Genomic DNA, 57,671 nt, shown 5'->3' with positions numbered 1-57,671 from the left:
ACGTAATTTATTTATGCGCGAAGGAATGTATCCCGGTTATGGATTCAAGGAAATTATGCAAATATTTCCAACAAAATCATCTAAACAACTCTACTAAGCAATAATGGACAATAACGTAAAGTAAATAATAATAAGTGTATAAGTTATCAATAAGCAAAGAAATAATTATTTTGAATAATGCGTTTTGAAAGTAAATTTATTCAGTAAAAATACAATACTCTACCATACATTTTCTGATATAAATATTTAAGAATGTTTTAGAATTTGATCTTATGCATAACAAAAAGGAATTGTTTAGTTTTTTAATAATTAATATAATTCAGAGTATCTTTAACATTTTTTGTAAAAAATTATACTAGACTGTTCATTCTATTAATTTATGTGCTTGTTTTAAAGTAAGATCTGGAACCTAAACCCGTTTCACAATAACATTCTGTTAGTGGTATAAACGGAAAGCTATTAAGCACTATCATTTTTACGCTTATGAAGAAACAAGCTGGCGCCATTATTATATTTATCATCCTTTAATATTTAGACACCCCTTATATTGGGGAGTCTTTCTAAGAGGCATTATTTATTCCTTTTATCATACACCAGCTCCTTTTATGATGTACGAATGATTTTAATTAATTTAAAATAAACAGATTTGAAATAAAAGAATTATACGATATTTTGGATGCTTATTTAATATATAAAACAATGAGGAACCATTATAAATCTATGTGTTATCAATGAGAAAAATAAACGGTATAATCAGTTCTATGGTTTTATATTGCATATTGAATCATATCTATTACTGATGTTAAGAATATTTTGTTATTTATAATAAGAATATCTATAATTAATATTACTATAAATCATTTTTTATTAAAAACTATTATATATATTTAGTATATTGATATGAGATAAGATAAAAATGAATTATAGATTCAAGCTTAAATTGTAAAGATATCTTGCCAATCACATCTGTTAAATTTTTTACTATAAATCAAATAATAAAAAACAGTTTTATTTAATCAATAGATTTTAAAAGATTTTTATTATTAAGTATAATATTAAAAATAAAATCATCTTGGGAACCTGTTGGTAACACAGAGGTTAATGAAGTGTTGTTTTAACAAATGGTAACAAGATGACACTCAATAAATTTTTGAAATTAAGTACTTTTTTTATAATGATTGTATGTGTCTCGCTGATAATCAGTACTTCAATAAGTGAAGTTTTTCACCTTCCTTATTGTCAAACTTTTACCTATAGCTCTACTCAAAATGTCACTAAAATAGGTCAGAACTCATTTACTGCTTCACAAGTTAAAAATTGTCTTATGCAAAATGGTTTTGAGAATATTAAACGATTGCGTTTAGATGACAATGGCATTTGGCGTGCTTTAGTAAAATTAAAAAAGTCCCATTTTTTCGTATCCCTTGACTATTCAGGAACAGTTAGCATTCAAAATGAAGGAGAAAAATATGATTGATTTTAAAATTTACAGCAACATTTCTTTTTATAACTGTAAGAAAAAAAATTTAAAAAAGTGTTGCCATTCTATTAAAGAATTTGCTTTCATTGGCGGTTTAAATGGGAGCATATCAGGAGCTATCGCGGCAACTCTTGCAGCTTATGGTTATATTGCTCTTCCAGGATTTGGTCCAGTTATCGCAATGGGGATAGGAGTAGCCCTTTCTACCGGAATAATAATAGGAGCACTGATAGGATCAGGAATGGGAGGGAGTGTCGGTATATGCTGTATTTTATGGGAAATTTATATGAATCATAATAATTCTTTCTCTTATAAATTTCATAATGAATAGAAATTCTCGTCATTTTTTCTATGAAAACATTTAAATCATCAACAAATTATATGTTCTTTTTTGATGAAGCGATTATCATAGTATAAATGAAATAACATCTAACTTATTAAAACTATTTACTTAATTCTTTATTAAACATCAAAAAAGTAGCTTTTTAAAGCATCTCTTGAAGAAATGTAAGCGAGATATAATTATCAGTCTATGGAAGCTATATTTTTTATAGATCAAAAAATGAAAATTATGTTCAGAAATATATATAAACATACTTTAAATTATTTGCTCTTTCTAAAAACTAATATTTCTATTTAAATTATTTTTCTTAAAGTTTAATTTAAGACATATTATATAAATATATTATTAATTATATATAATAATATATTTAAAGATAAGTATAAAGGTATTTTATGAAAAAAATATTATTATCATTATTATTTTTTATGGCATTTTTAATTCATAAAAATTCTGCATTAGCACTATCAACACAAGTAAATATTTATAAATTAGAAGACAACAATTTCAAAAAGGCTATTGGTAGCATTAAAATTGAAGAAACCACATACGGTTTGATTTTCATCCCTAATTTATCTAATTTATCAGAAGGGATGCATGGTTTTCATGTACATGTAAATCCTTCATGTGATACAAAAGATGGCATAATTGGTGGAAGCGCAGGTGGACATTATGATCCGGAACATACCGGAAAACATTTAGGACCTTATAATGTCAATGGTCATCTTGGTGATTTACCAGCACTTTATGTTGATAAGCAGGGATATGCCATAATGAGCGTTCTTGCTCCACGATTAAAAAAAATCTCTGAAATTAAAGGGCGCTCTTTAGTCATTCATTTAGGAGCTGATAATCAATCAGATAAACCATTACCGCTTGGCGGAGGGGGGGCACGTTTGGCGTGCGGTATTATTGAATAATAAATAGAATATTGTGGTAAACTATGACAATATACACTCCCTTGATCACAAGATATGATAGAAATTTATTTTTAAAATCTATTTCAAGAAATTAAATAAACTATGTGAACATTTTATAGAATTGATGTTTTTTTTGAATATTTTAACAAAGAACTAACAATAATCAGAACGAACAGCAGTCGAAAATGAGGAAATAGTAGAATAAATTCTTTGTAAAAAACTTCAATGTAAGGAAGCGATATTTTCAATGATTAATGTTAAACAAGAAACAACAAAGTTTAAATTTACTCTCTATAATACAAAATGTGTAATAAACTATAACCATTAAATCTAGTATCTAATAGGATAACATCTCTCGCACAAAATAAAAAGCCCCAAACAGGGAATTTTCATGCTCCCCTTCTCCCTCCTCTCGTGAGAGTGCACACAAATAATTTTGATTGATTCAACATCAATATAAGATGGTTTAATTCAAAATGATTTAATGCTACGATATTCAAACTTCTCATTAAGTAAAAAGACTAATTATCATTATAAATCAATATATTAACTAAATATAATCATCAAATAAAACAGTGAGAGTAAATTTTTATCACTCTGAGAAAGGGCTTTTAAACAATAGAGTCTTTAAAAAAAGACCCCTCATGGGCACATATGATCCCAATCCAATGGACGCATCTCGCCAGTTTGATAAAATTGACGAATGAGCTTAAATATAATCAAGAAAATCTTTGTTTTCCTCCACTAATCTATTAGCAATATCCCAATCAATATCACTACGTTCTTTAGCTGGAATTATGATCTCACTCTCAGAAGAGTTTTCCTTATCAAGCCTTATAAATCCAATTCCATGCGAACTTGAAAGCATCCGGAGCTCTTTATGTATCAACACCTTCAAATTTCACTAGCGACTAAATAACTCAAATTAGCCCATGAAGAATTGCTTACTGTTTGAAAAAATGCTTTTCGTAAATTGGAACGATTGATGAGAATTTTTACTTCAAAAGACCAAAGCTTTGTCTTTTTATCAAAATATTGCAAAACACAGTCTTTATAATTTCACGATTCCTTCCTTGCTTAAATCTTGCACCCCTACGAGATCTGGATAAAGCCATTTATTTCCACCCGCTCCATATTTATTACGAGAACATTTCTCATTAATGCGTTTGCTGTAAACAGCAAGCTCTGACCATAAAAATTTAGATAATAATGGATAAAGATCATGCTCTTTAACAGAGCCATCTTCTACCCTACTATTTACATTGTCTTCTACTGCATCAATTTCAGCACTATCTGTTTGTTTTGTAAAATAATACTGTCGCGGTCGCCCTTCAGTGGTTTTAATTTCTGGATAACGCTTTTGTAATTGAGGGCGCTGCAATCCTATTTCAGCAACAATTTGCTGAATAAGAGCTGCATCACTATTAAGGGGAGTAATTATTGCCGTTGAATGCTTTTGTTTTTGACAACATTTTTCTGGGTAATTTTCAAATATCCATTGAGCAATTTCTCGAGCTGTAAATTTTTTTGTCGGGTTTTTCTTTAAAAAATTAAAAACAGTGTTTGTTAAATTCAAAGTCATATGAAAAAATCCCCCCTTTCATCCTCTGGATATTTCATTATATTCATGATTTTTAAATGAAAGAACAATAAACTATTTAAGTTTTTTAAAAAAAGCATATTTATAAAATTACCCAATAAAATTAAAATATTTTTTTGAAGTTGTGACTATAAACTCAAAGAACTTTTCACATAAGGAAAGTAAGATTGTACTTTTATAAAAAATTGGAAATGTGCTACAAATCCCTATAAAAAAGTATAATCTTGTGTAACTTTTCTATACATTTTTCCTTTTATTTTAATGTCGTTAGAAAAAATAATAATTTTTTGATTTAAGAATTAGCTCATATTCTTAAATTAATGGTGCAACAGGGAACAAAATTAAAAATAATATTCAAACATTTGATTGTTTCTCACAGGCCAGTTAAAAAACTTATGTGTTTTTTTAAGCAAAAAGTTAAGAGCTCTCAAGTATAGATTCTGAAATGGTAAACTCTGCACACAAACCTTCAAAACTACTATTTGCTTTAATAGCATCATGGGGAATAAGAACATAATACCATTTTTTACCGCCATAAACCGCCGCATAGCGCGTTGCATGACAACACCATTGAACTGCAGCTTCTCTCTTTTTTAAAACAATAGGATTTTTCATTTCAGAGGCTTTTTTAGGCTCACAAAGATATTTAGCATCCTTCGTTTCTACAACAAAATCAGGTTCATAGGCTGATCCTTTATCATATTCTAACTTGAAAAAACCTCGAGCGGGTTTCATCCATTTCAATACTTGTGCATCATCCTCTAATATTTGAGCAAATCGTAATTCCCCTTCTACTGAATCAAACTTTTGCAAAGGATAACAGCATTTTCTAAAGCCGCTGAATACAAGTTTTTTAATATCGCTTTTAATGGTAGGAATATTACGAAAATCAAGAGGAGATGTTCCTTGCGGTAAAACATAATGGATAGGTGTTAAAGTTGTAAAACCTCGTGTAACTTTAATCTCATAATCTTTTTGTGTTTCCCATTGATGTTCTCTTAATTGCGCAACAATAAAAGTATTAATCTTATGCTGATAGTGAATTAATACGTTCTCAACAGCTACATCATTGGGTAAATAAGATCGGAAATGCTCTACCATCTGACAAGCCAATTTTCGTAATAATGGCGTATGGCTCTCATAATCGATAAAATCATTATCAATTAAACCACGAATGATGTAATTTTCAAGATGAGGCTCTTTAATATATTTATCCTTAGAAGTGAGAAAAATGCTTTTATGGGTACGCAATTCTCGAATTAAAAGTTCTTTACTAACAGGTTGCAAATTTAAACTTTCTAGATTTTCCAAATCAAAATCAGAAAAACCATAAGTAACCTCACGCGAAGGTATGAGTACAATATTGGGAATATCTATGATCAGTTCTGGTAATTGTTTTGTCAGATTTGTAACCACTTTTGACACAAGAGACTTTTGTGATGAATGCGTAATGTTCATGATTTTATTGCTAATTTTTTCTTGTATCGATGCAGAACAAAGCATTTGAGAACTCGGTAAATTATCATTCTCTTTAATAATATCCCACGCAATAGCAGCAATTTCTTGTTCTTCAGACGTTAATGTGGGTGAATCCGTATTACATAACATAACACCGTGTAAATCAGATGTTCCATTTATATCGGAATGACGTGTTACTATCGTTTTTATAAATAAAGCTTCTGCTCGACTTGGAACTGTCACTATATCCGACTTTTCAGAGGATATATCACCCCCTGTTCCAATCTCAATATGCTTTTTTATAATTGAATTTGGATCGTTCGCACGATCAATAATATCTTGAAAACGATCATGCGCAATGATTGTTAAACGATCAATAGATTCTATGCCTGTTCTATGCCCATAAGGCAAACGTAATCCACGCCCAATTGTTTGTTCTGTTAAAATTTCTGAAGCCGATGCACGCAACGGTACAATAGTATAAAGATTGCTAACATCCCATCCTTCCTTTAATTTATTAACGTGAATAACAATTTCTGTTGGCTCATGAGGATTCTCAATCACAATGAGTTTTTGAATATTTTGATCTTCCTCTATATTTGACTGTTTTGTATGAATCTCTATAACTTTTCCCTTATAAGCTCCTGCAAAAAAATCATCTGATTCCAATAAATCACGCAATTTCTGTGCATGATTTGTATCTTGAGCGACAACTAAAATAAAAGGCTTAACAAACTTTTTGTTATAATCTTTGGCATAGGCAATTAAATCTGCTTTCACGTTTTCATGAGCATGAATTGCATCTTGTAATTTAATATGTTCTAATTGTTCAGATGTATAATTTTGAGGCTGAAAGTCTTTACGTGTAGCAACAGCAGGCTCTTTTACAAAACCATCTCTCATAGCCTCTGCAAGTGAATAACTGTAAACAACATTTTTAAAATCTACAGGTTTTGCACCTATTGTTTTCGGTGTCGCTGTAAGCTCTATTCCTAAAACAGGTTTTAACTCATTAATTGCTGCCGCACCAGCAGAAGCTCGATAACGATGTGCTTCATCCATCAACAAAACTAAATCAGGAAGATTTGCGAGATAATCAAAATAACTTTCACCAATCGTTTCTTGTAAGCGTTTAATTCGCGGAATACTAGATTTTAGTGCGCCTTTTTTATTATCCGTTGTATTAATTTTAGAAATATTAAAAATATTGATAAAGGCCGTATCCCGATTTTCAAACAAACGTTTTTGTCCGTGAAAGTGGTGTTCATCAGCGCGAATACCTTTACCACTTTCATAATCTTCACCTGTAATAATAATGGGTCTATTTGCAATGAATTCACTTATTCCACTGAAAACATACTTCGGACTTTGAGGACTAAAATCCTGTTTTAATTTTTCATAAATAGTCAAGTTTGGAGCTAAAACAAAAAAATGTCGGCTACGACCTGTTAAATAAAGATAGCTAATAAAAGCTCCCATAAGTCGCGTTTTTCCAACTCCCGTTGCTAAGGCAAAACAAAAAGAGGGAAAGCTTCGTTCAAAATCTTGTACAGAAGGATAGAGACTTTTTATCATTTCTAATTCTGCAATTAAATCTGTATTTTTAGAAAGTTCTATATTTTCTAAAATTTTCACCAAAATATTTAATGATTCACGTTGAGGATCACGCAACGATAAGCGAGCTGAAATCCTTTTTGCAACAGTGTTCATGGGAAACTCCGCTTTTTATATATTATTCAAATAGATCTAACTCTTGTTGCGCAATGTCTTTATCTTTTTCGCTTTCTTTTACCACAATCATTGGTTCAAGATTGGCTACGTTTAAACTGTAATCATCCCTTCCCCATTCGCATTTTTCCAATACTGCACGGGGGATTTTTGTGAGTGTAAGATTCTCAAATGACGCTGTTTTTGTATCAAAGGCTGTACAACAAATCAGCAAAGTACGATGAGACCCCACCTCTTCGCTCATGATACGGAGTTGTTCATAGGTCATGGCGCTCGTTGTGACATAAATATAATCTGTTTCCGTTGAATATCCCTGCATCCAATAATGATTTTCATCCGGTGCATAGGTAAATCCCATATGTTTACACATGGCTTCTGAAAGCATCGCAGCATTATATTCGCGACGAATAATCCATTGTCCCCATGGATCTTTTTGCAACAGAGAAGGTGCAAGGCGATAATAACGAAACCCACCGCCACCTTGCCAATTTACACTTTTAGAAATTCCCCCTTGATCAGTTCCATCAATTACTTTTTTTAAACGAGGAATAATGTGCGTATGGCAATGTTCACCAAGTTCAATCATAATCCACTTGCGGCCCATTTTATGAGCAACAGCACCGGTCGTACCAGAACCAGCAAAAGAATCTAAAACAAGATCACCGGGATTAGTGGCAAGTTGAATGATGCGTTCCATTAAACGTTCCGGTTTAGGAGTTGTAAAGACACTACCAGAATTAAAAACTTTGACTTCTCTTTTGGCATCTTGGTTGTGTCCCACTTCTGTGTAGGGCCAAATCGTCACCGAAACCATACCATTTTTTACTTCTGATAAAAAACGCTTAATACGTGGCACTCCATTATTATCTGTTCCAAACCAAATACGATTATCTTCTACTAACTCAGCAAATTTTTTTTTACTAACACGCCAACTCGTTCCAGCAGGAGGCATCACCTTGCGTCCAGAAGGTGTGATGATTTCATAAATATCTTTAGGTGTTACTCGTTTCGCAGATAAATTATCTGATTGCCATAACCCACGCGGATCATTATCAGGATTTTTATAGCGCGCATCCATATCGCTTGAACGAGGAAGCAATTGAGGGCGCCAAATCGTTTTATCTTTAGCATAAACTATTATAAAATCATGATTATCAGAAAGCCATTTTGTATCATTTTGTGGAGCATATTTCTTTTGCCAAATAATATTGTTGATGAAATTTTGGCGACCAAAAATTTCATCCATCATCACTTTAAGATAGGCTTGTTCATCATCATCAATGGAAATCCAGATACTTCCATCTTCTGCCAGTAAACGATGTAACAATTCTAGCCTGTCTCTCATAAGACTGAGCCATATGGAATGCTCTAAACCATCTTCATAATGTTCAAAGGCATTGCCTGTATTATAAGGCGGATCGATATAGATACATTTTACCTTCCCCATATATTCTTGTTCAAGTGCTTTGAGTGCGAGCAAATTGTCACCAAAAATAAGTTTATTATCAAAAATGTCCTGAGATGATATTTGATGCGAAGCGTGATAAGATTTTTCAAGATCTTCTAATAAGATACGAGGCTCTAGTTTTGGGCGTTTCTCTTTTCCAATCCAGTTAAGTTCTAATTTTTGTTTATTATAACTCATGCCGATCGTCCTTAAATTTAAACGCTTGTGAAAAGTAAACAGCTTATTCATGAATGGCTAAATTAGAGTCTCTTAACAATATTTTTAGTACCATCCGACAGCAATTTGAGCTTCTTCTGACATACAATCAGGTGTCCATGGTGGATCAAAAGTCATAGTGACTTCAACATACGAAACCCCTTCAACTGCACTGACTGCATTTTCTACCCACCCCGGCATTTCACCAGCAACAGGGCATCCCGGTGCTGTAAGAGTCATTTCAATTTTTACTGAACGATCATCTTCAATATCAATACGATAAATCAGTCCTAGCTCATAAATATCAGCAGGAATCTCTGGGTCATAAACTGTTTTGAGAGCAGCAATAATATCATTCGTCATACGATCAATTTCATCTGCTGGAATTGCTGATATGTAAGATTTTTTATTTTCACTTACAGTTTCAACAGATTCTGGAGAATGACGCTCTTCAATTAATTCAGCCATTAAAAAATGTCCTTGTTTCTTGCAATGCTTCTACCAATTGATCTATATCTTCTTGAGTGTTATACATGGCTAACGATGCGCGGCAAATAGATGTTAGACCAAAGCGCTGTAATAAAGGCTGTGCACAATGGGTTCCCGCACGTATCGCAATCCCTTTTCTATCAATAAACATAGCGATATCATGAGCATGAATCCCTTCAATGGCAAATGATATAATAGCTCCTTTATTGGGAGAATGACCATAAATACGCAATGAATCAACTGTTTTAAGTTTTTCATGCGCATAAGCTAAAAGGGACATTTCATGAGCATGAATCTTACTCCGACCTTTCTCTTGTATATAATCAATAGCCGCAGCCAATCCAATAGCTTCAACAATAGGAGGAGTACCTGCTTCAAAACGATAAGGAGGAGCATTATAAAGAACCTTATCGGTTGTTACTTCCTCGATCATTTCCCCCCCCCCTTGAAAAGGACGCATTTCCTCTAATCTATGTTCCTTCCCATAAAGAACACCAATACCGGTAGGACCATACAGCTTATGACCTGTAAAGACATACCAATCACAATCGAGATCTTGCACATCAACAGTTAAATGTATTGCTCCTTGAGAGCCATCAACAAGAACAGGAATAGAATTTTGATGTGCTCGCTTAATAATTTCTTTAACAGGAGGCACCGTTCCTAATATATTGGACATATGCGTTATAGCAACAAGCCGTGTTTTTTCGCTTAAAGCCTTTTGGAAATCTTCAATATGCAGAACACCATTCTCATCAACAGGAACAAAAACAAGTTTAACACCTTTTTGTTCTCGGAGGAAATGCCAAGGAATAATATTTGAATGATGTTCCATAATCGTTAGAACAATCTCATCACCTTCTTTGAGTTTGGGCATAGCCCAACCATAAGCAACAGTATTAATAGCTTCCGTTGCATTTTTGGTAAAAACAATTTCCTCTGCTTTTTGAGCATTTAGAAAAACACGAACGGTTTTACGAGAATTTTCATAGGATTGTGTTGCCATATTGGCTAAAAAATACATTCCTCTATGCACATTAGCATAACTATAGTGATAATAATTATTCATTGCATTGAGTACTGATTGTGGCTTTTGGGCAGAAGCACCACTATCAAGATATGCTAATCGCTTTCCATAAACTTGATGGTGCAAAATAGGAAAATCACGCCGAATTTCTTCGACATTATAAGTCAATGTTTGTACGTTATTTTCCATTTCTCCTCCCTTAAACATTTTTTTCAAGCCATTTACCAATGATATTCTCTAAAACAGTTTGAATATGATCTTGCTTGATGTCATCAATAAGTTCAGAGATAAATCCTTTAATCAAAAGTGCACGAGCCGTTTTAAATGGAATACCGCGCGCCATGAGATAAAAAAGATAATCATGATTAATATTAGCAACTGTTGCACCATGACCGCATGCAACATCATCAGCAAAAATCTCTAATTCAGGTTTTGCATTAAATTCTGCCTTATCTGAAAGGATAAGGCTATTACAGGCCATACGTGCATCTGTTTTTTGCGCTTTTTGAGCAACACGTATTATCCCTTGAAAAACACCTACAGCCTTATCTGCAACCACATTGCGTATAATTTCCGTTGAGGTTGATCTTTCGTCAAGGTGACAAACAGTCATTGTAAGATCACTATGTGTTTGCCCTGATAATAAATTTATAACGCGTAATTGAAAATCAGATTCTTCTCCCTGTAACTTAACATCGACTTCCTGGCGATTTAGTTGACTCCCTATATTAATGACATAAAGTGATAATTTCGCTCCTTGATCAAGAATAGCACGAAATTGACCAAACTGTGTAGAATTAAAATCACGATTGCGAATAAGAATCCACGTAACATCACTCTCAGCAGCAATATTTAATGAAAATATTGAACTGACAAAGGTATCTTTATCATTGCCAACCTGATGTTCAATAAACACAACCTGACTATTTTTATCAACTTTTATATCAGAAAAAATATGAGATTGTCCGCCCATTTGTATATTTTGTAGTTCAATGGGTATATTTAACTTTGTATTTTCAGGAATGTGAAAAAGCCAACCATCCGTAACAAAAGCTGTATTTAACTGTCCAATAAAATCCTCATCAGAAATGTTTTGACTTATCTGTACAGAATTATCTTCTAATGCTTCTGAAAGGCGTTTTACTGTAATATTGTCTACCTTGGACTGTGTCGATGTTTTTCCATTGTTCATAGAAAAAACAGCGCTTTCTGAAAGTAATGCCTCAACCGATTGATTGTCTTGGACTTTTGAAAAATTACTAACAGACTTTAGTAATGTGCGCAGATTGGTATAGTGCCAACTTTCGATTTTACGGGAAGGAAGCCGTGTCGTTTGAAATCGTTCAATAGCTTTCTTGCGAATTTCCTGCACGGCTTTATTACCAGGTAAGTCGTTTGCATACTGATTGAAATTATTGAGTATATCTTCTTCAACCGCTAATAAGTTTTGCTGTGCATTCATATTTAATAACCTCAAACCGCTTCTTTGATAAGATCAGCATAACCATTTTGCTCTAAATAAAGCGCCAAGGATTTGTCTCCGCTTTTGATAATTCGTCCTTTATAAAGAACATGTACCGTATCAGGAATAATATAATTAAGCAGCCGTTGATAATGGGTAATCACCAAAAATGAACGTTTTGAATCCCGAAGTTTATTAACACCATCTGCAACAATTTTTAATGCATCAATATCTAAACCAGAATCTGTCTCATCTAAAATGCAAAGTTTAGGTTCAAGAAGTGCCATTTGTAAAATTTCAGCGCGTTTTTTTTCCCCACCTGAAAAACCTACATTTAATGGACGCTTTAGCATATCCATATCTATTTCAAGTTTGGCTGAAACTTCTTTAACACATTTTATAAATTCAGGAATTTTAAGTTCTTCGCCACCTCGCGCTTTGCGTTGAGAATTCATCGCAACTTTTAAAAATTCCATTGTTGCTACCCCTGGTATTTCCATTGGATATTGAAATGCAAGAAAAACACCATATGCAGCACGTTCTGCTGGATCCATTTCTAAAAGTGATTGTCCATTATAGAGAATATCTCCTTCTGTTATTTCATAATCATCACGACCAGCAAGCAAATAAGATAAAGTTGATTTTCCGGCTCCATTTTGTCCCATGATAGCGGCAACTTCTCCATCTTGGACTGTCAAGTTTAAACCACGAATAATTTCTGTATCGGTTTCAGCAATACGGGCGTGCAAATTTTTGATCTCTAACATCATTTAATCCTGTTTTGGCTGTTTTTTCAGATACCAATGCTGTGTTCTTTCGCCTTAGCATCCATCTACTTTTGTAATTACCATAGAGGTCATTTTTAGCATTATGTGCTACCGTTACAGCCTTTTTACATAAAGTCTTCTATTTATCTCATTAAATAAAATTATCCAACACTACCTTCAAGGCTAATACTAATAAGCTTTTGTGCTTCGACAGCAAATTCCATGGGAAGTTTTTGAATGATCTCTTTTACAAAACCATTTACAATTAATGCGATAGCTTCTTCTTCGGGAATTCCTCTTTGCATAACATAAAAAAGTTGGTCATCGGAAATTTTTGATGTTGTGGCTTCATGTTCAAACTGAGCTGTTGCATTTTTTGCTTCAATATAAGGAACTGTATGCGCACCACATTCATTCCCGATTAATAAACTATCACATTGCGTAAAGTTACGAGCATTTTGTGCTTTTCGATGCGCCGTGACTTGTCCTCGATACGTGTTATTTGAAAAACCAGCAGAAATACCTTTGGAAATAATACGACTGGATGTATTTTTTCCTAAATGAATCATTTTTGTACCGGAATCAATTTGTTGATGACCGTTTGCAACAGCAATAGAATAAAACTCTCCACGCGCGTTCTCACCACGCAGTAAGCAGGATGGATATTTCCAAGTAATCGCAGAACCGGTCTCAACTTGTGTCCATGAAATCTTAGAGTTATCACCTCGACAATCTCCACGCTTCGTCACAAAATTATAAATACCACCCTTTCCATCTTTATCGCCAGGATACCAGTTTTGTACTGTAGAATATTTAATCTCTGCATTTTCAAGGGCAATAAGCTCAACAACAGCAGCATGGAGTTGGTTTTCATCACGTTGGGGTGCTGTGCACCCTTCAAGATAAGAAACATAGGAATCCTCAGCTGCAATAATTAATGTTCGTTCAAACTGACCTGTATTGCGTTCATTAATCCTAAAATAAGTTGAAAGCTCCATAGGACAACGAATTCCTTTGGGAATATAAACAAATGAACCATCTGTAAAGACAGCTGCATTTAAGGCAGCATAATAATTATCACTCACAGGCACAACTGTTCCTAAATACTCTTTAATAAGCTCAGGATGCTCAATAATGGCCTCTGAAATAGAGCAAAAAATCACACCAGCACGTGCCAATTCTTTTTTAAATGTTGTCACAACAGAAACAGAATCAAAGACCGCATCAACAGCCACCTGCCCCGATACAGACATACTGTCATCAAAAGTGGAGGGATCAGACTGTTTTCTTACTCCTGCCAAAATCTCTTGTTCTTTAAGGGGAATGCCAAGTTTTTCGTACGTTGCTAATAACTCAGGATCCACTTCATCCAAAGATTTTGGTCCTGTATGATTTTTTGGAGCAGCATAATAATAAAGCTCCTGAAAATCAATTTTAGGATATTCAAGACGCGCCCAATGAGGCTCTTGCATCGTCAGCCAACGGCGGTAAGCCTTTAAGCGCCATGTTAGCATCCATTCAGGCTCATGTTTTTTAGCGGAAATAAATTTGATAATATCCTCATTTAAGCCTTTTGGAGCTTTATCGGTTTCAATATTGGTTTCAAAACCATATTTATATTGGTCAACATCTATTTCACGTACTTGGCGTATCGTTTCTTGTACTGCCGGCATAAATTTTCTCCATTTTTTGGCGTCAAAAACCGGTAACTAAAGTCTTGTTTTTTACAAGATTAAAGTAAGCAAGTTATCTCTAGGCTATAGGTAAAGTGCAAAAATTTCAATCAAAGTTATTTTATCTTTAAAATAATTCTAATTTTTATAACTTTCTGATGATAAATCTTCCTCTTTTTTTCTGCTTATAATTTGAGAAAAAAACAATAGAAAATCATCTATATCTTCAGAAGTTGTATCACGTCCTATTGAAATGCGAATGGCACCATTTGGAACATGATATCCCATTGCCTCCAAAACTCTGCTTTGTTTTACTTTTCCAGAAGAACAAGCAGAGCCAGCTGATACAGAAAACCCTTCTAAATCAAAAGCAATTTGCATCGTTTCAGCTTTTATATTTTTCACGGTAAAGTAAGTTGTATTTGGCAAACGTTGAACTCTTTTGCCAAAAATCTCAACATTTTTACTTATTTTTTGTAGTCCATCTTCTAATTTATTGCGTAAATATATTAACTGTTTTATTTCCTCCTGTGTGAAGCAATCAGTCATTGCTGCCCCAAAAGCAGCAATAAGGGGCAATGCTTCTGTTCCTCCACGGAGACCTTTTTCTTGTCCTCCCCCAATAATAAGAGGGTGTGGCATGAGAAGATTACCACATGAAACAAAAGCACCGATTCCTTTAGGACCGCCAACTTTATGTGCAGACAATATAAAAAAGTCTCCTCCTAGCTGATGAATGTCCACAAAATTTTTATCTACATATTGTGTCAAATCAACTATAAGAGTGCCTCCTAAATCCCGAACAATAGCAGCGATTTCTGTTAATGGTTGAATAACACCCGTTTCACTATTTGCAGCTTGAATAGCAACAAGAGGTAAACCTTTTGTTTTATCGTGAACCGTTAAGAGTGATGTTAATTTATCTTGTTGTATGAGCCCATCTTGATCAACATCAATGACGCTTATCAACTCTTTAGAAAAACGTCCTCCCTCTGCAACAGAGGGATGTTCAGTCGCTCCAAGGTAAAGATGAGAAAATTTAACTTTTGCTTTCCCCAAATTGTAAAAGGGTGTTAACAAAGTCATTGCGGCTTCACTCGCACCAGAGGTAAATACCACGTGATCTGGATCTGTTTTAAGATTTTCAGCGATTTGCCGACGGGCCTTTTGCAACAAAGTTTTAGCGGCACGCCCTTCCTTATGAACCGATGATGGATTACCAAATATCTCTAAAGATTCCAGTAACGCTATCCGTGCCACTTTTTTGAGCGGTGTTGTTGCGTTATGATCAAAATATCGGCGTTTTATAACCATTTTATATCGCAATCATTAATCTTATAAATTGATTAAAAAATAGCGCAATCTTCTTGAAAAGTGCACTAAAAAAAGAATATCTAATAATTATTTAAGAGATTCTATGGTAAAAGTCGACCAAGGTCAATGAGAGCCTTTTATTGCATTAAGGAGCATTTTATGCCAGAAATTATTTTTAACGGTCCCGCGGGTCGGCTCGAAGGGCGTTATCAACCTTCACAACAAAAAAATGCACCCATTGCGATCATTTTGCATCCTCATCCCCAATTTGGTGGAACTATGAATCATAAAATTGTCTATGACCTCTTTTATATGTTCCAACAACGTGGCTTTACAACTTTACGTTTTAACTTTCGTGGTATTGGTCGCAGTCAGGGTGAATTTGATTATGGAATAGGAGAACTTTCAGATGCTGCTGCTGCTCTCGATTGGGTGCAAACACAACATCCAGATTCTAAAAATTGTTGGGTAGCTGGATATTCATTTGGAGCATGGATTGGTATGCAGCTTTTAATGCGCCGACCGGAAATTGAGGGCTTTATCTCAGTTGCTCCTCAGCCTAATGTTTATGACTTTTCATTTCTTGCCCCTTGTCCTTCCTCTGGACTTATCATTCATGGCGGTATCGATAAAGTTGCTCCCCCAAAAGATGTTCAAATACTTGTCGATAAATTGAAAACACAAAAAGGTATCATCATCACACAAGAAATATTGGAGAAGGCTAATCACTTTTTCAGTGGATGTCATGAAGAACTTATTGAGCGATGTGCCCACTATTTGGATAACCATATCACCAATGAACTTCTCGCTCCTCCTCCTGAAATACTTTCACTAACTTAGGAAAATACAAAAACTTCATAAAAAACAGCAAACGTCACTTCTAACCATAACAAAGTAATTTGTTTTTACAGATTGCATTTGCAACTTTTCTAAATTTTGTTTCAGAATAGAAATTAGGATAAAGAATTTTTCTCTCTATTACTGTGGAGTGTTTTTGTAGCGTAAAAAAGGAATAATATCTGTATTATTTACAATATATTTCATTCTCTTGTGATATGGGCATTATTTATGGTAGATAACACATTATTGAGCCGTTAATAATCACTTATTATATAAAATGAATACATTCTAAATTAGGAAATTAAATCTGTGTTTGCCTTTAAATCTGATTTTTTACACATTATGAGTGAACGTGGTTTTATCCACCAAATTTCGGACGAAAAAGGCTTAGATGATCTTTTTTCAAAAGAAACTGTAAGCGCTTATACTGGATTTGACCCAACAGCATCGAGTTTACATGCTGGAAGTCTTCTTCAGATTATGATGCTTTATTGGTTACAAAAAACAGGTCATCGCCCCATTGCTTTAATGGGCGGAGGAACAGGATTGATCGGTGATCCTTCCTTCAAAGACGAAGCGCGACGCCTTTTGACACAAGATGATATTGCTGCAAATATTGATGGTATTAAAAAGGTATTTGCTAACTATTTGACATTCGGTGACCGTGAAACCGATGCTTGTATTGTGAATAACGCGGAATGGTTATGCAATTTAAACTACTTAGAGTTTTTGCGTGATGTAGGAAAACATTTTTCTGTCAACCGTATGTTGTCATTTGATTCTGTCAGACTCAGACTTGAGCGTGAACACTCTTTATCCTTCCTAGAATTTAATTATATGATTCTGCAAGCTTATGACTTTGTTGAACTTTATAAACGTTATGGGTTGCGTATGCAAATGGGGGGCTCTGATCAATGGGGCAACATTATTAACGGAATCGAATTAGGGCATCGTTTAGGAACACCACAATTATATGCGTTAACATCACCATTGCTGACAACCTCTTCTGGTGCAAAAATGGGGAAGTCATTGAATGGTGCTGTATGGCTAAATGCAGATATGCTTTCACCTTATCAATTTTGGCAATATTGGCGCAATACAGAAGATGCCGATGTTACACGATTTCTAAAGCTCTATACTCCATTGCCAATGGATGAGATTCTCAAACTTTCTCTATTACAAGGAACTGAAATTAACGAAGCAAAAAAAATTCTTGCAACAGAAATTACAGCAATGTTGCATGGACGTGCTCTTGCCGATGCAGCAGCAGAAACGGCTCGCAAGACGTTTGAAGAAAAAACTCTGGGAGAAAATCTTCCAACTGTTGAAATTAATGCCTCAGAATTAAAAAAAGGTGTTGGATTGCTCACTCTTTTAGTACAAGCAGGACTCGCTAAATCTAACAGTGAAGCGCGCCGACATATTCAAGGTGGAGGGGTACGTGTTAATGATCAAATAATAAAGGATGAAACACACCTTATTATTGAAAAAGATGTCACTGCAGAAGGCATCATTAAAATTTCCTTCGGAAAGAAAAAACATATTTTGATCAAACCGCTATAATCTATTGATATTTCATTCATTTTATATTTATATCCATGATATTTCTTGCGCTTTCTCCTCTCATTTTTTAATGTAATCTTATGACAGAATAATTTTATATGATAGCGAAAAAGTCTTTGAAATAATTCTATTCTAAAGAGTTGAAACTTTATTCCTTCTCTGTATGCTAGTAATTGATCTTTGTGCTCAAAAAGAAAGATAAAAAAATGATAAAATCAATGAAAGGTACTCTTGCTCCTGATTTTAATTTACCACGCGATGGAGGAGAGACAGTGTGTCTTTCTGACTTTAAAGGAAAAGCTGTTGTTTTATATTTCTATCCCAAAGATGATACAAGTGGATGTACAAGCGAAGCACTTGCTTTCACACAATTAAAGACGAAATTTGATGAAATTGGTGTTGTTGTTATTGGAATCTCTCCAGATAATGTAAAAAAACATGATAAATTTAAAGTAAAGCATGAACTTGATGTCATCTTGGTTTCTGATGAAGAAAAAACAACCCTCGAAGCTTATGGTGTTTGGGTTGAGAAAAGCATGTATGGACGCAAATATATGGGAGTTGAACGGAGCACTTTTTTAATTGATGCAAATGGAATAATAGCAGAAGAATGGCGCAAAGTAAGCGTATCTGGGCATGCTGAAAATGTTTTAGCTACTGCAACACTTTTATATCATAATGGTAACTTGTAAATTGAGTGTTTGATTTACCTTAAAAAGCAAAAATTATCCTCCCTAATTGATTTTAGTTTTTCCACGGATTCAATTTTTACAATATATTGATTGATAAGGATAATGAATTGTTTTACATTTATATTAGTCCCCCGAATATCGCAAAATTTTCTGATTTCAGATTTTTCCTATCACTTGCAATATCATAAGCAGAATTGGTATGTGAGAAAAAATTGAAGAAAGGAACAAGAAAATCCCCCTTTAGACCTTTAAAGTATCAAAGGCTATCATAACATCACAACATCAATAAAATGAACAGCTTAAGAAAAAATCTACATGGCTTGAAGGAAGGATATATAATTAACGAATATCCTCAATTTCTTTGTCTTGTCCATAAATACGCCGTGCGAGTGCTGCCTCTATAAATGCATCTAAATTACCATTAAGTACGGATTGTGGATCCGTATTTTCAATTCCTGTACGCAAATCTTTGACAAGCTGATAGGGTTGAAGAACATAAGATCTAATTTGATGTCCCCATCCAATTTCTGTTTTAGAAGATTCAACAGCATTCGTCTCTTCTTCTCTTTTTTTGAGTTCTTCTTCATAAAGACGTGCACGCAACATCGACCAAGCCGTAGCGCGATTTTTATGCTGAGAACGCTCAGTTTGACATTGAACAACAATACCCGTTTTTATATGTGTGATGCGAACAGCAGAATCTGTCGTGTTAACATGTTGTCCTCCTGCTCCAGATGCACGATATGTATCAATACGCACATCTGCCTCTGAAACATCAACTTCAATATTGTCATCAATAACTGGATAAACCCAAATGCTCGCAAAAGAGGTATGGCGCTTTGCATTCGAATCAAATGGGGAAATCCGCACCAAACGATGAACGCCTGATTCTGTTTTTAATAGTCCGTAAGCATTATGCCCTTTTACAAGAATAGTCGCTGACTTGATTCCTGCTTCTTCTCCATCATGAATTTCTAAAATTTCAACCTTCATTTCATGCTGCTCAGCCCAGCGCATATACATACGTAAGAGCATAGAAGCCCAATCTTGGCTTTCTGTTCCCCCTGCTCCAGCATGAACTTCTAAATAGCTATCATTAGGATCTGCCTCTCCTGAAAGAAGCACATCAATTTGCCTTTTATCTATTTCACGTTTAAGATTACGTATTGAATTTTCTGCATCAGCGATAATTTCAACATCACTTTCTTCTTCGCCCATCGCAATAAGCTCAATACATTCTTCAAGTGTTTTTGTAAATGATAAAAGACCATTGATTGAATCATCAAGACGTTGACGCTCACGCATCATATCCTGTGCTCGTTGTGCATCATCCCATAATGATGGATCTTCCGCTTTTTGATTAAGATATTCAAGACGCTTTAGTGATTGATCCCAGTCAAAGATGCCCCCTTAGCAATTGTATTGCTTTCTGGATTTCATCAACTAATGTTTCTATTTCTGCTCGCATAATTTAACACCGTATTTTTAAAAACTCTTTTTGGTTGTGTCTCTTAGCATTTTATACAAATTTAATAGCTTTTATTAGAAATATGGTACAGTTCTATCACTCTATTTACAGAACCGACATTGTAAAAAAAGAGATAAAAACCATGACTCATGGCAAAAGGAGATTTTGTCGATTAATACAGCCCACCTGTCCCACTTTCAAGAGCTTTATTGACTTGTGGAGAAGTCGTTACTGCAGGAACACCTTCTTGAAAAGAATTTGTACTTCCAATGACTTGATAGATATCAGCAGGACCAGTCCCTGGTTTAAATGCTTCTATAATGACATCTTGATCTCCTCTTTCGGCAAGCATTCCTGTTTTCCGATTAATTGGCATTAAAATCATACCCTTTGGCATTTTAAAGGGAACATTTGGCTTCCCTTTAAGAGCATCTGCCATAAAATCACCAAAAATAGGAGCAGCTAATGAACTTCCTGTTCCATTATATCCTAACGGAGCTGGTTGATCGTACCCAACAAAAATACCAACGACAATGTCAGGAGTAAATCCCATAAACCAAACATCTTTAGAGTCATTGGTTGTTCCTGTTTTAGCGGCAATATGTCGATTAAGATAACGTAAACGTGCCGCAGTACCACGCTGAACAACCCCTTCCATCATCGATGTAATTTGATAAGCCGTCATAGGGTCAAGAACTTGATCTCTTTCATCAATCAATGTGGGTTCACTTTGATTATTCCATGAATTCGTATTACAATTTTCGCAAATACGATCATCATGACGATAAATTGTCTTCCCATAACGATCTTGAATTCTGTCTATCAGAGAAGGTTTAATAGAGCGTCCGCCATTGGCAATAACAGAATAAGCTGTAACCATCCGTAATACTGTTGTTTCACCAGCCCCTAACGCCATGGGAAGATAAGGCTGCAATTTATCTACGATCCCAAAGCGTTCTGCATATTCAGCGACAAGAGGCATTCCCATATCATTGGCAAGTCGTATTGTCATAAGATTACGAGAATGCTCAATACCATAACGCAACGTTGAAGGTCCTGCAAAGGTACCTCCATAATTTTTGGGTTGCCAAACTTCACCATTATATTGACGAACTTCAATGGGGCCATCTAAAACAACAGATGCTGGTGTATATCCGTTATCAAGAGCTGCCGCATAAACAAAAGGCTTAAAAGCAGATCCCGGTTGGCGATAAGCTTGGGTTGCACGATTAAATTCAGATGCTGCAAAAGAAAATCCTCCCACCATCGCAAGAACACGCCCCGTATGAGGTTCCATAGCAACAATTGCTCCTTCAACCTTTGGAATTTGTTGTAAACGATAAGTGTTGTTTGTATTGGATAGTTTTTCAACAAAAATGACATCCCCGACTTGCAGAACATGAGATAAATTCTGAACAGTTTTTGGATAACCATTTTCTTTTACAACATGGAGTGCCCATTTTGAATCAGCTTCAGATAAAACAGCAATTTCCCGTTTTGGGGATAATATACCTGAAGCTTCGCGCTGTGGCTGTAAACCAATCTCTACTTTGTTGGGATCAGTAGAAAGAACAACAGCTAAACGCCATTCAGGAACATCACTTAGCCCTGTGATATTTGCAAGTTCTGTCCCCCAATCACCTTTCTCATCAATATGCGCATAAGCTCCACGCCATCCTTGCGCATGATCAAATCTAATTAATCCATTGTGCAAAGCACGTCGCGCAATAAGTTGTAAATGCGGATCAAGCGTTGTACGAATGGAAAGCCCACCTTCATAAAGTGTTTTAGCCCCATAGCGATGTATTAAACGACGCCGCACTTCTTCAGTAAAATAATCAGCCGCAAAAACATAGCTATCACTCCCACGTATTGTCGCTCCTAAAGGTTTAGCTTTCGCTTTTTCACCTTGTTCACGCGTTACATATCCATTTGCAATCATCCGGTCTATAACCCAATTACGCCGTTCAATAGCACGTTGTGTATTCTTAAATGGATCATAGTTTGCTGGTCCTTTTGGAAGAGCAGCCAAATAAGCACATTGTTCTAGCGTCAGATCATTGACGGATTTATTAAAATAAGTCAAAGAAGCCGCTGCTATACCATAAGTGCCACGACCCAGATAAATTTCATTGAGATAAAGTTCGAGAATATGATCTTTTGAATAAGTTTTCTCAATACGCATTGCTAAAATAGCTTCCTTAAATTTACGTTCTAACGTTGTTTCTGAACTTAAAAGGAAGTTTTTAGCGACTTGTTGCGTTATAGTTGATGCACCCTCTGGACGTCTTCCAGAACCAATATTACGAATATTATTGATCAAAGCGCGAGAAAGTCCTTCAGGATCTAAACCAAAATGATGATAAAAGTTTTTGTCTTCAGCCGAAATGAAAGCATTTATAACAAGCTTTGGTATTGATTGAATCGGTAAATAGAGGCGATGTTTTGTTGCAAACTCTGCCATAAGACGGCCATCAGAAGCATGGACGCGGGTCATTACTGGCGGCTCATAAAGTGAAAGAACTTCATAATCAGGGAGTGCATTTGCTTGACCACTGGTCATAACACCCCACGTTATTGCACCACAAAGTCCAACAGCAATACAAAAACGAAGAAGGTATCTTAAAAAAATCATCATAAAAACGGTTATCGCTTTCTTAAGAATTAATTAAAGAAAAAAATACGTTACTTCAAACACACCAAGTGGATATCACCACAAGATTGAGATCAAGAGAAATTGTTTTCTATCTTTTATTTATACTAGGTACACTAGAAGCCCATATTGATACTCTATTTTCTCACAAATTTAAAGAGGCTGTATCATTTTCTGTCTATAATCAGCAAATTGACGAATAGAATGAGCAATAGAGGCTGCCATTTGTTTTCTCCAATGAGGATCATTTAATAACTTTTCGTCCTCTTTATTGGATAAATAACCTATTTCTATCAAGACTGAGGGTATATCTGAAGCTCTTAAAACTTGAAAATTAGCGTACCGATGTGGGTTATTAATCAAGTTAATATGATTCTTTGATAAACTTGAAATAACACTATTTGCAAAATTAACCGAAAATGTATGTGTTTCACGTCGTGTAAGATCCATCAAAATATCTGTAACTTCAAGCGTTTCATCTGCAGGCAAACCATCAAGCAAATCAACTTTATTTTCATTTTCAGCTAAAGATTTTGCAATGGCATCAGAGGCTTTATCTGATATGGTATACACTGTGGCACCGCGAAGAGAATGTACATCAATCGTATCCGCATGAATAGATATAAAAAGATCAGCATCAAACTCTTGCGCTTTTTTAACTCTTTCACTTAGTCTTAAAAAAATATTGGAATCTCGTGTTAAAGAAACGGTAATATGAGAATCCTTTTGTAATTCGTCTCGCAATGCACGCGCAAAGTCTAAAGTCACATCTTTTTCTAAAATTCCAGTAACACCCTGTGCACCACCATCAATACCACCATGACCAGGATCAAGAACAACACGGAAATTATATGCTGGCATTAGCTGTGTTTTTGTATCAAAATTGCTTCTTTGCTGTTTTTTTAATATCTCATCAAATTTTTCTTGTGTACTTTTACGAATATCAATCAGCAACTGCCATAAACCATTATTTAATTTTTTTACGACATTTTTTTCAACCACAAAAACCGTTTTACTTGTCAAAATAATGCGTGAAGTCTGTATGTCAGAAAAAGCATAACGCACATCTGAAAGCATAATGGATAATGTATTCTGTTTCTTTAAAGGTGTATTTTGCATTGAAAAATCAATTGTAGGTAAATTGATCACCAAACGTGCCGGCCTATCCAAAATCTGTAAACGAACATTTGGTTTTAAATTAAAAACCGCAATAATACGCGTATGAACACTATCACCAATGGTTCTAAAATTAATAAGTCTTAGAGGATCTGCGGCTTGAACACTGGTTTGGAGTAGCAAAAAAGATAATAAAAAGTATGTGATGAACACAATAACATCCCCATAAGCTGTTTTCAGCTTTTTGGTAAAAAAAACTCTTATCATAAGCAAAATACTCTACACTACCTTTGTAATAATTTATCTTGGTTATATAAAATGATACACCAATTTATTCTCTATTTTTCAAGAAAAGCTAAATAAACACCCAAAAACGAAATTAAAGTCATAAAGATATTATAATTATACATGATTTACATTGTTACTTGCCAAACGCATGATATCAACATAAAAGAATATTTATGCTTCCTAGCTGATAATAGTCATCTAAATTATCTGTAACTCATATTAAGTTGTCTTTAGAGTTTTTTTGCCTATTATGCGTTGAGACTTTTTTATGGATGAAAAATTTCTATGTTATAACATTAGGATTGCATTACTTAAGATTCGTTGGTTCGGATATCCGAACTGTTTTAAAGATTATTTTACCGGAGACTTTTAAGAAATATGAGTCATAAAAAACAGATGGAAATAATGATGAGAAATGGTGTAAATGCAGTCATGCCTCTGCACGTGGTGTTCCGTCCTGTTTTTCTGGTACCTCCCTTTTATGGCAGACAGCCTTTTATGTTTACGAATAGTTATAGCGTTCGTTTGAATAAAATTGTGCATGTCGCCTTCAGGATATTAACTTATGTCAAACAAAATGCTTATAGATGCCTCCCATCCGGAGGAAACTCGTGTTGTTGTTGTTCACGGCAACAAAATTGAAGAACTTGATTTTGAATCAGAACATAGAAAACAGCTCAAGGGGAATATTTATCTCGCACGGATTACGCGTGTGGAACCGTCTCTCCAAGCAGCTTTTGTTGAATATGGTGGAAACCGCCATGGTTTTTTAACATTTTCTGAAATTCATCCTGATTATTATCAAATTCCTATTGCTGATCGCCTTGCTCTTCTTGAAGAAGAGGAAAAAGCAGCTGTAGGAGAAAATTCTGTAGATAGCTTTACGGAAGAAGCAACTAAAAATAAAAAACGCTCCAGAAGAACAAAAAAAAATGGAAAAAACAATGTCATAGCAGCCGATATTGAAAGTGACATCACATCTGAAGCGACAATAATTGATAATACAGAAGAAGCATTAAATGCCGATATCTCTGATGATGAGATCGAAATGGTCGGTGCTGAGGACATCCGTGAAGAGCTTCCAATTTATCAAAGAAAACAAGGGCGCCAGTATAAAATTCAAGAAGTCATTAAACGACGTCAAATTTTGTTGGTACAAGTCATCAAAGAAGAGCGTGGTAATAAAGGTGCTGCCCTTACAACATATCTATCTCTGGCTGGTCGTTACTCTGTTCTAATGCCCAACACAGCACGTGGTGGTGGTATTTCACGAAAAATTACGAACATACAAGACCGTAAGCGTCTTAAAGAAATCGTAAAAGAATTAGCCGTTCCAAAAGGTATGGGCGTTATCTTACGAACTGCTGGTGCCAATAGAACAAAAGCTGAAATTAAACGTGATTATGAATATCTTATGCGGTTATGGGATACTATTCGCACTTTGACACTCGAGTCAACGGCGCCATGCCTTGTCCATGAAGAGAGTAATCTCATCAAGCGTTCTATACGAGATCTTTACAATAAGAACATTAGTGAAATTCTTGTCTCTGGAGACCAAGGATATCGTGAAGCGAAAGACTTTATGCGTATGCTCATGCCAAGTCATGCAAAAGTTGTGCAACCTTACCGTGATCCTACGCCCATTTTTGCACGAAATAATATTGAAATTCAACTTGATAAAATGTTGCAACCACAGGTTTCTTTAAAATCTGGTGGTTATCTTGTTATTAATCAAACAGAAGCACTTGTTGCTATTGACGTAAATTCTGGCCGCTCTACGAAAGAATTCTCTGTCGAAAAAACAGCCTTACAAACTAACCTTGAAGCTGCTGAAGAAGTCGCGCGTCAATTACGCTTGCGTGACCTTGCTGGTTTAATTGTGATTGATTTTATTGATATGCTTGAAGAACGCAATGTGAAGCTGGTCGAAAAAAAATTAAAAGATTGTTTAAAAAACGATCGTGCTCGTATTCAAGTAGGTCATATTTCACACTTCGGCCTTTTAGAAATGAGTCGTCAACGTATTCGCATATCGGTTTTAGAAAGTACAACACAGCCCTGCCCACATTGCGCAGGAACAGGAAATATACGTTCTGAATCATCAATTGCGTTGCATGTCATGCGCTCAATTGAAGAATATCTTCTTCATAATTCGCAACATAATATTATCGTGCGCACCCCCGTAGCAACAGCACTTTATGTATTAAATCATAAACGCAACATTCTTGTTAATTTAGAAGCTCGCTTTAAGCTTAATATTAGTATTGAAGCAGATGATCGTATTGGAACACAACATCTTGTTATTTCTAAAGGCTCAATAGCAGAGAGAACTTCTCAATCTTCATTGGAAGATGACAATAAGCAAGAAATTGAAGATTCTGTTTTCATAAAAAGTGAATCTATTGAAAAAAATCCTTCTCCCATTGAAACAAACCAAAAGCGTCGGCGCAAAAATCGTCACGGTGAAATTACTGATCATTCTCTCTCCAACGTTCATAAAAAAGAAGATACCTTGAATGATGATTCTTATCGTCGAGGACGTCGTCGAGGACGTCGTGGTGGTCGACGCAATCAAGATAATAGTTTTCATCAGATTCGCGTTCCTTATGCAGAACCAGTGGGAGATTTTGCTAAGCAAGCTTTAGCAGAAATTAAAGCAGCGCATCGCAAACGTCGTGTTTCACCTGCTAAATCTTTTGAACTTGAAGAAACAAAAAATAATACACACGCTCTAGATATACAACAACAGAGTGAATCTGAAAAAATTGATAAAAGTATTAAACCTAAAAAACGTAAAACACATTCTTCAAAAGTAGTAGAAAATCAACTTCCTTTAGAGAATGATCAAAATATTGCAGAACAAAAATCTCCTGAAGAAAAACCTACAACCAGTTTTATGCGTAAAACTAAAACAAAAAAAGCAGATAAAGCTATTCATGAGGTAGAAGATAAAACTCTTGAAAAGAGTAAAAAATCAACACGTGGAACACGTAAAAAATCATCTTCTAAAGAGATAACGCAAATACAAAAAATATTAGAGAAAGAAACTGTAATCGAGATGGAGGAAGTTGTCGAAACCTCTCCTTCCCAAATCGAAGAAACAATTAATCAACCCGTTGTTATTTCATCAACGCCTAATGATTCTTCCAAAACTGAACGTATTGGGTGGTGGAAACGCAGAATTGTTTCGGAAAATTAAGGATTTAAAAAACCGCCACAGAAAACTGTGGCGGTTCAAATAAACAATTATAGAAAACGTTTCGATCAATTCTATGGTGTGGGTTTATTATTTTTGTTTTGCTTTTTCTTGCTCAGCCCGCATACGCTCTTCAATTTCTTTTTGCTTTGATTGAATGGCTTGCTGTAGCTTTATTTGTTCTTGTTGGAAATCTTTTTCCTCCATACCAGGACCGGTATAGGCTGCTGTAAACCCATTAAGAGAAAATTCAATAGGATTAGCTGAACCACGGAAATTAACTGTGGTTACCACCATTTTTATACCACTTTTCATAGCGGCTATAAGCTTATCATCTAAGACATCATTAGCAATACAACTTGGTCCATTACAAATAATATAAGGAATTTTTTTAGAGAACTCGTCACCGATTTTAATGTGAACACCTTCTGGCAAAAAACGACCTGTAGGTACTTGAATACCTATACGTTTCTCATTTTGCTTTCCTTTTATTTCAACAAGATTAAAAGCCGTTAAAGGTTGTCCCGTATTCGATAATACAGTATTCATTGTATTACAAATATCAACATCATGCTGCTTACTGCAAACTTTGTACCAACCTTGTGATAAAGTTTGCGCATTTGCAGAAAGACCAGCTATAAGAAAAAGGGCAACGGCTCCAACTAACACTGAAACAGCAGAATAAACATTTTTATGCGACATGATTAAGTCAATCCTTTCAACGCACTCCTAAGTAATTTAAAAATATTAAATATAATCCCAACTTAATTTATTACTTCAATATATAAAAAAAAGTCAAATTTAGAGAAAAAATACAACGAGCCATTCTAATTTTTATACACTCATATAATTCCCCTCTTCATCACATTGGTATTGGATACAATCTATCTATAAAATACCTCTGTGCATTTAAACTAAGATTACACAAACGAATCAATATTGCAATATTAATTAAAATAAACTCTGATACTACTCTAAAAAACTTACTAATTAAACTTTTTACATTTATTACTCTTCATGTTAAGCTTATAGAGCCTTAGCAACAGGTTGTTGCAATGCATGAAGCTCCAAAATATCAGATAAATTTTACTGTTTTCCTTATGTGCCTCGTGTGATACACAAAAACAAAATCATCTACGATATTATTGAAACATTTAATGAATTAAAACTACTGATTGTCTAAAATTTCTGCATAATTGTAAGAGAACTTTTTCCTAATGAACAATTTTCTGCCCTTGTTTACAAAATAATAGTGATACGCTTTTGTAATAAAAATTTTATATTCCATAGCGTTTAACTAAAAAGTTTAGTTTAAAAATACGGTACTAAAGAAGTGCTTTTTTCTTAATTAAACAACACATTTTCTTAGAAGAAAATCTATAACTGCTGAAAATATTTTATTTATAATAAACTTTCTTAAAATATAATAACATATTAACTTATAATAATAATTTATCTTTTTTCTATATTGTATGAAAGATCCTAATAGCGCAAACCTCTCTTATGTTGAATCAATAAAATTTATCCACTTGTACATCACAAGCGGAGTTAGTTTTATAGATAAAACTACTGAACAAAGGAAAACCTCCCTATGAATCATCTCACGTGCCTAAAGCCATAATAAATTTATGCTCATATATTAAACATCTATTATTGCACTTCTGTACAAATATCATCTCTCAGTTTTATAACGTGAATAAAAAATATAGCTTTTATCAATTTCTTTTAAGTTATTTCTTAAATAAAAGAATCTACTAAAATGATAAATTCTTTTCATCTTTCACAATATCAAAGATATAAATCGTTAATGATTTAAGTTTTAAGAAAAAATGAATTAAAAATATCATTTTGTTTCTCTATATAACACAACTTAGAGCTATAAAATATCTCTCTTATCATATTAATGAAACAAGATTTATGATATGAGATGTATCGTCATTAAAATAATTAAACAGATAAAAATAAAAAACTACAAGCACAAAAAATTATGCATAAAAAGAAAACATAAAAAAGATATATGATTTTATTATTTAATATATATATTAAATCTTATATGATAAGAACAATAGATAATATCTTATATGCATAAAATTACTTTATTATAAATAATCTTAATTTCTCTGTATTTATATGAGATAATTTTTCATTATCTCATCATCACCTCCACTTTTCTCATTCATTCCCCATTCATTAAACGTTTGAGTTTTTTTTTAATAGTCTTTTGCTTTAATCAACTTTTCTTCATACTCTCTCGCTATATGTATTCTAGAGATAATTTTTTGTTTTTTTTTCAGCTAGATCCTGTAATTTCGAACCAAGATTATAATATTCATCCTTCAGAGTTTTCAGTTTTTTATATAACTTATTCCGTTCCTGTAAACGCTCATAGTATTCTGCTTTAGAAATATTTTTTTCCAAATATCCAAATGAGATATACTTTCTTCAATAAATTGTATGCTCTCTTTAATATTCTTTCTTTTGTTTTTTTAATGTTGGTATTGTTCATCAGAAGATAACTCAGCATAAGCGTTTTTTACGCCATGTATTAAAGTGAGTAACAAAAAAACGATAGTTAGACACTTTTGTAATGAAGAAAGCATGCTATCTTTACCTAAATTCTTTCTAAAAAATTTACAGGAGCTTATTAGCTTATTATATTGAAAGTGCTATTTATTGCAGTTAAACCGTCTAATCTATTTCCTTCATTGTATCAATACGTATATAATAAAAACCAAATAAATATATAATGGCTCTTTATTATAAACTTAAATTTTATTCTTATACAAAATCAATAACTGTTTGTTTTTATAGAATTATTTTATAAAAATGAGTAACAATTCTAAAATAATAAAGATATTTTTAAACAGAATGTTGTTCTGCCATTTCGACAAGCTGTGTCATAATATTCGCTGCTCCAACAAGCCTTTCATCCGCTGTGGACCAATCACGAATAAGAGCAATACTTTGATCTGGTCGGATTTTTGCCATTGAACCTTGTTTCCCAACCCACTGAACAAGAGCAACACTATTTGCGAAATAGTTATTACGAAACTGTATAACAATCCCTTTTGGTCCTGTATCTAATTTTTCTACATGCGCTTTTCGACACAATGTTTTGATATAAAAGACTTTAAGAAGGTGTTGAACCTCAATGGGTAAAGGACCAAAGCGATCAATTAACTCCGCTGCAAATTCATCAATTTGTTCTAAATCATCAAGTTCTGTTAAACGACGATAAAGTCCCATACGTAATGATAAGTCAGGCACGAAACTCTCTGGTATCATCACTGTTGTACCAAGTGAAATTTGAGGAGACCATTGCTTATCTTCATTTAGCTCTCCATCTTTTAATTCAGCAACAGCTTCTTCAAGCATTTTTTGATAGAGTTCAAATCCAACTTCTTTGATATGCCCCGACTGCTCTTCACCTAAAAAATTGCCTGAACCGCGGATATCCATGTCATGGCTTGCCAATTGAAACCCAGCCCCTAAGGTATCAAGAGATTGTAAAACTTTAAGACGGCGATCGGCAGCAGCTGTTAAAACTTTACCAGAAGGAAATGTAAAGAGAGCATAAGCACGTTGTTTTGAACGCCCTACCCTACCACGTAACTGATAAAGGGCAGAAAGGCCAAACATCTCAGCGCGATGCACAATTAATGTATTGGCTGCTGGAATATCAAGACCAGATTCAATAATGGTTGTCGATAGTAAAACATCATATTGCCCATCGTAAAATGCATTCATAATATCATCAAGTTGTCCAGCTGGCATTTGTCCATGAGCCACAACGAATTTCAGTTCTGGCACATGTGTTTTAAGATATTCTTCTACAAAAGCCAGATCAGAAATACGAGGACAAACATAGAAACTTTGTCCACCACGATAATATTCCCGAAGCAGAGTCTCTCGTATAACAAGTGCATCAAAGGGTGAAATAAAAGTACGAACCGCCATTCTATCAATGGGGGGGGTTGTTATCAATGAAAGTTCACGTACACCTGATAATGCTAACCCTAAAGTGCGTGGTATGGGAGTTGCTGAAAGTGTGAGAACATGAATATCACTTTTAAGCTCTTTTAAACGCTCTTTGTGTTTGACACCAAAATGCTGTTCCTCATCAATGATAAGAAGGCCTAACCGTAAAAAATTAACTGCACCACTTAATAATGCATGGGTTCCAATGACAATATCGATTGTACCATCTGAAACACCTTTTTTTACGCGTGCAAGTTCTTTCGCTTTTACAAGCCTCGAAGCATGTCCAATTTTAACTGGTAATCCTTGAAAACGCGAAATAAATGTTTTGTAATGTTGACGTGAAAGCAAAGTTGTTGGTACAACAACCGCAACCTGATATCCATTTAATGCTGCAACAAAAGCACTTCGAATGGCTACTTCAGTTTTTCCAAAACCAACATCACCGCATATCAAGCGATCCATCGGCTTGCCTGAGGCTAGATCGTCTAAAACAGCATCAATTGCATTCATTTGATCTTCCGTTTCTTCATAGGGAAAGCAAGCAACAAACTCATCAAATGGTCCAATTGGTGGAAGTAAAGCAGGCGCAGCACGAGTCATACGCTCTGCAGCTATACGGATTAATTGCCCTGCCATTTCCAATAAATGTTTTTTAAGCCGAGCTTTACGTGCTTGCCAAGCAACACCTCCTAATTTATCTAACGTTACCTCTGTTCCTTCTGAGCCATAACGTGAGAGAAGCTCAATATTTTCAACAGGTAAAAAGAGGAGATCACCTCCAGCATATTTAATTTCAAGGCAATCTCGTAAAATTCCAGTGGTTGTGATGGTTTTAAGACCAACAAATTGGCCAATACCGTGGTCGATATGCACAACAATATCACCAGAATTTAAAGCAGAAATTTCAGAAATAAAATTTGTATTATTCTTACGCCGCTTTGGTGATCTGATGAAGCGATCACCTAGGATATCCTGCTCTGCTATAATAGCTAAATCTTCAGCCTCAAAACCATGTTCTATCATGATAACGGCTGCTAATATATGATCTCGTGGTGTTGCTTTGACAGTTTGCAAGGATTTTACAACATCTATTTTTTTTAATCCATGCTCGTCGAGAACTTGTACTAAACGATTCAAAGATCCTTCACTCCAACACGCTAAAAGTACTTTTTTGCCCGCAGCGCGTAAAGATGCGATGTGATCAATAACACTTGAAAAAACATTTTTTTCCTGCGCATTACGCTCTTTTACAAAATCATATCCCTGTTTAACATGTGCGTGAATAACAGTTTGTTCCAAACTTTGTGGAATATTAAAAGGCGAAAAATCAATACGCTGTGAAGATTGTTGCACACATTCTAAAACACGCTCTGGCGTTAAATAGAGAAGACTAGGGTCTATTGGATGATAAGAAGTAGAATTTTCTTTATCATTTTCGCGCTCTTTGCGCGCGTTATAATAGTCTTCAATAAGGCGATAGCGCTCAATGAAAACTTCTTCTATAAGATGCTCAAAAACAAGCGGTAGGTTGCCACAATGGTCAAAAAAAGTGTCAAGCTCTTCATAAAAAAATGGAAGCCAATGTTCCATACCGGCAAAACGCCGACCTTGAGCAATTGCTTCATAAAGCATGTTATTTTTTTGTGATACACCAAATGTACGGGTATAATTGCTTTTAAATCGGCTGATGCGTTCTGGTGTAAGAACAACCTCACTCATTGCCTGTAATAAAAGTTCAGTTTTTTGACGTGTTGTCCTTTGACTTTCTGGATCAAATACGCGGATGCTTTCTAGGGTATCTCCAAAAAAATCAAGGCGTAAAGGTTCAACATCCATAGGAGAAAAGATATCAAGTATTCCTCCTCTTACAGCAAACTCACCAACATCACGGACAACCGTAACGCGTTCAAAACAGTTGGTTTCTAAGAATTGAATTAGTTTTCCCATGTTATTGCGTTGGCCAACATGTAAGTGAATAAGCTGAGCTTCTATCATTTCACGAGGAGGCAACTTTTGCATAATTGCATTTGCTGTAGTTAATATAATTGCAGGATGTGGGTTTTGACGTAAATTTGCTATGCGTGCCAAAGCTGATAGTCGACGGGACATGACAGCAATTCCTGGTGATACGCGATCATAAGGCAAACAATCCCATGCAGGAAATTGAAGTACGGGCAAATTGGGTTCAATAAAATTTAAAACTTGTTGTAAATGCGCAATTTTTGTTCCGTCATGAACAACATAGATGAGCGGTTTGCCTTGTCCAATTTCTGAACTTAACTTAGCAAGCGCAAAGGCTTCAAATCCATCAGTAACGCCATCAAAAATCATACGAACAGGACTATTTTGGGGAATAACAATTTTTTTAAATATAGGCATTGGAATCAATAACTTAAGCAAAAACGATAATTAGCAATATCACGAAAAAGTGGACTATCAACTTCAGAGGGGGGTGAAATTTCTCCAGTCATCCATGTGAGTAAATCACGGTCGTCAAAAGACATAATATACTCAAGCTCAGAGAGCGTTTTATCATTCATCTCAGTAATATGAGCATCAACATAATGCCCAAAAATGAGATCCATTTCACGAATACCGCGATGCCATGCACGAAAAATCAACCGGCGACGACGCGCATCTAATTGATTTTTGTCAACGACAAAAACTGTCATAAAAAATCTCCTTGAATAAAGTAATATAAACTATTCAATTAGTCGTATAAAATTTGTACCTTGCTTTAAGGAAGTTCTATAATCTTTTGTTCTTTAAGTGTAATTCGACGATGCATTTGCTTAGCCAAAGCGTAATTATGTGTTGCAATAAGAGCAGAAAGACCAGACTGACGAACAAGGATAGATAAAGCTTGAAAAACATAAGCTGAAGTTACGGGATCAAGATTTCCTGTAGGTTCATCAGCCAAAAGAACTGAAGGGCCATTTGCGACTGCACGTGCAATAGCAACACGTTGTTGTTCTCCTCCCGATAACTCTGAGGGACGATGGTTCGCACGATGAGAAATACGCAGATACGTTAATAATTTGCGCGCACGATCTTCTGCTATGGATTTTTTTAATCCTGCTATCATTTGCGGTATCATAACATTTTCTAACGCCGTAAACTCTGGAAGTAAATGATGAAATTGATAAACAAAACCAATATCATTTCGTCTTATAGCTGTTCGCTCACTATCAGAACGCTTTGCACAAGAAACACCTCGTAACATCACATCACCAGCGGTTGGTTTTTCTAATAATCCAGCAATATGAAGAAGTGTTGATTTTCCAGCACCAGATGGTGCAACAAGTGCAACAAGCTCTCCACGATTAAGAGTAAAATTCGCTTTATCTAAAACAATGAGCGGCTTATGACCCTCGAAAAAGCGTCTTTCAATCTCTACAAGCTCTAAAATAGCTGTCATTATTCATACCTCAAAGCTTGTACGGGATCTAGCTTAGCAGCACGCCATGCCGGAATGAGAGCAGCAAGAAATGACAAGAATAAAGCCATCACAGCAACCAAGACGGTCTGTTTCCACTCAATTTGTGCAGGCAATTTTGTTAAAAAATAAAGTTGAGGATTAAAAACGTCGACATTAAATAACCAAGAGATAAAGTCTTGGATATGATTAATATTCGCGGTCGCGATAACACCTAAAATTAAGCCCAATATCGTTCCAATAAAACCAATCATCATTCCTGTAATGATAAATATACGCAAAATCGCACTTTGTTGAGCACCCATCGTGCGTAAAATTGCAATATCATGACTTTTATCTTTTACAAGCATAATCAGTCCTGAAATAATATTTAAAGCAGCAACAAGAACGATCAGAGAAAGAATGAAAAACATAACATTTCGTTCAATCTGTAAAGCTGAAAAAAAAGCCTGATTACGTGTACGCCAATCAATTAAATAAACCTGTTGATCAACTGCTTTTTCTACAACGGGTTTTATTTGATCAACTGCATCAGGATCATTTAAAAATAACTCTAAAGACTGAACCTTATCGCCTAAATTAAAAAACATTTGTGCTTCATGAAGAGGCATAAAGACAAATATTGAATCGTATTCAGACATACCAACTTCAAAAATAGCAACGACTTTATAAGCTTTCACTCGTGGCGTAACGCCAAAAGGAGTCTCATCACCATCTGGAGTAATGATACGAATATCTCTTCCAACTGTTAATCCTAATTTTTCTGCTAAGCCACTTCCAATTGCAACACCTTCTTCTTGATCAAACCGAGAAATCGATCCTAATTTAATATTTTGAGAGACTGTTTTAAGCTTATCTAGATCTTGTTTGCGCATACCACGAACTAACGCGCCAGAGCCACCTTGAACTTCACCTTGAACAAGTGCTTGACCTTCAATAACAGGCAAAGCAAACTTCACGCCATTTGTAGTTTCTAAAGAAGAAATAAGAGTCTTATAATCAGCAAAACCAGAATCAACTGTTTGAATAATAAGATGCCCATTCATACCAAGAATACGATTGAGAAGTTCTGTACGAAAGCCATTCATCACCGCCATAACAACGACCAGAGCAAATACGCCCAACATAATCCCAATAAGAGAAATAATTGAAATAACAGAGGCAACGACATGTTTTTTATTGGGAATCATATAACGAAAAGCGATCATCCACTCATAAGATGAAAAACCTTTATTTTTCAGCCTCTTCATAACATTTCCTATTAAATTATAGAAAGTTGGCTGAGCACATCTTCAACCTTTAGAGATTTTTTTATTCCTGTTTTTCGATCTTTAATTTCAACTTCATTTTGTGCAATGCTGTTAGGACCAACAATGATTTGCGTTGGCAAACCAATCAAATCCATTGTTGCAAATTTTGATCCAGGGCGTTCATTTCTATCATCTAATAACGGATCAAAACCAACCTTCTTTAATCCCTGATAGAGAAACTCACATGCCTGTGTGCATTTTTCATCATCGGGCTTCATATTGATAATCCCAAAATCAAACGGTGCCATCGACTTGGGCCAAATAATACCATTTTCATCATGAGAAGCCTCAATAGCGGCCGCAACAAGACGCGAAGGTCCAATACCATAAGATCCCATAGAGACCACATGCTCTTTTCCATCTTGTCCCATAACTTTTGCTTCCATTGGAGCAGAATATTTAGTACCAAAGTGGAAAATATGCCCTACTTCAATACCACGCGCTGAAAGACGATTATGATCAGAAACTTTAGCCCACTCCTCTTCATTATGCATTTCTTCCGTTGCTGCATAAAAAGATGTCCATTGCTTAACAATATCATCTAAAACAGCTTTATCACTAAAATCGATTGAACTATCTGGAACGGTAAGTTCAAGAAATTGTTTATCACAGAAGATAGCACTCTCTCCTGTTTCAGCCAAAATGATAAATTCATGACTGAGTTCCCCCCCTATTGGACCTGTATCTGCACGCATAGGAATTGCTTTTAAGCCAAGGCGAGAAAAAGTGCGTAAATAAGCAACAAACATACGATTATAAGATGTTTTAGAGCCCTCATAATCAAGATCAAAAGAATAAGCATCTTTCATTAAAAATTCTCGTGCTCGCATCACACCAAAACGTGGACGAATTTCATCACGAAATTTCCATTGAATATGATACAAATTAAGCGGAAGATCTTTATAAGAACGAACATATGAGCGAAAAATATCTGTTACCATCTCTTCATTGGTTGGACCATAAAGTAAATCACGCTTTTGACGATCTTTAATGCGGAGCATTTCCAAACCATAATCATCATAACGACCGCTTTCACGCCAAAGATCAGCAGACTGAATTGTAGGCATCAATATTTCTATTGCACCCGCACGTTCTTGCTCTTCACGAATAATTTTACAAACTTTATCAAGCACTTTTTTTCCCAAAGGAAGCCAAGAATAAATCCCTGATGTTTGTTGTCGAATCATTCCAGCGCGCAACATGAAGCGATGAGAAACAATTTCTGCTTCTTTAGGATTCTCTTTTAAAAGTGGAAGGAAATATTGAGAAAGACGCATTGAAATAATTAACTCCTAATCAGACCTATCATATCGGAACAATTTATCACACCCTCTATTCATCTATAGCCGCATTCTGAATACTTGCAAATATAACGATCTTATCATTTAAAAATTTATTGTGCTTTATTCTCTATTTTTCTTATTTAGCAATAAAATAAAAATGCTCTTCTCTTTTTAAATAACGTAATAGGAAAGTTCTTTTATTTTGACCGATGTAAAAAAACTGTACAGATAGGTTTTTTTTGCCAAATTTCATGAACAGCCGCTCTTACTGCACGTCGTGTTGCCTCTCGAATAAGTTCATTATTTTTCTGTTTCATGCGTGGGATATTATAAACTGTATTTTCTACGATATCTAAAAGAATATCTTTTAAACTTTCCCCCTTTCCATTACTTTCAGGTAACCCGAATGTTGTTAGACCGATATCCCCTAATAATTCATGCTTACTATTTATATGGAGAGAAATAGTAACATGACCAGCATAACTTAGTTTGCGGCGTTCACGAATCCCTAATTCATCTTCATCTCCAATTAGGCAACCATCCTTATAGATGCGGCCAACAGGAACTTGATCAATAACTTCTACAGGCTCTGGTGCAAGACGTAACATATGGCCATTTCTGATATCTATAACAGTTTTAATACCTGCTTGACGTGCTAAAGTTGCCTGAGCCTTAAGATGCATTGCTTCCCCATGTACGGGGACAAGTATTTGTGGCTTTATCCAATCATACATCTGCAAAAGTTCTGAACGACGAGGATGGCCTGAAACATGAACAAGTGCATCTTCATTCGTAATAATTTTAATACCCAAATCAATGAAACGATTTTGTACCTCAATAATCGCTTTTTCATTTCCTGGAATACTTCGTGATGAATAAATAACGGTATCACCAGTGGAAAGTGCAATATTTTTCATTCCATCACGTGACAGTTTAGCCAAAGCAGCACATGGCTCACCTTGGCTCCCTGTGACAATTAAAACAAGATCTTTTCGCGAGATGTAGCCATAATCATCTTCCGTCACAAATGGTGCTAAACCATTCATATAACCAAGCTCTTGTGCAACCATAATACTTCGCTTAAGGGAACGCCCAATGACGAGTACCTTACGCCCAGAAGCTTCAGCGGCAAGAGCAATAGAACGTATCCGACCAATATTAGAAGCAAAAGTCGCTATCGCAACGCGCCCTTCAGCTTTTAAAATAATCTCAGAAAGACTGGTTTGAACCTGCTGCTCTGATGGAGATATACCATCCCGACACGCATTTGTGGAATCACAAAGTAATGCTAAAACACCTTTTTTGCCTAAAGCACGAAACCTTTTTTCATCGGTTAGAGCCCCGAGTGAAGGGGTATGATCAATTTTCCAATCACCCGTATGGATTACGGTCCCTAAAGACGTTGTAATTGCCAAAGAGACAGATTCTGGTATTGAATGGTTAACGGCTATAGCCTCTACAGCAAAGGAACCTACCTGAAAACAATCACCAGCTTGAAAAATATTACATGAAATTTTATGAAATTCAAAATCTGCTTGCCTTTTACTTTCTAATAATCCTGCCGTAAAAGGCGTACAGTAAATTGGAACTTGTAACTTTGGCCATAAATCAAGAACGGCTCCATAATGATCTTCATGTGCATGTGTTAAAACAAGACCCCGTATATTATGTTTTTCACTTTCTAGAAAACGAATATCAGGCAAAACAAGATCGACACCTGGTAATTCAAAACCAGCAAAACTAACTCCCATATCAACAAGCAGCCACTCACGAAGATTTTGGGGACCAAATCCATAAGCAGCGAGATTCATCCCTATTTCACCTACACCTCCTAAAGGTAAAAAAACAAATTCATTCTTATTGGCTGCAACCATAAACATCTCCCAAATCATTAAGGTATCTGATGGTAAAATAATTTTTTAATAACGAACTGTATTAACAGAATCAGCCGAACCAAAATGAACATCCCCAGCTGTTATAATGGCTGTCTGACCGTCTTTTTGCTTTATGATGCAGTTAAAATCACTATCAAGACCATCAAAAATACCCTCAATGATTTTTTCATCATTCACCACTTTGACATGTTTCCCAAGGTGAGCGGAATATAAAAGCCATTTTTTTCGGATTATTTCACATCCTCCTAATTGTTTCCAAAGAAGGTAATTTTTAGAAAAACACTCCGTCAAAACCGTAAATAACTGTTCTGCATCAATATGCAAACCGATATTCTTTAAGCTTGAAGTGGAATAAGGTGCATCTTCATAATTATATTTCACATTTATTCCAATACCAATAACCAAGGCATATTGTTGTGATGATAATTGTAAAATCTCAAGCAAAACTCCAGAGCTTTTTTCTCCTCTGAGCAAAATATCGTTTGGCCATTTTAAGCTCACAATATTGTTTGTCTGCTTTTCCTCTTTTATCAATTGTTTTATTGCCTCTGCCACACTTACTCCAGCAACAAAACCAAGTTGAGCCGCAGTTTGATGAACAATACCATCAATTAATAAAAGACTAGAATAAAGGTTCCCTTTTGGACTAGACCAAGTCCTCCCTCTTCTCGCTCTTCCCTGTGATTGTTCTTGTGCAACAATCCAAAGATTACCTTGATGACCAGTTTGCGCTTTTCGTTGTGCAATGAGATTTGTTGAATCAACACTATCGTACGCTTCAACAGTATATCCCTGTTTTTGTGCAAAATCTGATAAAGTATAAACCATATTCATTAAAACAATGCTGCCGCTGCTTTTTCTGCTAACTCAACGAACCAAACCCCAAAAAGCGCGTAAAATAAAATAAAGAATGCAGAAAGACCAAGACAAAATTGAAGCTCTTTCGATAAAGCAACAAAATGCACTTTTGCATCATCAAACCACATAATTTTAATGACTCGTAAATAGTAAAAAGCTCCAACGACAGATGCTATCATCCCAACGACTGCAAGTGACGTCAGACCAGCATGGACAGCAGCAGAAAATGTATACCACTTCCCAAAAAAACCAGCCATAGGTGGTATACTGGCTAAAGAGAAAAGCTGTATTGTCATAACAATAGCCATAAACGGATTTGTCTTTGCTAACCCTGAAAGATCGTAAATATTTTCAACATTGCCATTCTGAGAGCGCATTCCAAGAATAAAAGCAAATGAGCCAATCGTCATTCCAAGATAAATCGTCATATAAAGAATAACACTTTTTATTCCTAGCATATCTCCAGCAGATAAACCAACAAGTGCATAGCCCATATGACTGATCGACGAATAAGCCATTAAGCGCTTAATATTATTTTGACCAATTGCAGCAAATGCACCAAGTATCATTGATGCAATCGCCATGAAGACCAAAATTTGTTGCCATGCAGGCATCACGTTATCAACATGCCCTAGAGGAATAAAGGTCATCACAATAATACGGATGATTAAAGCCATTGCTGCAACTTTAGGGGCACCAGCAAAAAATGCTGTAATCGGTGTTGGTGCTCCTTCATAAACATCCGGTGTCCACATATGAAATGGAACAGCAGAAATTTTGAAAGCCAAACCAGCTAAAATAAAGACAATTCCAAAAATGACCCCCAATTGTACATTTTTACCTTTTAAAGCAAGAGCAATTTCGTGAAAACCAATTTGACCGGTAAAACCATAAAGTAAAGAAATACCATAAAGCAGCAACCCTGAAGATAATGCTCCTAAAACAAAGTATTTTATACCAGCTTCAGAAGATTTTACATTATTACGATTAATCGCTGCTAAAACATATAAAGCTAAAGATTGCAGTTCTAAGCCCATATAAAGCGACAGCATATTACCCGCTGAAATCATAAACATCATTCCAAGAGTTGCGAAAAGAACAAGCACTGGAAATTCAAATATATCCAACTTTTGTGCATTTGCAAAACTAACAGACATGATAAGAGAAAAGAGTGCACCAATAAGCATTAAAATTTTCATATAACGACTAAAGGAATCGATAACGAGCGCATTGGTTTGAAATGAACCATTTTTCGGAAAAACTATAAGGATAATAATGGTTGCCACAAGAAGTGCTATGGTTAAACCTGTCACTGTTAAAGAAGCACGTGTATTGGAATAAACACCAATCATAAGCAGCACGACAGCTCCTAATGCAATTAAAAGCTCTGGAAGAATTAAGACTAATTGCGCTATTATTTCAGTTTGCATGTGCATTCTTCCCTTATCTAGTGCAGTTTATGGATGAGGGTTTCTACGGAAAACGCCATTGCCTTAAGAATAGGCGTTGGATAGATACCAAAGAATATTGTAAGAATAACCATTGGATAAAGGAGGAATTTTTCTCTTAAAGAAAGATCTATTAATACTTTTAAATTCTCTTTATCCAAGGAACCAAAAACCACACGCCGATAAAGATAAAGGGCATAGGCTGCCGATAAAATAACACCCGTTGTTGCTAAAACAACAACCAATTTATTTACTTGAAAAACACCTATTAAGGTTAAAAATTCACCCAAAAACCCTGAACTCCCGGGTAAACCAACATTCGCCATAGTGAAGATCAAAAAAACAACAGCATATTTGGGCATGTTATTCACTAAACCACCAAAAGCTGCAATTTCACGTGTATGCAAACGATCATAGATAACCCCAACACAAAGAAATAAAGCTGCTGAAACAATTCCATGTGAGAGCATCTGATAAATAGCCCCTTGTATCCCTTGCTCATTCGCAGCAAAAATGCCCATTGTCACATACCCCATATGCGCTATTGAAGAATAAGCAATAAGTTTTTTGATGTCACTTTGAACAAGTGCAACCAACGACGTATAAATAATAGCAATAAGCGATAATGTGAAAACCAAAGGTGCAAAATCTGCTGAAGCTATAGGAAACATTGGTAAAGAAAAACGAAGAAAACCATACCCACCTAATTTGAGTAAGACACCCGCTAAAATAACAGAACCCGCTGTCGGTGCTTCTACGTGAGCATCAGGAAGCCATGTATGAACTGGCCACATCGGCATTTTAACAGCAAAAGAAGCAAAAAATGCAAGCCATAACCATATTTGCATATGAGCAGGAAACTGATAATTTAGTAAAGTCGGTATATCAAGTGTTCCAGCCTCCCAGTACATAGCCATAAGAGCAACCAACATAAGCACTGAACCAAGTAAAGTGTATAAGAAAAACTTAATACTTGCATAAACACGACGTGCTCCACCCCACACACCGATAATGATAAACATTGGAATAAGGCTGCCTTCAAAAAAAACATAAAATAATATTGCGTCAAGAGCACAAAAGACTCCAATAATCGCAACTTCAAGAAGCAGAAAAGCAATCATATAGGCTTTTAATCTCTCTTTAACATTCACCCAACTTGCTAAAATACAAAAAGGCAAAAGAAAAGCCGAGAGAACAACAAAAAGAATAGAAATGCCATCAACCCCCATATGATAGCTAATACCATTCCCTAACCAATTGAACTTTTCAACCATTTGAAAATTTGGGTTGGCAGAATCAAATCCTATCCAAATAATTAAAGAAATAATAAAAACAAATATAGTCGTAAAAAATGCAACATTACGTATATTATTGCGCGCTGCTTCACTATCATCTTTGATAAATAAAATCAGAAGCACACCAACAAGCGGCAAAAATGTAACCGTAGAAAGAATAGGCCAATCGATCATTGGTTTACGCCCCCAATCATCATCCATGTAATGAGCAATGCAACACCTATAAGCATCGCAAATGCATAGTGATAAAGATAGCCTGTCTGTATTCGAACAACTCTATTTGTAATATCAACAACACGTGCTGCAATACCATTCGGACCTAGACCATCAATAATTTTACCGTCTCCTACTTTCCAAAGAAAAGAACCAATTCTAAAGGTAGGACGAACAAATAAAAAGTTATATAATTGATCGAAATACCATTTTTGGTAAAGAAAGTGATACACTCCTGGCATAATACGCGCCATTTTCTTAGGAAGAGAAGGAGCCACAATATAGAATAAATAGGCCAACATAAATCCAAGAACCATTGCTATAAAAGGCGACCATTTTACCCAATTAAAAACATGGTGGGCATCATGAAGAATATGATTATGGCTGCTTGTAAACAATGCTCCCTTCCAAAAAATATCGTATAAATCACCAAAAAAATAAGGTTGGAAAATAACACCAGCAAACATTGCTCCAATAGATAAAATAAAGAGAGGAATTAACATCACTGGAGGCGATTCGTGTACATGATGCATAACATCAACAGTTGCCCGCGGCTTACCATGAAATGTCATAAAGATAAGTCGCCATGAATAAAAGCTTGTTAATAAGGCTGCAAAAACCAGAAGATAAAAAGCATACCCTGAAGCAATATTATGGGATGCAAAAGCAGACTCTATAATCGCGTCTTTTGAGAAAAAACCAGCCGTCCCGAAAAATGTTCCTGGAATTCCAACACCGGTTAATGCAATCGTTCCTACCATCATCATCCAATAGGTGACTTTTATATGTTTGCGTAACCCGCCCATTTTTCGCATATCTTGTTCATCAGATACAGCATGAATGACAGAGCCCGCACCAAGAAACAATAAGGCTTTAAAAAAAGCATGCGTAAAAAGATGAAAGACAGCAGCGCCATAAGCTCCAACGCCTAATGCAACAAACATATAACCAAGTTGAGAGCATGTAGAATAAGCAATAACGCGCTTAATATCATTCTGCACCAACCCCACAGTTGCAGCAAAAAACGCCGTTGTTGCTCCAACAATAATAATCACGGTCAAAGCTAACGAAGAAAGTTCAAAAATTGGCGACATACGCGCAACCATAAAAACACCAGCCGTTACCATTGTGGCAGCATGAATAAGCGCTGATACAGGGGTTGGCCCTTCCATTGCATCAGGCAGCCAAGTATGTAAAAGAAATTGTGCAGATTTTCCCATTGCACCAATAAATAATAACAGACATGTAATGGTAATTGCCGTCTGCCCATCAAACTGCCAACCTAAAAATGTCATATTTTTTATAAAGCTATTGTTTGCAGCTTTTGCAAAAATAGAGGCAAAATCAACCGATTGGAACAAAACAAAAATACTAAAGATTCCTAAGAGAAAACCAAAATCTCCAACACGATTGACCACAAAAGCTTTCATTGCAGCCTTATTAGCAGAATCGCGCTGAAACCAAAAACCAATTAAGAGATAAGAAGCAAGTCCTACACCTTCCCATCCAAAAAACATTTGGATCAAATTATTGGAGGTCACCAACATAAGCATCATAAATGTAAACAAAGAAAGATAAGAAAAAAAACGGGACCTTGAAGGATCATGGTGCATATAACCAATTGAATAAATATGCACCAATGCCGAAACACTGTTTACAACAATAAGCATGACAGCTGTTAATGTATCAACATGTAAAGCCCAGTTAAAGCTTAAGTCACCAACAGTTATCCAATGTAATACCAATATATCAATCGCTGGAGTATCACCAAGTGCAATTCTGAAAAAGGCTACCCACGACAATATGGCAACAATCACCATAAAGCTACATGTTATCAATTCACTCGCACGATCTCCTATCGTTTTTCCACCTAATGCAGCAATGAGAAAACCCAAAAGAGGAAGAAATACAATCGTATAATACATCACTGGTTAGCCTTTCATTACATTAACATCTTCAACCGCAATGGAACCACGATTACGGAAAAAAACGACAAGAATTGCTAAACCAATGGCAGCTTCAGCAGCTGCTACAGTTAAGACAAATAAAGCGAATACCTGACCAACGAGATCATGAAGAAATGCTGAAAATGCAACAAAATTGAGATTAACTGAAAGCAATATAAGCTCAATGGACATCAAGATAATAATCACGTTTTTTCTGTTGAGAAAAATTCCAGCAATACCGATTGTAAACATCAAAGCAGAAACAGTGAGATAATGTGTAATATCAATATACATCTACATAGCCCCCCTTAAATACCTTTGCCTGATTCAACTTGTTTGATTTCAATGGCACTTTCTACCGTTCTAGAAACTTGTTCCGCAATAGATTGCCGCTTTACTCCTAATTTATGACGAAGTGTTAAAACAATAGCTCCAATCATTGCAACCAATAAAATCATTCCAGCAATTTGAAAATAGAAAACATAATCCGTATAGAGAATATCACCTAATGCTTGTGTATTTGTTCGCTGCGCTAAATCTGGCATAGGTTGCGCAACATGCGTTCTCAAGACTGGAGAAAAATAGCTACTCATAAAAACAACAATCAATTCTATAGCGATAATAATGCCAATAAGAGCTCCAATCGGAGCATACCGAAGAGTTCCACTCTTTAACTCAGCAAAATCAACATCAAGCATCATAACGACAAATAAAAATAAAACAGCGACAGCTCCAACATAAACAACAAGCAGAATAAGCCCCAAAAACTCTGCTCCTGCAAGTAAAAACAAAGCTGCTGCATTAAAAAATGCGAGGATTAAAAACAAAACAGAATGCACTGGATTGCGTGCTGTAATAACAATAACTGCACTTGTTAGCATAATAAAAGCAAACAAATAGAAAAATGCCGCCGCTAGATCTGTTAGCATAGGCTTCTCCTTAATTATTCAAACAATTGGTATAAACTCTTCATACCAGATTACAATTTATCGGAAAAATATCCGACACCTCATTTAACGATACACTTAACGATAAGGCGCATCCATCAATATATTTCGAGCAATTTCTCGCTCCCAGCGATCTCCATTCAATAAAAGCTTTTCTTTATCATAATAAAGTTCTTCACGTGTTTCCGTCGCAAACTCAAAATTTGGACCTTCGACAATAGCCTCAACCGGACAGGCTTCTTGACAAAAACCACAATAAATACATTTAACCATGTCTATATCATAACGGACAGTTCTACGTGTACCATCATTGCGCCGTGGTCCAGCTTCAATTGTAATTGCTTGAGCAGGACAAATCGCTTCACATAATTTACAAGCAATACACCGTTCTTCACCATTTGGATAGCGACGCAATGCGTGCTCACCGCGAAAACGCTGAGATACAAAACCTTTTTCATAAGGATAATTAATCGTGGGCTTTGGTGAAAAAAATTGACGCATAGCTAAGAAAAAAGCACTCACAAATTCCAATAGAAGAAGTGACTTTGCCGCCTGAATGAAACCTGACATCGTAAAATCTCCTCTTAAACGAAATCCGTAAACTTTAAAAAAGCAGCAGTTATCACAACCATTGCTAGTGAGAGAGGAAGAAAAACCTTCCAACCAAGCCGCATGAGCTGATCGTAGCGATAACGTGGAACAAATGCTTTAACCATAGCAAACCAAAAAAATACAAAACAGACTTTTAAAACAAACCAAATGATACCAGGAACCCAATTAAGCCACCAAACATCTAAGGGAGGAAGCCAACCGCCTAAAAATAAAATGGTTGTTAATGCGCACATTAAAACAATAGCAACATATTCACCAAGAAAGAAGAGCATGTAAGGTGTTGAAGAATATTCTACCATATGACCAGCAACAAGTTCAGATTCTGCTTCTACCAAATCGAATGGAGGACGGTTTGTCTCTGCAAGCGCAGAAATAAAAAATATAATAAACATTGGAAAAAGGACCAACCAATTCCAATCGAGAAAACTGTTAAAAGGAAGACCAAGAGTTGTACCAAAACCATGACTTTGTTTAAGAACAATTGTTGTAAGATCCAACGAACCACTCACTAAAATAACGGTCACAAGTACAAAACCAATGGAAACTTCATAAGAAACCATCTGTGCTGCCGAACGAAGAGCTCCTAAGAAAGGATATTTTGAATTTGATGCCCATCCCCCCATAATAACACCATAAACTTCAAGAGATGAAATGGCTAAAATATAAAGCAAGCCAACATTAATCTTCGCAACCTCCCAACCCTCATTGACAGGAATAACAGCCCAAGTTGATAAAGCTAGTGTCGCTGAAACAAAAGGAGCCAAAAGAAAAACACCCTTATTTGCACCTGCAGGGATAATAGGTTCTTTCACAACAAATTTAATTAAATCTGCAAAAGACTGTAGCAATCCCCATGGACCAACAACGTTTGGTCCACGACGCAATTGTACCGCAGCCCAAATCTTTCTATCTGCGTAAAGAAGATAAGCAACTAAGATCAAAAGAACGACTAAAAGAAGCAGTGTTTTTCCAACGATAATAAGTAATGGCAACAGCCAAGTCATAAAGAAATCATACATCATTATTCCTTTTCCTTTGCCCTTACTCTATAGTTTGCATAACACGGTTTTTTGCAAGAGACGAACATTCAGCCATAACGGCAGAAGCACGTGCTATCGGATTTGTCAAATAAAAGTCTTTAACCATAGAAGTAAATGTTTGACTCTCTAAAGAAACCATTTTTGAACCAAGCGCCTTAAGATCACTTATATCAGAAGGTAGTATATCATCAACGGCACAAAGATGTGGATAATCATTAAACAAGCATTGTCTTAATTGAGAAAGAGAATCAAAAGGAAGCCTTTGTCCTAAAATATCTGATAAAGCCCGCAAAATAGCCCAATCTTCTTTTGCTTCCCCTGGAGCAAAACCAGCCCGATTTGTCATTTGAACACGCCCTTCTGTATTCACATAAAGCCCTGATTTTTCAGTATAAGCAGATGCTGGCAAAATAACATCAGCAGCATGCGCACCATTATCACCATGGCTCCCAATATAAACTGTAAAAGCTTTTGTATCGGCTAATTCTACTTCATCAGCACCAAGTAAAAATAAAACTTCACAGGTTTTAAGTATATTGGCAACCCCAAGCTTAGAAGTAAAGCCTATGTCCAGTCCTCCAACAGTCGAAGCAGCATTATGAAGAACCCCAAATCCATTCCATGTCTCACTAAGAGCACCAATATCATCCGCTAATTTAGCAAGGTTTTTTAAAACAGATAAACCTTCATTTCCTGAAATTGCTCCCTCTCCAATAAGAATAAGGGGCCTCTTTGCTTCTTTTAAGACATTAAAAAAAACATTCTCTCCACGAATAAGTGTCGTTAATGTATCGCTATCAGATCCAAGATAAGAATAAGGATAACGTAAATCGACTTTTTCTCCAATTAATGCAATAGGAAAATTTCCCATCCGTTGACGCTTTAAAATACGCGCATTTAAAACAGCAGCTTCATGACGTGGATTAGATCCCACAATAAGCAGAGCATCAGCCTGTTCAATACCCGCAATTGTAGGATTAAAAATATAACTCGAACGCCCAAACTCAGGCGATAAAGCAACCCCTCTTTGACGACAATCAAAAAGCGTTGAACCCAACGAGCTCAGCAATGCTTTAAGGGCATACATTTCTTCAACAGAAGCAAGATCCCCCGCAATTGCTCCAATTTTTTCTGGCAAAATTTTAGAGATCACCATTTTAATTTTTGCAAAAGCTTCTGTCCAACTGGTAGGTTGAAGTCTTCCGTCTTTACGTACATAGGGTCTATCAAGCCGCTGAGTCCGTAATCCATCCCAAATAAAACGCGTTTTATCAGAAATCCATTCCTCATTTACATCTTCATTCGTACGCGGCATAATCCGCATAACTTCACGACCGCGGCTATCAATACGGATAGCACTACCAAGTGCATCCATCACATCAATCGATTCCGTTTTGACCAATTCCCACGGACGGGCATGAAACGCATAAGGTTTTGAAGTTAAAGCTCCCACTGGACAAAGATCAATAACATTTCCCTGTAATTCAGATGTCATAGATTTTTCAAGATACGTCGTAATTTCAGCATCTTCACCACGACCGATCAAACCAAGCTCAGAAACACCTGCAACTTCCGTTGTAAAACGAACACACCGTGTACAATGAATACAACGTGTCATAACAGTTTTGACAAGTGGTCCAATATATTTATCTTCTACGGCACGTTTATTTTCTGTATAACGAGAACAATCTCGTCCATAAAGCATTGCTTGATCTTGAAGATCACACTCTCCCCCTTGATCACACACTGGACAATCCAAAGGATGATTAATGAGAAGAAATTCCATAACACCTTCACGTGCTTTTTTTACCATCGGTGTATTGGTAAAAATCTCAGGTGCCTCACCGTTAGGCCCTAATCGTAAATCACGAACCCCCATAGCACAAGAAGCCTGAGGTTTTGGAGGACCGCCCTTAACCTCAACCAAACACATACGACAATTTCCAGCAATTGACAAAGATTCATGAAAACAAAAACGTGGAACTTCTGCCCCAGCTGCCTCAGCAGCCTGAAGCAGCGTATAGTAATCAGGAACTTCAATCTCTTTGCCATCAACTTTGATATTTATCATCACCCATCCAACCTGCGGATAACCCACTTTAAATTTGCATTCGGTTGCTCTTAGAACAAAATCCTTTATTAAACTGCTTCTAAAGCAATATTTTTGCTTTGGACTACATTTCGCGTGTATTCATCAATTCTACGCTCGATTTCCGGACGAAAATTACGTATCAACCCCTGTACAGGCCATGCTGCAGCATCACCAAGCGCACAAATAGTGTGTCCTTCAACCTGTTTAGACACTTCAAACAAAAGATCAATCTCGCGTTTTTGCGCTCTTCCCTCAACCATACGCCCTAAAAGACGCATCATCCACCCCGTCCCCTCACGACACGGTGTACACTGACCACAACTCTCGTGCTTGAAAAAAGCAGCTATACGCCAAATTGCCTTGATAATATCGGTTGATTTATCCATAACAATCATTCCCCCTGTGCCAAAAGAAGACCCGACATCTCTCATCCCATCAAAATCCATGATCGCATCGATCATATCCTCACCACGAACGACTGGACAAGAAGCCCCCCCTGGAATAACTGCTAAAAGATTATTCCATCCACCACGAATCCCCCCCGTATGTTTTTCAATTAATTCACGGAATGAAATACCAAGAGCGTCTTCAAATGTACAAGGTGCATTAACATGCCCTGAAACCATAAATAATTTCGTTCCAACATTATTTGCTCGTCCGATTGATGAAAACCACGAAGCACCCCGTCGCAAAATCGTTGGAACAACGGCAATAGACTCTACATTATTTACTGTTGTTGGACAGCCATAAACCCCCATATTGGCAGGAAATGGTGGCTTAAGCCGAGGTTGTCCCTTTTTTCCTTCAAGACTTTCAAGAAGAGCCGTTTCTTCACCACAAATATAAGCACCAGCTCCATGATGAATAACAATATCACAAGCATGCCCATATTTCGTTTTTTTGCCAAGTAAACCCGCATCATAGCACTCATCAACGGCAGCTTGAAGTGCTTCACGTTCACGAATATATTCACCACGAATATAAATAAAAGCAACATTGGCTCCCATAGCAAAAGTAGCGATTGCACATCCTTCAATCAAAGTATGGGGGTCATGACGTAAAATATCACGGTCTTTACAAGTTCCAGGTTCAGATTCATCGGCATTGACAACCAAATAATGAGGACGCCCATCATTCTGCTTTGGCATAAAGGACCACTTCATTCCAGTAGGAAAACCAGCACCACCACGACCGCGTAAACCCGATGCCTTCACTTCGTCAATGATCCAATCACGACCTTTGTCAATCATCTCTTTCAGACCATTCCAATGCCCACGCAACATCGCAGCCTTTAATGATTTGTCTTTTAAGCCATAAATATTGGTGAAGATACGATCTTTATCAGCTAGCATACCCCACCTTTTTTTCTATTACCCATAGCATTTTCCGCTTTTCCTCAAATGCAATTTTTAAATATCTTTTCAAGACTTCTTACTTTTTGTTAAATGTTGCCATCATGGGTAGAATAATGAAATATTTTTTCAAGAAAAATACTTAATTATGTTCCCATTCTTTCCTTATCCTTTTTTGGTGAAGACTTGAGAGATCTTTTTTGCTTTCTCATCATCAATAAGAGAAGTTAAACCACTAATCGGTTCCGACGATTTACGACTATTTTGCGGACCAACCGCTATCTCAGAACCCTTACCTGCTTCAAATGCATCAATAATTTCTTCAAGCCGTTCAGCCGTAAGATCTTCATAAGTATCTTTAAAAATCATAACCATAGGAGCATTAACACAAGCACCAAGACACTCCACCTCTTCCCATGATAAGGTTCCATCCTGATTGGTCGCAAAAGGTTCATGATGAATCTTTTTCTGACAAACTTTAATCAATTCATCAGAACCACGTAACATACAAGGCGTTGTACCACAAACTTGAATATGCGCTTTTGTTCCAACAGGCTTAAGCTGAAACTGAGTATAAAAAGTAGCAACTTCCAGAACACGAATATAAGCCATGGAAAGAATCTGAGCAATATGCTCAATCGCAGCACGTGTCACCCAACCATCTTGTTCTTGAGCACGCATTAATAATGGAATTACAGCCGATTGCTCACGCCCGACAGGATATTTTTTTATAGTATTTTTTACCCATATCTGATTTTCTTTTGTAAAAGAAAACTCAGCAGGCTGATAAACATCATCTGCAAGACGGCGTACGGACATTAGCGATCAACCTCCCCAAAAACAATATCAATCGAACCCAAAATAGCTGTAGCATCCGCCAACATATGACCTCTGGTTAAAAAATCCATAGCTTGGAGATGAGCAAACCCAGGAGCACGCAACTTGACACGATAAGGCTTATTGGTTCCATCAGAAACAAGATAAACACCAAACTCACCCTTCGGAGCTTCCACAGCAACATATACTTCTCCAGGAGGTGTATGAAAACCTTCCGTATAGAGTTTAAAGTGATGAATCAGTGCTTCCATCGAGCTTTTCATTTCGCTCCGTTTCGGTGGTACAATTTTGCGATCCAAGCTCGAAACTGGTCCATTTTTTTCAGTACTCAGTAAACGTTCCACACATTGGCGCATAATTTTCGCTGATTGACGCATTTCTTCCATACGAATAAGATAGCGATCATAACAATCGCTATTTTTACCTATAGGAATATCGAATTCCATTTCATCGTAACATTCATAAGGCTGACTTTTACGCAAATCCCATGGAACACCAGCGCCACGAATCATAACCCCAGAAAAACCGCGTGCCCAAGCTTCATCAATACTTACAACGCCAATATCCACATTACGCTGCTTAAAAATCCGATTTGGGGTCACAAGCGCATCAAGTTTTCCGAGAGAAACAAGAAATGGATCAATAAAATCACCAATATCCTCAACTAAAGATTCTGGTAAATCTTGATGCACGCCACCAGGACGAAAATAATTTGCATGAAGACGAGCACCACAGGCACGCTCATAAAAAATCATCAATCTTTCACGTTGCTCAAATCCCCAAAGCGGTGGTGTTAAAGCACCAACATCCATTGCCTGTGTCGTTACATTAAGCAAATGATTAAGAATACGCCCAATTTCAGAAAACAAAACACGTATTAATTGCCCTCTTTTAGGAACTTTTATATCTAATAACTTTTCAATAGCAAGAACAAAAGCATGTTCCTGATTCATAGGAGCAACATAATCCAAACGATCTAGATAAGGACCAGCTTGGAGATACGTCTTTGTTTCCATTAATTTTTCAGTACCGCGGTGCAACAACCCAATATGTGGATCTACACGCTCAACAACTTCACCGTCCAGCTCCAGAACCATGCGCAAAACCCCATGCGCGGCAGGATGCTGCGGACCAAAATTGATATTAAAGTTTCGAACATTGACCTCAGCCACAATCAACCCCTTGCTTTTTAAAAAACTTCATATCAAATATCAAAAAATCTATCACGCTAAAAAATATTTAATTATTTAAGAAATACAGTACTCTAATATAATGCCTTATCAAAACCAATATTATTTTTTTTCATCTGCTTTTCCATCACGTGGCAAAGCATACTGTCCTCCTTCCCAAGGAGAAAGAAAATCAAAATTACGCATCTCTTGGCGCAAAACAACCGGCTCATAAATCACCCTCTTTGCTTCATTATCATAACGGCATTCAACAAATCCTGTCACTGGAAAGTCTTTGCGTAAAGGATATCCCTCAAACCCATAATCTGTTAAAATTCGTCTCAAATCCGGATGTCCTGAAAATAAAATCCCATACATATCATACGTTTCACGTTCATACCACTCTGCGCCAGGATAAACCGTACAAGCTGAAGCAACAGGAGTATTTTCATCTGTACGAACTTTTACACGTAAGCGTAAATTCTCGCGAGGAGATAACAATTGGTAAGAGACATCAAAGCGCTTATTGCGAGAAGGATAATCCACACCACTAATGTCTGTAAGATTAATAAATTGGCAGCGAGAATCATCACGAACAAACATTAAGACATCGGTAATTGCATCAAGACGCGCCACAATGGTCAATTCACCAAAAGCAAGAACGGTCTCTTCAAGCTTATTTCCTAACTTGTTTTCCAAATAAGCAGCAAGTTCAACCAATGATTCATCCATCATGACAAGAAAACTCTCTATCGCTCTATAGATCCCGTACGGCGAATTTTTTTCTGTAACAATAATATGCCGTATAATAATGCCTCTGCTGTAGGCGGACATCCTGGAACATAAATATCGACAGGCACGATACGATCACATCCCCGCACCACTGAATAGGAATAATGATAATACCCCCCACCGTTCGCACATGAGCCCATAGAAATCACATAACGTGGCTCTGGCATCTGATCGTACACTTTTCTTAAAGCAGGTGCCATTTTATTTGTTAGAGTACCTGCCACCACCATCACATCTGACTGACGGGGTGAAGCCCGTGGTGCATATCCAAAACGCTCATTATCATAATGAGGCATTGAGCATTGCATCATTTCGATAGCACAACAAGCCAAACCAAAACTCATCCACATTAAAGAACCGGTACGTGCCCAAGTAATCAAAGCATCTGCCGAGGTAACTAAAAACCCCTTATCTGATAATTCAGCATTGATATCACGAAAAAACTTATCATCAGATCCTATCAACTCTCCAGTATTGGGATCAATGATTCCTTTTGGCTTTGGAGCTGTAATCGTTGAATTATTAGATCTTAATTCCATTCAAGAGCTCCTTTTTTCCATTCATATATGAATCCAATAGTCAAAATTGCTAAAAACACAATCATCGACCAAAAGCCAAACATACCTATTGATTCGAATGAAACGGCCCAAGGAAAAAGAAAAGCAACTTCAAGATCAAAAATAATAAATAAAATTGATACCAAATAAAAACGAATATCAAACTTCATGCGCGCATCACTAAATGAATTAAACCCACATTCATAAGCCGATAATTTTTCAGGATCGGGGGAACGATATGCTACAATATAGGGTATAATCAACAAAACCCCAGCAATAACCGAAGAAACAAGAATAAAAATCAAGACCGGTAAATAAGAGCTCAATAAATAAGCCATAACCTCTTCCATCGTAACGAAATGCCTAAATCTAACACAATTACTCAATATTGTGAAATCAAACAGACAAACTTAAAACCGCTCTCTAATAATTCTATTCATACGGCTTCAAAAGCGTATAGAGCGATACTTTTCTCTTTGGCATAGGTAACGCAGAGCAGAGAAAGACGCAAGCCCTATTCTTATAAACCATATAAAAAGGAAGAAAAAACATATTTATCCCCCCTTAAACCAAATACTGCACCACTTAACTCACAATACATGGATATTTTAAAAAGGAAATTTCATAAGGAAACCTAAAATGGCGCGAGTGACGGGGCTCGAACCCGCGACCTCCGGCGTGACAGGCCAGCACTCTAACCAACTGAGCTACACCCGCGCACTTTTTTGAACCAAATTTATTTTGGTACAAGCGGTCGTGTAAGGGGTTCATTCGTTTATGTCAAGAAGGATTATGCATTTTTTAAAAAAATTATTAAATACCATCTTTATTCTTGCGTTTAGAAAGATTTTTCCTTAAAGAGGGTCCATTCAGTTGCTGATTATTGCATTGGGCGATTAGCTCAGCTGGTAGAGCGCCTCGTTTACACCGAGGATGTCGGGAGTTCGAGTCTCTCATCGCCCACCATATAACTTTATATTCCTATTAAGTATTAGTATTTCATATGTTTTTACTATGGATGTGTACAAAAGTTTGAGGAATAAGATTTTGCAACATGCCTCTCAATTATTGCGAATCAGAGTTTCTTTTCGGGGTGTTTTTTTGCCATACCTACTGTCCAAAGGATCTCAACTTCTAAAAAGCCAAAATCCTTATAAATCTTATGTAAAAAGATGAAATAATTCAAAAATACATGCCAACAAATAATTTAATATAATTTATCAAAAATTTTTTACTGAACACATCCTATATTTTTTGTCATTACAAAAAACATTATTAAAACTAAAAAATAAAAATATTGCTTTGTGAAAATCTTTTAAACAGGAAAATGAAATGATAAGTATCGTATTCATCTTTCATTTTCTCAGAAAGAATTATCATATTTAAAAATGAAACGATTAGGTAACACACTCAAAGAATTGACTTCTGAGGAATTATTTTAATTGAAACTTAAATAGTTTTACAAAAACACTATAGAAAGCGTATTAAAATGATTGACCTTTTGCAAGAAGTTTGTCAAAAAGCATATCCAGTTTGGAGGGGTGGCCGAGCGGTTTAAGGCACCGGTCTTGAAAACCGGCGTGCAGGAAACTGTACCGTGGGTTCGAATCCCACCCCCTCCGCCACAGCACTTTTATGGTGCTATAACTTTTTTGTAGCTTGTGTAGTTGTAGCTTGCCAGCAGGTTTTGTATATTTTGCCACTAGGTTTTGTACCAATTTATTTTTTTTCAAAGAGTTTTAAAGGTGTTCTCAAAGGGTCTTCAAAGGCCTTTCAAAGATCATTTAAAGCCCCTTTCGTGAATCGTTTTCTCTTTTCCTAATCACAATTGGTAATGATGAGCTCCTTACCAGCAATTGTGTTATTTAAAGAGTTACACGAATAAACTGTTTTCACATCTCTTATATGGAATTGACTGAAACTTTTTCGAACTTCTGGCACATCATTGAGAGACAAAAGAAACTTCCCTTTTAATTGCGAAAGAAGTGCAGACATCGTCTGATAATCTTCTCGCTTAAACAAATCCTTTCCATAATAATCCTCAACACCCCAATAAGGCGGGTCAAGATAAAATAAGGTGTTTGGTCGATCATAATGCATAATAAAATTAGACCAGTCTAAATGTTCAATGGTAACACTCGCTAAACGACGGTAAATAAGCTTTAATAAGCCTTCAAGTTTCAAAGGATTAAACTGTGCACTACGGTCTTTTTTAGCTCCAAACGTACGGTCGGCTACCTTCCCGCTAAAACTTAAACGCTGCAAATATAAAAACCGCAAAGCCCGTTCCAAATCCGTGAGGCTATTTGGATCTTGTGTACGTAATCGTTCAAACACCTCACGGCTACTGATCTGGAACTCCAATAGATCCATAAAAGGGTGATAATGGCGTTGTAACACCCGAAAAAAATTCACCACATCTCCTGAGAAATCATTGATGATTTCAACAGAGGGAATCAATTTTCGTCTAAAGAATATTCCCCCCATACCAACAAAAGGCTCCGCATAAATGCTATGTGGAATATCCTCGATCATTTTGACAATGGTTTTGGCTAACCTGACTTTGCCTCCAATATAAGCAGCAGCTGGTGTGATAGGATCAACAGATTTAAATATTTCTTTACAAAGTATATCCATTATTTTTTAACACTCTTCCATCTATATTCGCCGTCTTCTCATTGCTTTAAGTGAGAAGAAGTGGCTGCGATGTTGAGTTGAGTTGCATCGGACGGGTTGGTCGCTAAACTTCTCCCGTTGGCTGGGCAACCAGCCCAGCTTCTATTCTTTGTTGCTTTCTTTTCCCTTGTTTGGTGCCTCGAGTGTGATTTCTGTTGTGTATCCGCTTTGTTTTTCATAGCGGTGGGTGACGGT

General features: G+C 36.0%; 43 protein-coding genes, 3 tRNA genes and 2 pseudogenes (1 of these 48 running past the window's edge). 10 read left to right on the top strand and 38 right to left on the bottom strand.

Annotated elements, in window-relative coordinates; genetic code table 11:
* The 4 genes from ACFIKI_RS02690 to sodC all read left to right on the top strand — a co-directional run.
* On the top strand, positions 1-97 hold the 3' portion of the coding sequence (locus ACFIKI_RS02690; RefSeq protein ID WP_375665564.1) for a UbiH/UbiF family hydroxylase. The gene continues 1,130 nt to the left of window position 1, outside the view; the window shows 97 of its 1,227 coding nt (coding positions 1,131-1,227); its start codon lies off the left edge, out of view; the stop codon is at positions 95-97.
* Positions 98-1,132: 1,035 nt separating this feature from the next.
* Positions 1,133-1,477 carry a hypothetical protein gene (locus tag ACFIKI_RS02685; protein WP_375665563.1) on the top strand — a complete coding sequence of 115 codons (345 nt, stop codon included), beginning with the start codon at positions 1,133-1,135 and terminating at the stop codon, positions 1,475-1,477.
* Positions 1,455-1,811, top strand: a complete 357-nt coding sequence (locus ACFIKI_RS02680) for a hypothetical protein (protein WP_375623219.1) — start codon at positions 1,455-1,457, stop codon at positions 1,809-1,811. Before ACFIKI_RS02685 ends, ACFIKI_RS02680 begins: the two co-directional genes overlap by 23 nt.
* A gap of 404 nt (positions 1,812-2,215) precedes the next feature.
* A complete protein-coding gene (sodC, locus tag ACFIKI_RS02675) occupies positions 2,216-2,740 on the top strand; it encodes a superoxide dismutase [Cu-Zn] SodC (protein ID WP_375665562.1) in 525 nt (174 codons plus the stop codon).
* Between the two features lie 709 nt (positions 2,741-3,449).
* Here the strand turns inward: sodC and ACFIKI_RS02670 are convergent.
* From ACFIKI_RS02670 to ACFIKI_RS02625, 10 genes are all read right to left on the bottom strand, one after another.
* Entirely contained in the window at positions 3,450-3,608 is a 159-nt protein-coding gene (locus ACFIKI_RS02670; RefSeq protein ID WP_375665561.1) for a hypothetical protein, read from the bottom strand.
* A 183-nt stretch (positions 3,609-3,791) separates the two neighbouring features.
* A complete protein-coding gene (locus ACFIKI_RS02665; protein ID WP_375665560.1) occupies positions 3,792-4,322 on the bottom strand; it encodes a hypothetical protein in 531 nt (176 codons plus the stop codon).
* A gap of 435 nt (positions 4,323-4,757) precedes the next feature.
* Positions 4,758-7,508, bottom strand: a complete 2,751-nt coding sequence (locus tag ACFIKI_RS02660) for a DEAD/DEAH box helicase (protein ID WP_375623227.1) — start codon at positions 7,506-7,508, stop codon at positions 4,758-4,760.
* Between the two features lie 22 nt (positions 7,509-7,530).
* Complete coding sequence (locus ACFIKI_RS02655; RefSeq protein WP_375665559.1) at positions 7,531-9,171, bottom strand: site-specific DNA-methyltransferase; 1,641 nt, start codon at positions 9,169-9,171, stop codon at positions 7,531-7,533.
* Between the two features lie 84 nt (positions 9,172-9,255).
* Positions 9,256-9,657 carry an SUF system Fe-S cluster assembly protein gene (locus tag ACFIKI_RS02650; protein ID WP_375623233.1) on the bottom strand — a complete coding sequence of 134 codons (402 nt, stop codon included), beginning with the start codon at positions 9,655-9,657 and terminating at the stop codon, positions 9,256-9,258.
* A complete protein-coding gene (locus ACFIKI_RS02645; protein ID WP_375623235.1) occupies positions 9,650-10,894 on the bottom strand; it encodes a cysteine desulfurase in 1,245 nt (414 codons plus the stop codon). The genes ACFIKI_RS02650 and ACFIKI_RS02645 overlap by 8 nt, the downstream gene beginning before the upstream one ends.
* 10 nt (positions 10,895-10,904) lie before the next feature.
* Positions 10,905-12,167, bottom strand: a complete 1,263-nt coding sequence (gene sufD, locus ACFIKI_RS02640; protein WP_375623237.1) for a Fe-S cluster assembly protein SufD — start codon at positions 12,165-12,167, stop codon at positions 10,905-10,907.
* 11 nt (positions 12,168-12,178) lie between these two features.
* On the bottom strand, positions 12,179-12,934 hold the full coding sequence (sufC, locus tag ACFIKI_RS02635) for a Fe-S cluster assembly ATPase SufC (RefSeq protein WP_375623289.1): 756 nt from the start codon (positions 12,932-12,934) through the stop codon (positions 12,179-12,181).
* A gap of 161 nt (positions 12,935-13,095) precedes the next feature.
* The gene (gene sufB, locus ACFIKI_RS02630; RefSeq protein WP_375665558.1) at positions 13,096-14,607 is read right to left on the bottom strand and encodes a Fe-S cluster assembly protein SufB; all 1,512 of its coding nucleotides are present in this window, start codon (positions 14,605-14,607) and stop codon (positions 13,096-13,098) included.
* A 138-nt stretch (positions 14,608-14,745) separates the two neighbouring features.
* Entirely contained in the window at positions 14,746-15,921 is a 1,176-nt protein-coding gene (locus ACFIKI_RS02625; protein WP_375665557.1) for a cysteine desulfurase family protein, read from the bottom strand.
* Positions 15,922-16,080: 159 nt separating this feature from the next.
* On the opposite strand from ACFIKI_RS02625, the gene ACFIKI_RS02620 reads away from it, so the two are divergent.
* The 3 genes from ACFIKI_RS02620 (at position 16,081) to ACFIKI_RS02610 (ending at position 19,016) form a co-directional block, all read left to right on the top strand.
* A complete protein-coding gene (locus ACFIKI_RS02620; RefSeq protein ID WP_375665556.1) occupies positions 16,081-16,761 on the top strand; it encodes an alpha/beta hydrolase in 681 nt (226 codons plus the stop codon).
* Positions 16,762-17,070: 309 nt separating this feature from the next.
* On the top strand, positions 17,071-18,324 hold the full coding sequence (gene tyrS, locus ACFIKI_RS02615; protein WP_375665555.1) for a tyrosine--tRNA ligase: 1,254 nt from the start codon (positions 17,071-17,073) through the stop codon (positions 18,322-18,324).
* Positions 18,325-18,530: 206 nt separating this feature from the next.
* A complete protein-coding gene (locus ACFIKI_RS02610; protein WP_375665554.1) occupies positions 18,531-19,016 on the top strand; it encodes a peroxiredoxin in 486 nt (161 codons plus the stop codon).
* 339 nt (positions 19,017-19,355) lie between these two features.
* On the opposite strand, the gene prfB is transcribed toward ACFIKI_RS02610, so the two are convergent.
* The 3 genes from prfB to ACFIKI_RS02595 all read right to left on the bottom strand — a co-directional run bounded on the left by prfB (position 19,356) and on the right by ACFIKI_RS02595 (position 24,520).
* A protein-coding gene (gene prfB, locus ACFIKI_RS02605) for a peptide chain release factor 2 (protein WP_375665553.1) occupies positions 19,356-20,484 on the bottom strand; the annotation gives its coding sequence in 2 pieces (ribosomal slippage) (positions 19,356-20,414 and positions 20,416-20,484; 1,128 coding nt in all).
* Positions 20,485-20,656: 172 nt separating this feature from the next.
* The gene (locus ACFIKI_RS02600; protein ID WP_375665552.1) at positions 20,657-23,122 is read right to left on the bottom strand and encodes a penicillin-binding protein 1A; all 2,466 of its coding nucleotides are present in this window, start codon (positions 23,120-23,122) and stop codon (positions 20,657-20,659) included.
* A 168-nt stretch (positions 23,123-23,290) separates the two neighbouring features.
* Positions 23,291-24,520, bottom strand: coding sequence for an N-acetylmuramoyl-L-alanine amidase (locus ACFIKI_RS02595; RefSeq protein ID WP_375665551.1), 1,230 nt, complete (start codon positions 24,518-24,520; stop codon positions 23,291-23,293).
* A 586-nt stretch (positions 24,521-25,106) separates the two neighbouring features.
* Here ACFIKI_RS02595 and ACFIKI_RS02590 point away from each other — a divergent pair.
* Positions 25,107-27,740 (top strand): ribonuclease E/G, encoded by a 2,634-nt coding sequence (locus ACFIKI_RS02590; protein WP_375665550.1) that lies wholly within the window; start codon positions 25,107-25,109, stop codon positions 27,738-27,740.
* Positions 27,741-27,827: 87 nt separating this feature from the next.
* Here ACFIKI_RS02590 and ACFIKI_RS02585 read toward each other — a convergent pair whose 3' ends face one another.
* The 23 genes and pseudogenes from ACFIKI_RS02585 to ACFIKI_RS02475 all read right to left on the bottom strand — a co-directional run bounded on the left by ACFIKI_RS02585 (position 27,828) and on the right by ACFIKI_RS02475 (position 55,517).
* On the bottom strand, positions 27,828-28,439 hold the full coding sequence (locus ACFIKI_RS02585) for an invasion associated locus B family protein (protein ID WP_375665549.1): 612 nt from the start codon (positions 28,437-28,439) through the stop codon (positions 27,828-27,830).
* Between the two features lie 2,157 nt (positions 28,440-30,596).
* Complete coding sequence (mfd, locus tag ACFIKI_RS02580; RefSeq protein WP_375665548.1) at positions 30,597-34,097, bottom strand: transcription-repair coupling factor; 3,501 nt, start codon at positions 34,095-34,097, stop codon at positions 30,597-30,599.
* Between the two features lie 5 nt (positions 34,098-34,102).
* On the bottom strand, positions 34,103-34,390 hold the full coding sequence (locus ACFIKI_RS02575) for a succinate dehydrogenase assembly factor 2 (RefSeq protein WP_375629793.1): 288 nt from the start codon (positions 34,388-34,390) through the stop codon (positions 34,103-34,105).
* 65 nt (positions 34,391-34,455) lie between these two features.
* Positions 34,456-35,136, bottom strand: a complete 681-nt coding sequence (locus tag ACFIKI_RS02570; protein WP_375611886.1) for an ABC transporter ATP-binding protein — start codon at positions 35,134-35,136, stop codon at positions 34,456-34,458.
* Complete coding sequence (locus ACFIKI_RS02565; RefSeq protein WP_375623263.1) at positions 35,136-36,404, bottom strand: lipoprotein-releasing ABC transporter permease subunit; 1,269 nt, start codon at positions 36,402-36,404, stop codon at positions 35,136-35,138. The genes ACFIKI_RS02570 and ACFIKI_RS02565 overlap by 1 nt, the downstream gene beginning before the upstream one ends.
* A gap of 11 nt (positions 36,405-36,415) precedes the next feature.
* Positions 36,416-37,741: a proline--tRNA ligase gene (gene proS, locus ACFIKI_RS02560; protein ID WP_375665547.1), complete on the bottom strand. Its 1,326-nt coding sequence runs from the start codon at positions 37,739-37,741 to the stop codon at positions 36,416-36,418.
* Positions 37,742-37,944: 203 nt separating this feature from the next.
* Positions 37,945-39,621: a ribonuclease J gene (locus tag ACFIKI_RS02555; protein ID WP_375665545.1), complete on the bottom strand. Its 1,677-nt coding sequence runs from the start codon at positions 39,619-39,621 to the stop codon at positions 37,945-37,947.
* A gap of 45 nt (positions 39,622-39,666) precedes the next feature.
* Positions 39,667-40,476 carry a biotin--[acetyl-CoA-carboxylase] ligase gene (locus ACFIKI_RS02550; RefSeq protein ID WP_375665544.1) on the bottom strand — a complete coding sequence of 270 codons (810 nt, stop codon included), beginning with the start codon at positions 40,474-40,476 and terminating at the stop codon, positions 39,667-39,669.
* Positions 40,476-41,930: an NADH-quinone oxidoreductase subunit NuoN gene (gene nuoN / locus ACFIKI_RS02545; RefSeq protein WP_375665542.1), complete on the bottom strand. Its 1,455-nt coding sequence runs from the start codon at positions 41,928-41,930 to the stop codon at positions 40,476-40,478. The genes ACFIKI_RS02550 and nuoN overlap by 1 nt, the downstream gene beginning before the upstream one ends.
* A gap of 17 nt (positions 41,931-41,947) precedes the next feature.
* Positions 41,948-43,417: an NADH-quinone oxidoreductase subunit M gene (locus tag ACFIKI_RS02540; RefSeq protein WP_375665676.1), complete on the bottom strand. Its 1,470-nt coding sequence runs from the start codon at positions 43,415-43,417 to the stop codon at positions 41,948-41,950.
* Complete coding sequence (nuoL, locus tag ACFIKI_RS02535; protein ID WP_375665675.1) at positions 43,414-45,381, bottom strand: NADH-quinone oxidoreductase subunit L; 1,968 nt, start codon at positions 45,379-45,381, stop codon at positions 43,414-43,416. Before nuoL ends, ACFIKI_RS02540 begins: the two co-directional genes overlap by 4 nt.
* A gap of 6 nt (positions 45,382-45,387) precedes the next feature.
* The gene (nuoK, locus tag ACFIKI_RS02530) at positions 45,388-45,696 is read right to left on the bottom strand and encodes an NADH-quinone oxidoreductase subunit NuoK (protein ID WP_273791275.1); all 309 of its coding nucleotides are present in this window, start codon (positions 45,694-45,696) and stop codon (positions 45,388-45,390) included.
* A gap of 14 nt (positions 45,697-45,710) precedes the next feature.
* A complete protein-coding gene (locus tag ACFIKI_RS02525) occupies positions 45,711-46,331 on the bottom strand; it encodes an NADH-quinone oxidoreductase subunit J (RefSeq protein WP_375665541.1) in 621 nt (206 codons plus the stop codon).
* A gap of 96 nt (positions 46,332-46,427) precedes the next feature.
* Positions 46,428-46,919 (bottom strand): NADH-quinone oxidoreductase subunit NuoI, encoded by a 492-nt coding sequence (nuoI, locus tag ACFIKI_RS02520; protein ID WP_273723184.1) that lies wholly within the window; start codon positions 46,917-46,919, stop codon positions 46,428-46,430.
* A gap of 14 nt (positions 46,920-46,933) precedes the next feature.
* The gene (nuoH, locus tag ACFIKI_RS02515; protein ID WP_375665674.1) at positions 46,934-47,980 is read right to left on the bottom strand and encodes an NADH-quinone oxidoreductase subunit NuoH; all 1,047 of its coding nucleotides are present in this window, start codon (positions 47,978-47,980) and stop codon (positions 46,934-46,936) included.
* A 22-nt stretch (positions 47,981-48,002) separates the two neighbouring features.
* Entirely contained in the window at positions 48,003-50,072 is a 2,070-nt protein-coding gene (nuoG, locus tag ACFIKI_RS02510) for an NADH-quinone oxidoreductase subunit NuoG (protein WP_375665540.1), read from the bottom strand.
* Between the two features lie 68 nt (positions 50,073-50,140).
* Entirely contained in the window at positions 50,141-51,445 is a 1,305-nt protein-coding gene (gene nuoF, locus ACFIKI_RS02505; RefSeq protein WP_375623280.1) for an NADH-quinone oxidoreductase subunit NuoF, read from the bottom strand.
* A 146-nt stretch (positions 51,446-51,591) separates the two neighbouring features.
* Positions 51,592-52,264: pseudogene (gene nuoE, locus ACFIKI_RS02500) on the bottom strand (NADH-quinone oxidoreductase subunit NuoE).
* On the bottom strand, positions 52,264-53,454 hold the full coding sequence (locus ACFIKI_RS02495) for an NADH-quinone oxidoreductase subunit D (protein WP_375646055.1): 1,191 nt from the start codon (positions 53,452-53,454) through the stop codon (positions 52,264-52,266). The pseudogene nuoE and the gene ACFIKI_RS02495 overlap by 1 nt, the downstream one beginning before the upstream one ends.
* Before the next feature lie 120 nt (positions 53,455-53,574).
* Positions 53,575-54,183 (bottom strand): NADH-quinone oxidoreductase subunit C, encoded by a 609-nt coding sequence (locus ACFIKI_RS02490; protein ID WP_375665673.1) that lies wholly within the window; start codon positions 54,181-54,183, stop codon positions 53,575-53,577.
* Positions 54,184-54,200: 17 nt separating this feature from the next.
* Complete coding sequence (locus ACFIKI_RS02485; protein ID WP_039758600.1) at positions 54,201-54,782, bottom strand: NADH-quinone oxidoreductase subunit B family protein; 582 nt, start codon at positions 54,780-54,782, stop codon at positions 54,201-54,203.
* Positions 54,773-55,138: an NADH-quinone oxidoreductase subunit A gene (locus tag ACFIKI_RS02480; RefSeq protein ID WP_375665539.1), complete on the bottom strand. Its 366-nt coding sequence runs from the start codon at positions 55,136-55,138 to the stop codon at positions 54,773-54,775. The genes ACFIKI_RS02485 and ACFIKI_RS02480 overlap by 10 nt, the downstream gene beginning before the upstream one ends.
* 302 nt (positions 55,139-55,440) lie before the next feature.
* Positions 55,441-55,517, bottom strand: a tRNA-Asp gene (locus ACFIKI_RS02475).
* A gap of 173 nt (positions 55,518-55,690) precedes the next feature.
* Here ACFIKI_RS02475 and ACFIKI_RS02470 point away from each other — a divergent pair.
* Both ACFIKI_RS02470 and ACFIKI_RS02465 read left to right on the top strand, forming a co-directional pair.
* Positions 55,691-55,766 (top strand) — tRNA-Val (locus ACFIKI_RS02470).
* A gap of 569 nt (positions 55,767-56,335) precedes the next feature.
* Positions 56,336-56,425, top strand: a tRNA-Ser gene (locus tag ACFIKI_RS02465).
* A gap of 193 nt (positions 56,426-56,618) precedes the next feature.
* On the opposite strand, the gene ACFIKI_RS02460 is transcribed toward ACFIKI_RS02465, so the two are convergent.
* Both ACFIKI_RS02460 and ACFIKI_RS02455 read right to left on the bottom strand, forming a co-directional pair.
* On the bottom strand, positions 56,619-57,437 hold the full coding sequence (locus ACFIKI_RS02460; RefSeq protein WP_375665538.1) for a DNA adenine methylase: 819 nt from the start codon (positions 57,435-57,437) through the stop codon (positions 56,619-56,621).
* Positions 57,438-57,578: 141 nt separating this feature from the next.
* A pseudogene (locus tag ACFIKI_RS02455) lies at positions 57,579-57,671 on the bottom strand (late control protein); the annotation flags it as partial.

This window comes from Bartonella sp. TT121SHDZB, from assembly GCF_042193415.1.
Classification (GTDB): Bacteria; Pseudomonadota; Alphaproteobacteria; order Rhizobiales; family Rhizobiaceae; genus Bartonella.
This window is presented reverse-complemented; position numbering and strand designations above follow the sequence as displayed.

What these genes read in the sequence shown, in the direction of transcription:
- ACFIKI_RS02625 (WP_375665557.1), bottom strand. Translation starts at nt 15,921, where the DNA reads ATGGTTATAAAACGCCGATATTTTGATCATAACGCAACAACACCGCTC.
- ACFIKI_RS02570 (WP_375611886.1), bottom strand. Translation starts at nt 35,136, where the DNA reads ATGACAGCTATTTTAGAGCTTGTAGAGATTGAAAGACGCTTTTTCGAG.
- ACFIKI_RS02620 (WP_375665556.1), top strand. Translation starts at nt 16,081, where the DNA reads ATGCCAGAAATTATTTTTAACGGTCCCGCGGGTCGGCTCGAAGGGCGT.
- ACFIKI_RS02665 (WP_375665560.1), bottom strand. Translation starts at nt 4,322, where the DNA reads ATGACTTTGAATTTAACAAACACTGTTTTTAATTTTTTAAAGAAAAAC.
- sodC (WP_375665562.1), top strand. Translation starts at nt 2,216, where the DNA reads ATGAAAAAAATATTATTATCATTATTATTTTTTATGGCATTTTTAATT.
- ACFIKI_RS02540 (WP_375665676.1), bottom strand. Translation starts at nt 43,417, where the DNA reads ATGATCGATTGGCCTATTCTTTCTACGGTTACATTTTTGCCGCTTGTT.
- nuoH (WP_375665674.1), bottom strand. Translation starts at nt 47,980, where the DNA reads ATGTATGATTTCTTTATGACTTGGCTGTTGCCATTACTTATTATCGTT.
- ACFIKI_RS02685 (WP_375665563.1), top strand. Translation starts at nt 1,133, where the DNA reads ATGACACTCAATAAATTTTTGAAATTAAGTACTTTTTTTATAATGATT.
- ACFIKI_RS02590 (WP_375665550.1), top strand. Translation starts at nt 25,107, where the DNA reads ATGTCAAACAAAATGCTTATAGATGCCTCCCATCCGGAGGAAACTCGT.
- sufD (WP_375623237.1), bottom strand. Translation starts at nt 12,167, where the DNA reads ATGAATGCACAGCAAAACTTATTAGCGGTTGAAGAAGATATACTCAAT.
- nuoK (WP_273791275.1), bottom strand. Translation starts at nt 45,696, where the DNA reads ATGTATATTGATATTACACATTATCTCACTGTTTCTGCTTTGATGTTT.
- ACFIKI_RS02490 (WP_375665673.1), bottom strand. Translation starts at nt 54,183, where the DNA reads ATGGATGAATCATTGGTTGAACTTGCTGCTTATTTGGAAAACAAGTTA.
- mfd (WP_375665548.1), bottom strand. Translation starts at nt 34,097, where the DNA reads ATGCCTATATTTAAAAAAATTGTTATTCCCCAAAATAGTCCTGTTCGT.
- ACFIKI_RS02600 (WP_375665552.1), bottom strand. Translation starts at nt 23,122, where the DNA reads ATGATGATTTTTTTAAGATACCTTCTTCGTTTTTGTATTGCTGTTGGA.
- ACFIKI_RS02585 (WP_375665549.1), bottom strand. Translation starts at nt 28,439, where the DNA reads ATGTCGCATAAAAATGTTTATTCTGCTGTTTCAGTGTTAGTTGGAGCC.
- proS (WP_375665547.1), bottom strand. Translation starts at nt 37,741, where the DNA reads ATGCGTCTTTCTCAATATTTCCTTCCACTTTTAAAAGAGAATCCTAAA.
- nuoF (WP_375623280.1), bottom strand. Translation starts at nt 51,445, where the DNA reads ATGCTAGCTGATAAAGATCGTATCTTCACCAATATTTATGGCTTAAAA.
- sufC (WP_375623289.1), bottom strand. Translation starts at nt 12,934, where the DNA reads ATGTTAGAGATCAAAAATTTGCACGCCCGTATTGCTGAAACCGATACA.
- ACFIKI_RS02595 (WP_375665551.1), bottom strand. Translation starts at nt 24,520, where the DNA reads ATGATAAGAGTTTTTTTTACCAAAAAGCTGAAAACAGCTTATGGGGAT.
- ACFIKI_RS02610 (WP_375665554.1), top strand. Translation starts at nt 18,531, where the DNA reads ATGATAAAATCAATGAAAGGTACTCTTGCTCCTGATTTTAATTTACCA.
- ACFIKI_RS02555 (WP_375665545.1), bottom strand. Translation starts at nt 39,621, where the DNA reads ATGGTTGCAGCCAATAAGAATGAATTTGTTTTTTTACCTTTAGGAGGT.
- ACFIKI_RS02680 (WP_375623219.1), top strand. Translation starts at nt 1,455, where the DNA reads ATGAAGGAGAAAAATATGATTGATTTTAAAATTTACAGCAACATTTCT.
- nuoN (WP_375665542.1), bottom strand. Translation starts at nt 41,930, where the DNA reads ATGCAAACTGAAATAATAGCGCAATTAGTCTTAATTCTTCCAGAGCTT.
- ACFIKI_RS02645 (WP_375623235.1), bottom strand. Translation starts at nt 10,894, where the DNA reads ATGGAAAATAACGTACAAACATTGACTTATAATGTCGAAGAAATTCGG.
- ACFIKI_RS02485 (WP_039758600.1), bottom strand. Translation starts at nt 54,782, where the DNA reads ATGGAATTAAGATCTAATAATTCAACGATTACAGCTCCAAAGCCAAAA.
- ACFIKI_RS02480 (WP_375665539.1), bottom strand. Translation starts at nt 55,138, where the DNA reads ATGGCTTATTTATTGAGCTCTTATTTACCGGTCTTGATTTTTATTCTT.
- sufB (WP_375665558.1), bottom strand. Translation starts at nt 14,607, where the DNA reads ATGCCGGCAGTACAAGAAACGATACGCCAAGTACGTGAAATAGATGTT.
- nuoG (WP_375665540.1), bottom strand. Translation starts at nt 50,072, where the DNA reads ATGATAAATATCAAAGTTGATGGCAAAGAGATTGAAGTTCCTGATTAC.
- ACFIKI_RS02655 (WP_375665559.1), bottom strand. Translation starts at nt 9,171, where the DNA reads ATGAGTTATAATAAACAAAAATTAGAACTTAACTGGATTGGAAAAGAG.
- ACFIKI_RS02670 (WP_375665561.1), bottom strand. Translation starts at nt 3,608, where the DNA reads ATGCTTTCAAGTTCGCATGGAATTGGATTTATAAGGCTTGATAAGGAA.
- ACFIKI_RS02575 (WP_375629793.1), bottom strand. Translation starts at nt 34,390, where the DNA reads ATGACAGTTTTTGTCGTTGACAAAAATCAATTAGATGCGCGTCGTCGC.
- ACFIKI_RS02565 (WP_375623263.1), bottom strand. Translation starts at nt 36,404, where the DNA reads ATGAAGAGGCTGAAAAATAAAGGTTTTTCATCTTATGAGTGGATGATC.
- ACFIKI_RS02550 (WP_375665544.1), bottom strand. Translation starts at nt 40,476, where the DNA reads ATGAATATGGTTTATACTTTATCAGATTTTGCACAAAAACAGGGATAT.
- ACFIKI_RS02460 (WP_375665538.1), bottom strand. Translation starts at nt 57,437, where the DNA reads ATGGATATACTTTGTAAAGAAATATTTAAATCTGTTGATCCTATCACA.
- ACFIKI_RS02525 (WP_375665541.1), bottom strand. Translation starts at nt 46,331, where the DNA reads ATGCTAACAGATCTAGCGGCGGCATTTTTCTATTTGTTTGCTTTTATT.
- nuoI (WP_273723184.1), bottom strand. Translation starts at nt 46,919, where the DNA reads ATGTCAGGTTTCATTCAGGCGGCAAAGTCACTTCTTCTATTGGAATTT.
- nuoL (WP_375665675.1), bottom strand. Translation starts at nt 45,381, where the DNA reads ATGTATTATACGATTGTATTTCTTCCTCTTTTGGGTTTTCTCATTGCT.
- ACFIKI_RS02660 (WP_375623227.1), bottom strand. Translation starts at nt 7,508, where the DNA reads ATGAACACTGTTGCAAAAAGGATTTCAGCTCGCTTATCGTTGCGTGAT.
- ACFIKI_RS02650 (WP_375623233.1), bottom strand. Translation starts at nt 9,657, where the DNA reads ATGGCTGAATTAATTGAAGAGCGTCATTCTCCAGAATCTGTTGAAACT.